This window comes from Salinicola salarius (genome assembly GCF_003206135.1).
GTDB lineage: Bacteria > Pseudomonadota > Gammaproteobacteria > Pseudomonadales > Halomonadaceae > Salinicola > Salinicola salarius.
Genome location: NZ_PZJT01000015.1, coordinates 1 through 57,671, shown reverse-complemented (window position 1 = coordinate 57,671; position 57,671 = coordinate 1). Strand labels below are relative to the sequence as shown.

The window sequence follows — 57,671 nt, the reverse complement described above, 5'->3', positions numbered from 1 at the left end:
ATCCGCTGACGACGGCGTTCAGCGTCGTCGACCGCGACAAACTGGTGCAATCGCAAGCCAACGGCGAGCGCCTCGTCGAGTTCGTTCTCTATCGTTTCGAAATGCAGTATCGCGACGTGCTGACCCACCAGGCGTATCTGGTCAATTGCAGCGCTCGCGAGAGCGTCCCGCTCGTAGGCGATAGCCGCCAGCCCGACATCGGCCGTTTGCGTCATCTCGCGGGCGACGACCCGCCACTCGAGACGGTCTGCTCCGAAAGCTGATCCGGCACGCGGCACCATCGACATCAAACCCAGGATCGCGGCTGCCCTCGAGGTAGGCGTTGCCCTAGAATGGCCGCATATCAAGGGAGAGAGTTCATGTTCGAAGGCGGTTTATTGATCGTCGTGGCACTGCTCTACGTCGCCACGCTGTTCGTCATTGCCTGGCGCGGGGATCGGCACGCCAGACGCCACGGCGCCGCAAGCCGCCGGCCGATCGTCTACAGCCTGGCACTGGCGGTCTACTGCACCTCCTGGACCTTCTACGGCAGCGTTGGCCAGGCCGCGACATCGGGTTGGTCGTTCGCCAGCATCTTCGTCGGCCCGGTGCTCGCGTTCCTGCTGTTCTGGCCGGTGATCACCAAGATGATCCGTGTCGCCAAGCGCCAGAACGTGACCTCGATCGCCGATTTCATCGCCTCGCGCTACGGCAAGTCTCAATCGCTGGCCGCCTTTGCCAGCCTGATCGCCCTGATCGGCACGCTGCCCTATATCGCCCTCCAGCTGAAAGCCGTCTCCAGCGCCTTCCGCGTGATGACCAGCGACGGCCATGCAGTGAAGGCGCCGATCGTCGACGACACCGCCTTCTACATCACCATTTTCATGGCGGTCTTCGCGATCCTCTTCGGCACCCGCGATACCAACGCCACCGAGCATCACGAAGGGCTGATCCAGGCCATCGCCTTCGAGTCGGTGGTCAAGCTGCTGGTCTTTCTGGTGCTGGGCGCCTACGTCACCTGGGGCATGTTCGATGGCCTGGGCGAACTGCTGACGCGCGCGGATACCTATCTGAAGCTGCAGCAGCAACTGACCGAGCAGAACTTCGATACCAGTTTCTGGACCCAGACGCTGCTGGCGATGCTGGCGGTGTTCTGCCTTCCCCGCCAGTTCCATATCACGGTGGTCGAAAATACCCACACCGACGATGCCAAGCGCGCCCGCTGGCTGTTCCCGGTCTATCTGGTGGCCATCGGCTTCTTCGTCCTGCCCCTGGCTGCTGCAGGGCTGTCGCTGTTTCCCGGCGAGGGCATTTCGCCGGACAGCTATGTCCTCGCCCTGCCGATCGTCGCCGACCAGCCGTGGCTGGCGATGATGACCTTCGTCGGCGGTCTCTCGGCGGCCACCGGCATGGTGATCATGGCCGTCGTCTCCAATGCGATCATGATCTCCAACGAGATCGTGCTGCCGGCGCTGTTCCGGCTGCGCTGGTTCGAGGAGCAGCCACGGGACTACGGCCGGTTGGTGCTGCGCGCCCGACGCCTCACCATCGTCGTCATTCTCGCCCTGGCCTACCTGTTCTACCAGCTGGTCGCCGAGTACAGCTCGCTCGCCGCCACCGGCCTGCTGTCGCTCTCGGCCGCCGCCCAGTTCGCCCCGGCGCTGCTTGGCGGGCTCTACTGGAAGCGCGGCAATCGCCTGGGCGTGGTGACCGGTCTCAACGTCGGTTTCGCGATCTGGGCCTATACCCTGCTGATGCCGGCGCTGATCCAGGCCAACCTGCTGCCGGATGCGTGGCTGGTCGGCGGCCCGCTGGGGCTGGAGTGGCTCTCGCCGCTGCATCTGTTCGGTCTCAACGTCACCGACAGTTTCGCCCACGGCGTGATGCTGTCGCTGGGCTTCAACCTGTTCTTCTACATCTTCATCTCGCAGTTGACCCCGCAGCGGGTCGTCGAGCGCATTCAGGCCTCGCTGTTCGTCGACAGCATCGAAACCCGTCAGACCACGGTCAACCGCCCCTGGACGGGCGCCACGACCATGGGCGACCTCAAGGTGCTGTGCGAGCGCTTCCTGGGCAAGTCGCAGGTCGAGCGTGCCTTCGAAGACTACGCCCGGCGCAACGCCAAGCCCATGGACAACAACACCCGAGCCTCGATCGACGTCATCCAGTTCACCGAACGCCTGCTGGCCTCGGTACTTGGCGCGTCGTCGTCCCGCATCGTGGTCAATTCCGCGCTCCAGGGCCGCGGTATCGGCATCTCGGACGTCATCTCGATCGTCGACGAAGCGTCACAGGTGCTGGAATTCAACCGGGCGCTGCTGCAGGCGACCATCGAGAACATCAACCAGGGCATTGGCGTGGTCGACCAGAACCTCAACCTGGTGGTCTGGAACCAGCGCTATCTGGAAATCTTCCGCTTCCCCGACAACCTGATCCGTGTCGGCACGCCGATGGAGAAGGTGTTCCGCTACAACGCCCACAACGGCGAATACGGCCCCGGCGACCCCGAGGAACACGTCGAGCAGCTGATCGAGAACATCCGCAGCGGCCAGCCGCACCGCTACGAGCGCTACCGCCCCGACGGCTCGGTGCTCGAGGTACTGGGCAACCCGATGCCGGGTGGCGGCTTCGTCTACACCTATCAGGACATCACGCAGCAGAAGCGCACCGAGGAAGCGCTGATCCGCTCCGAAAGCAACATTCGTATCTACACCGACAACGTGCCGGCACTGATCGCCTACTTCGACAAGGAGTGTCGCTATCTCTTCACCAACCGCGCCTACGAAGCGGCAATGGGAATCGACCGCAACGCGGTGATCGGAGAGCGGGCGGACAAGGTACTGCCTCCGCAGACGGCGCGTCAGCGCACGCCCTGGATGCAGCGTGCGCTGAGCGGCGAGCGGGTCACCTTCGAGATCTCTCTCGACGACGGCGACGGCGGCATTCGCTATATGCTGGTGACCTATACGCCGCACTTCGGTGAAGGGGGGCGGATCCTCGGCTTCTTCGCGCTCTATCAGGACATCACCGAGCGCCGGCTGGCAGAGATCGCCCTGCGCGAGACCAATGAAAACCTCGAGGAGCGGGTTCGCGAGCGTACCCAGGCGCTATCGGAGGCCAACGCGGCGTTGCGCCAGGAAAACCGCGTTCGCGCCGAGGCCGAACAGGCGCTGCGCCAGGCCAAGCAGACCGCCGAGGACGCCAACGCTTCGAAGACGCGTTTTCTGGCCGCCGCCAGTCACGATCTGCTGCAACCGCTCAATGCCGCCAGGCTGTTCACCTCGGCGCTGGGCCAGCAGATCGAGGATCCCGATCACGGCCGCACCATCGGCCATATCGACAACTCCCTGCAGGCTGCCGAGGAGCTGCTGGGCACGCTGCTGGACATCTCCAAGCTCGACGCCGGCGCGCTCACGCCGCGCCGCAGCCAGTTCCCGCTGGCCGATATCCTGCGTCCGCTGCGCGCCGAATTCGAAGTCATGGCCGACGATCGCGGCCTCGATCTGGACATGGTCACGACCAGCCTGTGGGTGGACAGCGATGCCCAGATGCTGCGACGCATCATTCAGAACTTCCTGTCCAATGCCCTGCGCTATACCCAGCAGGGACGCGTCCTGCTGGGCTGCCGACGCGCCGGCGGGCGGGTAATGATCGAGGTCTGGGATACCGGTCCCGGCATACCGGAATCCAAGCTGAGCGAGATCTTCCAGGAATTCCGGCGTCTCGATCAGGCCTCCCGCCACAAGGAGAGCGAGCGCGGACTGGGCCTGGGCCTGTCGATCTCCGAGCGCATGAGCCGCGTGCTGGACCACCCGATTCTCGTCCGCTCCCGGGTCGGCGCAGGCACCGTGTTCTCGGTCTCCGTCCCGATGATCGCCGATCGCCGCGGCGCTGCCACCCCGGAAGAGACGTCATCCAACAAGCGAGTCAGCAACAAGCTGGCCGGCACGCGCATTCTCTGTATCGACAATGAACGCCTGATCCTCGAAGGCATGAAGGCGATGCTGGAAGGCTGGGAGTGCGAAGTCTACACGGCCACCTCCATCGGTGGCGCCAAGTCGGCGCTTCGCAACATGGGTGGCGATCCGGACGCGATTCTCGCGGACTACCACCTCGACAACGAAGTCACCGGCATGATGGCCCTGGAAGCACTGGAAGAGCTCTGCGAGCAGGCCGTACCGGGCATCGTGATCACCGCCGATCGCACCGAAGAAGTCGCCGAGGAGATCAAGCGCGGCGGCTACCAGATCCTGCTCAAGCCGGTGCGCCCGGCCGCCCTGCGCGCCCTGCTGACGCGAACGCTGCAGGCGAGCCGTGCGGCGAGGCTATCAAGCGACCAAGAAGACTGATTTTTCAGTCGCTGACAAACCTCATTGCCACAGAGCCCGGCGGCTATTCAAGACCGCTCCTTCAGGCTCATTTGCGAGCCGGGTCTTGCGACGTGGATGTCGCAAGAGGCGCGTTAGGACAGGATGTCCGTTACGCATCGACCCGAGCGAGCAAATGAGTTTGAAGGTGAAAGCGGACTTGTGCCGCCAATAGAGGGGAGCGGCGAGGGGGCGAGCGTCGAGCCCCCTCGTCATTACGCAGATGAGCTCGAGAAGTCCTCGGCAGTGAGGTTCCCGCCGATTTCGAATCAGTCGCAGTACCCAGGATAATCACGTTCCCGCCGACCGGCCGCCTCATAATGACAAAAACCCCGCCAACCTCTCGGTTGGCGGGGCTCGTCATTACTGCCCGCGACAGGCCTTCGCGACAGGCCTTCGCGACAGGACTTTGCGATAGTGCTTCGCGCTTACTCGTCGAGGAACGAGCGCAGCGGCTCGGAACGCGACGGATGACGCAGCTTGCGCAACGCCTTGGCTTCGATCTGACGGATACGCTCGCGGGTGACGTCGAATTGCTTGCCGACCTCTTCCAGCGTGTGGTCGGTGTTCATGTCGATGCCGAAGCGCATGCGCAGCACCTTGGCTTCGCGTGCGGTCAGGCCGCCGAGAACGTTGCGGGTCGCCTCGATCAGACCTTCGCCGGTGGCGGAGTCGATCGGCAGCACCATGGTGCTGTCCTCGATGAAGTCGCCCAGGTGCGAGTCTTCGTCGTCACCGATCGGCGTCTCCATGGAGATCGGCTCCTTGGCGATCTTGAGCACCTTGCGTACCTTGTCTTCCGGCATCTCGAGACGCTCGCCCAGCTCTTCCGGGGTAGGCTCGCGACCCATCTCCTGCAGCATCTGCCGCGATACGCGGTTGAGCTTGTTGATCGTCTCGATCATGTGCACCGGAATACGGATGGTGCGGGCCTGGTCGGCGATGGAACGCGTGATCGCCTGGCGAATCCACCAGGTGGCATACGTGGAGAACTTGTAGCCACGGCGGTACTCGAACTTGTCCACCGCCTTCATCAGGCCGATGTTGCCCTCCTGGATCAGATCCAGGAACTGAAGACCGCGGTTGGTGTACTTCTTGGCGATCGAGATGACCAGACGCAGGTTGGCCTCGACCATCTCCTTCTTGGCACGCCGCGCCTTGGCCTCGCCAATGGATAGACGGCGATTGACTTCCTTCAGCTGGCCGACGTCGAGCAGCACCATTTCCTGCTCGAAACCGATCTTGCGCTGCGCGCGCTGCACGTCACCACGGAACGGTTCGAGACGATCGGCATACTTGCCGTTCTTGGCGATGAATTCGTCGAACCAGCCTTCGGCGGTTTCGTTGCCCAGAAACGAGCTGATGAACGTCTTGCGCGGTACTTTGCCCTGCTTGACGAACACCTGCATGATCGCCTTTTCCTGGCTCCGTACCTGATCGACACTGATCCGTACCTGGCCGACCAGACGCTCGAAATGCTTGGGCGACAGCTTGATCGGCGAGAACAGCTCGGCCAGACGCGCCTGCTCGATATCGGCTTCTTCGGAGCCGCGCCCGTGCTTCTCGATCGCCGCCTTGGCCGCTTCGTTCTGCTCGCGAATCTGCTCGAAGCGCACCCGTGCCTCTTCGGGATCGGGGCCGCCTTCGCTTGCGTTGTCGTCGTCTTCGCTGTCTTCGTCGTCTTCGTCGTCTTCGTCGCCGCTGATGTCGGCTTCGACTTCTTCCGGCATCTCGACTTCGGCGACCCCGGGGATCCCTTCGTCAGGATCGATGAAACCGGAGAACAGATCCGAGAGGCGTCCGGGAGCTTCCTCGTCCTGGGTCTGATCGTAGACGTCGAGAATGGAATCCACCGCGCCGGGCAGATAGGCCAGGGAGGACATGACTTCCCGCAGGCCTTCCTCGATGCGCTTGGCAATCAGGATTTCGCCTTCGCGGGTCAGCAGTTCCACCGTGCCCATCTCGCGCATGTACATGCGCACCGGGTCGGTCGTACGTCCGACATCGCTCTCCACCGCTGCCAACGCCGCCACGGCCTCTTCCGCCGCGGATTCGTCGGTGGAATCGTCGGACATCATCAGCGTGTCTTCGTCAGGTGCCTCCTCGACGACATTGATCCCCATGTCGTTGATCATGGAGATAATGTCTTCCACCTGATCCGGATCAGCGATATCTTCGGGGAGGTGATCGTTCACTTCGGCATAAGTCAGGAAGCCCTGCTCTTTGCCGCGTGCGATCAGCTCCTTCAAACGTGACTGCTGCGCATTTCCAGCCATAGAAACCCTACTCGACGAAGAAGAATGAAGCACCTGGGGTGACGGCGCGACGACCCAAAAGCCGGCTAGTATAGCGCGCCCCCGCTTTTTGCTGCCAGCTTCTATTACCTTGCCTGCCAGGTGTGCTAGTGTGCTTGGTTGACCTATCTGGTGGCGATCACCGCCATTTCAACCTTTCGACCGCCCTGTCGATTGACCACTCCACGCTTCCTTGCTAGTAGTCCTGATTTCAATCGCGACATTCGTACCCCCACGAACCTCGTGGCTCACGGCCCTCCGGCCAACTTTCCGATCAGCTCTCTCAGGCGCTGCTTGTCCGCGCTGCTGAGCGCTCCCGGTTGACGACTCTTTTCCAGCAGCTGGTGGTACTCCTCCACCGGCGTCAAACGGGCGCTCTCGCGCTCGAGATAACGTACCCAGTTTTCCAGCTCGCTGGCCCGGACGTCGCGCGGAATCTCCAGTTCGCGACGCGCCAGCTGATCGAGGCGCTCACCATCCGCACTGCCGTGGAAGTGAGCCAGCAGTACCTGGGGGCTGCGGTAGCGTCCGGCGCGCAACAACTGCACCACTTCGCGGCACAAGCGCCCATCGGGCACTTCGACCGGGCACCACTCGACCGATTCCGGCAGCCCCTCGACCAATCCCGGTTCGTGCAGCAACAGATGCAATATCCGAGCCGGAATGCTCAGAGAAAGCGTAGCAGTTCCTGAGCGAGATGCCGGGTGTCCGCGCCGCCTTGCACGATTATTGCCATTATCGACCGTCACGCCCGGGTCTGAAGTGGCGTCGATGTCGCCATCCGAGGTCATCATCAGCGCTTCGTAGCCGGCGTCCGGCGTCATCGCCTGGCGCGGCTCGGGCGCCGCATGCTTTTCCAGCCAGCCGGCGAAGTGCGACTGGTCGATCCCGCTTCTGACCGACAGTTCCTTGACCAGCAGCGATTTGAGCACGCCTTCCGGCAAAAGTTTCAGGGCGTCCAGCACTGCCGTCACGAAGCGCTCGCGCCCTTCCACCTGCTTGAGATCACGCCCTTCCGCCGCCTGCTCGAACAGAAACTCCGACAGGGGGCTGGCGCAGGTGATGCGCTTCTCGAACGCCTCCTGGCCCTCCTGGCGAACCAGCGTGTCGGGGTCCTCGCCCTCGGGGAGGAACAAAAATCGCACCTGCCGCCCATCGATCATCGACGGCAGCGCCGTCTGCAACGAGCGACGCGCAGCCTGACGGCCGGCGTTGTCGCCATCGAAGCAGAACACCACCTCGTCGACCAGCCGGAACAGCCGCTGCAGATGGTCAGTCGTCAGCGCCGTACCCAGGGTGGCGCAGGCGTTGCGAATGCCGAACTGCGCCAGCGCGACCACGTCCATGTAGCCTTCGACCACCAACAACCGCGAGAGCTGTCGATTGGCCTGACGCGCCTCGAACAGTCCGTAGAGTTCGCGTCCCTTGTGAAAGACCGGCGTCTCCGGCGAATTGAGATACTTGGGCTTGGCATCGCCCAGCACCCTGCCACCGAAGGCGATGGTGCGGCCTTTCCAGTCGCGAATCGGAAACATCACCCGGTCACGAAAGCGATCGTAGGTGCGTCCGGTCTCTTCACGGTGCACCAGCAGCCCGTACTCGACCTGGACCGCTTCGCTGATGCCCTGTGCCAGCAGATGGCGCTTGAGCGACTCCCACTCGTCCTCGGCGTAACCGATGCCGAAATCCCGAATGATCTCCTGGCTCAAACCGCGGCGATCGAGATACTCCCGAGCCTGGCGCCCGCCGCCAAGTGCCAGGCGCTCGCGGAAGAAGCGCGAAGCCAGTTCCAGCAGATTGACGCCCTCTTCCCGCTTCTGCTGACGCTGACGCGCCCCCGGATCCTCGCCGCCTTCCCGCTCGACCTGCATGCCTGCCCGGGAGGCCAGTTGCTCGACCGCTTCGGGAAAGCGCAGATTGTCGAATTCCATCAGAAAGCGCAGCGCATTACCGTGCGCGCTGCAGCCGAAGCAGTGATAGAACTGCTTGTCCTGGCTTACCGTGAACGACGGGGAGTTTTCCTGATGGAACGGGCAGAGGCCGCTGTGATTGCGTCCGCTCTTCTTGAGCTGTACCCGCTCGGAAATCACATCGACGATGTCGGTACGGGCCAACAGGTCATCGATGAAACGCTGGGAAATCTGTCCGGCCATATCATCAGACGCTCTCGGGGGATCCGCTCGCAGGCCAGGCCGCGAACTGTCATGCCTGTCATGGAGCGATATCCAGCTGAAGATAGGACAGGCAAGAAAACACTGCATCCGCGCCGACATCGATACCATGAATCTTGAGCCCACGGGCGTTGGCGCAATGGCAGCGGAACAAAAACAAACGGCCACCTTAACGGCGGCCGTTTGATCGTCCCTCTGGGGTGACCGAAGTCACCCGCAGTACGGATCAATACAAGCGTTCGAAACGCTTACGCTCACGCTGCAGCTTCTTGGCGTGACGCTTCACGGCAGCCGCGGCTTTACGCTTGCGGACTGAAGTGGGCTTTTCGTAAGTTTCGCGACGGCGGACTTCGGACAGAACTCCAGCTTTTTCGCAGGAGCGTTTGAAGCGACGCAGCGCGACGTCGAACGGCTCGTTATCACGTACTTTAACAGCGGGCATGAAGCACTCACCTACCTTGGGAATTGAGTTCGGTTTGAACGCACGCCCTTTTGAACGCACGACCCGAGAAATTCGAGACAACGCCGCGAAAGGCTTCGAATCCTGACGTGTCGCTATCCGGATCTTCCCGGCCCAGAGCTGTCTCACGAGGTCGCTCGACAGTCGAGGACGTGTTAAAGGCGCACGACCCAGTTCTACAGAGCAGCGTATTCTAGTCGCGCCCCGGAACCAATGCAAATGGCTTTTCGACAGCGTAAACTAGCGCGCCTCCAGATTCTCCCGACCGACGGACATCCGACCATGCGCGTGCTGGGCATCGAAACTTCCTGCGACGAAACCGGCGTCGCCCTCTATGACACCGAGGCCGGGCTGCTGGCCGATGCGCTTTACAGTCAGATAGCGCTACATGCCGAATTCGGCGGCGTGGTGCCGGAACTCGCCTCTCGCGATCACACCCGCAAGCTGCTGCCACTGGTGGATCAGGTGCTCGGCGAGGCCGGGTTGGCCAAGCATGATCTCGATGCCATTGCCTACACTGCAGGCCCCGGCCTGGTCGGCGCGCTGATGGTGGGTGCCTGCACGGCTCACGGCATGGCGCGCGCGCTCGGAATCCCCGTACTCGGCGTTCATCACATGGAAGGCCACCTGCTGGCGCCGATGCTGGAGGAGAATCCACCGGCGTTTCCCTTCGTCGCGCTGCTGGTTTCCGGTGGGCATACCCAACTGGTGGACGTCCGCGGCCTGGGCGACTATCGGCTGCTGGGGGAATCCGTCGACGATGCGGCCGGGGAAGCGTTCGACAAGGTCGCCAAGATGCTGGAACTCCCCTACCCCGGCGGCCCGCAGGTGGCCGCGCTGGCGGAGCAGGGGCGCAGCGAGCGCTTTCGCTTTCCCCGCCCGATGACCGATCGGCCGGGGCTCGATTTCAGTTTCTCCGGGCTGAAGACCCATACCCTGACTGCACTGCGCATGCTTCGCGAACAGGACGCCCTCGACGCCCAGGCGCGTGCCGACGTCGCCCGCGCCTTCGAGGATGCCGTGGTCGATACGCTGGTGATCAAGTGCCGGCGCGCCCTCAAGGAGAGCGGGCGGCAGCGTCTGATCGTCGCCGGTGGCGTCAGCGCCAATCGGCGCCTGCGCGAGACGCTGGATACCGCGCTCGCCAAACTGGGCGCCCAGGCGTTCTACCCGCGCGGCCGCTTCTGTACCGACAACGGCGCGATGATCGCCTACGCCGGCGCGCAGCGTCTCGCCGCCGGCCAGCGCAGCCAGACCCTGCAGCCTCGCCCGCGCTGGCCGCTGGCGGAACTCACTCCTCCTGCGGTCTGACTTGCTGCCTGTCCTATCGCCTGTCCTGTTGTCTGAGCTCGCGGCGATCGCACAGGGCATCTTCCTCGTCGAACGGATCGGCCAGCGCCGGTTCGTGCGTCTCGCGGCGTCGCTCCCGCCACAGCCGGATGTTCCAGGCGTGCCGAGCCAGAACCAGTAGCGAGAACACGCAGATGACTCCCGTCATCGGCGGCACCAGCCAGTAACTCAGCAGCGGCGCCATCAACGCCGTGGCCAGCGAGGCCACCGCCGCCGTGCGCACCCGCCAGGCGAGCAGGAACCAGCAGATCGCGCAGATCAGCGCCACCGGCGTCGCCAGCATCAGCAGCACGCCGAATGCACTGGCCACCGCCTTGCCGCCGCGCCCCCGATGCCAGACCGGGCAGCTGTGCCCGATCAGCACGCCGAGGCCAACCAGCCCCTGGGACCAGACCGACAGCGACGCCGCGCCAGCCAGCCACAGCACCGGCATGCCCTTGGCGGCATCGATGATCAGCGTCGCCAGCGCCGGCCGCCAGCCGAAGGCACGCAGCACATTGGAAAACCCCGGGTTCCCCGAGCCCGCCCAGCGAGGATCGCGAAGGCCCCAGGCACGGCACACCCAGATCGCCCCGAGCAGCGAACCGCTGAGATAGCCGGCCCCCATCAGCAGGCCGGTAACAAGGATCGGTGGCAAGACAAGACTCCCCTGGCCGCTTGGCGCGGACATCATCGAGAGCCCTGATTCTGCCACTCTCCTCGCGTACAATCGATGGCCGTCGCGTCGAGCGGGAACGGCCCGCCGGCGGAAATCACCACCAAAAGCATCGCTGCCGACGAGGAATTCGCGTGGATCAGGTATTGATCGAAGGCTTGAGTCTGGAGACGGTCATCGGAGTCTATGACTGGGAACGTACGGTACGCCAACGCCTGGAGCTGGATCTGGAACTCGGCACCGACATCCGCCCGGCCGCCCGGGACGACGACCTCGGCCGGACGCTCGACTACGCCGCCATCTGCCAGCGTCTTGCCGATTACGCCGACGCCAACGCCCACGGCCTGGTGGAAACCTTCGCCGAGCGCGTCGCGGCACTGCTGATCGAGGAGTTCGGCGTCCGCCAGCTACGCCTGACCGTGCGCAAGCCCGGCGCCGTGGCCGCGGCACGCGCGGTGGGCATTCGCATCGAGCGCAGTGCCGACTGATGCCGCTGGCCGTTCTCGGGCTGGGCAGCAACATCCACCGCCAGCATCACCTGACCCGAGCTCTGGACGCACTGGCAATCCTCGCCGCCCCGGCCCCGCTACGACTCTCCCCGGTTTACGAGAGTCCCGCGGTCGGCTTCGAGGACGATCGCCCCTTCTACAATCTGGTGGTGGCGTTCGAGACCGAGCTGTCGCCGACCGCGCTCAACGACCGCTGCAAGAGCATCGAGCGCGATAATGGCCGGCCCGCCGGTCCGACCAAGTTCGTTGCCCGCACGCTGGACATCGACCTGCTGCTGTGGGGCGACGCCGTCGGCCGCCATGGCGATGCCCGCCTCCCGCGCGAAGACATTCTGCGCTACGCTTTCGTGCTGCACCCGCTGGCCGAACTGCTGCCTTCTCACGTTCATCCGGTCGACGGCCGCACGTTCGATGCGCTATGGGCCGCCTTCGATGCCGCCGATCAATCTCGCGACCAACCTCACTGGCCGGTGGATTTCCAGTGGAGAGAGCGCTTCGTTTCCCGCGCCGTGCCCGATCTGGATCAGGAACGATGAAGCGCTCGCAATCTCCATCTTCTTTGCCCATTGTCTGAACCATCCCTGCCACGCGATGAGACACACTGGAGGCATCGATACCGCCCGTGAAAAAGCCGGACCCCATGTCCTTGTCGTATAGCAGATGGCGCGACTGGCCACGACTGTCGCGTCTCGGCATCAAACTGTTCGCCATCATCCTGATCACCAACGTCCTGATCAGCGGACTGGTGTTCGTGTTCGTCTCGCGCAGCCTGGACGAGGGCTTCGTCAACTATCTCGAGCGCAGCCAGTCGACACGAGCCGAGACACTGGCCAACGCCCTGGGCGAACAATGGACACAGCGCGGCAGCTGGCAGTGGCTGCGCGACGACCCTCGCGCCTGGCAGAGCCTGGTTCGCAGCCAGCTCTGGTCGAGCGAGAAACGCCCTCCCAGCGGGATCGACCGCGAGTTTTCCGACGCCCGCGGCTATGTCCTGCTCGACGAGCTGAGCAATCCGGTGATCGGCGAGCCCCTGCTCAAGCCGCCTCCCCGGGGCGACCTGGACATGCCGCCGCCGCCGGAGCCCCATTTCGTGCCGATCCGCAGTGGTGACAAGCTGGTCGGCCAACTGGGCTACCTGCCGCCGGAACGGCTGATGGCGCGGATGGACCAGATCTTTCTCGAGCGCCAGCAGCGCAACCTGACCATTATCGTCGGTTCGCTGTTTCTCGCCTCCCTGCTCCTGGCCGGCGGGCTCGCCTGGTGGCTGGGCCGTCGTGCTCGGCTCATGACCCTGGCCACGCGCCGCCTGACCCTGGGAGACTACAGCGTGCGCCTTTCCGAACGCGGCCGCGACGAGCTCTCGCGTCTCTCGGCGGATTTCAACCAGCTCGCCGAGACGCTCGAGGCCAACCGTCGCGCGCGCCAGCGCTGGGTCGCCGATATCGCCCATGAGCTGCGCACGCCGCTGGCAGTGCTGCGAGGCGAAATCGAAGCCATGCAGGACGGCGTCCGCCCTCTGTCGGTGGACAATCTGGGATCGTTGCAGCAGGAGGTCGACCAGCTCGGGCATCTGGTCGAGGACTTGCGCCTGCTGGCCCAGAGCGACGCCGGCGCGCTGGACATGCACCTCGTGCCCGTGGATCTCGAGGAGTCGCTGGTGCAGCGTCTCGAAGACAGTCAGCCGAGACTGGAAAGCCTCGGCCTCGCGCTTCAGCTCGAAACCGAACCGCTGTGGGTGCGTGCCGACAGCCAGCGTCTGCGCCAGCTTTGGGACAACCTGCTGTCCAACACCATCGCCTATACCGACAGCCCCGGCACGCTGCGCGTCACGCTGAAGCGCCATGGCGATCAGGCGACCGTCGTCTGGGAGGACACCGCCCCCGGCGTGTCGGAGGACGAACTGCCTCGCCTGACCGAACGGCTGTACCGGGTGGAAGGGTCGCGCAATCGCCGCAGCGGTGGCAGCGGCCTGGGGCTGTCGATCGCCAACGCGCTGATCGAAGCGCAGGGCGGCACGCTGGTGCCCTCGGTTTCGCCACTCGGCGGTTTGCGCTGGACGCTGACGTTTCCGCGGGAGCTTCCCGCCGACATGACCGCAGAATCATTCATCGAGCGCGCCGACGATTCATCCGGTCCGCCCGCCCATGCGCCGTGCCACGAACAGCCCGATGAAAGATCCAGCAAGCGATATAACGAACCATCCGATAGACACGGCAGCCACGCCAACTGACAGGGAGCCGGTTTGATGAACGACACCATTCTGATCGTCGAGGACGAACCCAAGATCGCACGCCTGGTCGCCGACTATCTGTCGAAGAGCGGCTACGCTTCCGATCACATCGATCACGGCAACGCCGTGATGGCGTGGCTGGAGGAGAATCAGCCGATGCTGATCCTGCTCGACCTGATGCTGCCCGGCACCGATGGCCTCACCCTGTGCCGCCAGATCCGCGAACGATTTCCCACCATTCCGGTGATCATGCTGACCGCCCGTGTCGAGGAAGTGGATCGCCTGCTGGGGCTCGAACTGGGCGCCGACGACTATATCTGCAAACCCTTCAGCCCCCGGGAAGTCGTAGCTCGCGTCAAGGCCGTGCTGCGCCGCAGCTACGGCACCACCGGCGCGGACGAGTCGCTCTCCGAAGGCGAACGCCTGACGCTGGACGAAGATGGCTGGCGCGCAATGGCGGGCAGCGAGGATCTGAATCTCACCGCCGTCGAGTTCCAGCTCCTCAAGGTGATGATGCATAGTCCGGGCCGCATCTTCTCTCGCGACCAGTTGATGGATCACATGTATCGCGATCATCGCATCGTTTCCGAGCGTACCGTCGATAGTCACGTCAAGAAGCTCAGGCGCAAGATCGCCGATGTCTGGCCGGACCGCGACATCATCCGCTCGGTCTACGGCGTCGGCTACAAGTATCAGCCCGAGGAGTGATGCCGTCTCCGGCCCGGTCTCGACGCTGGCCGGCAAGCGCCGGCCCCGGTCAGCCGCCCGGGGCGCCGTGGGTCAGGAAGGTATCGACATCCTTCACTGAGAAGAACAGCAGCGTCACCTCGAGGCCGGGAAGCGTGGGTAGCAGCTCGCGCATCACGCCGGCCACGATAGCGGCGGCTGTATCGGCCGGATAACCGTAGACACCGGTCGAGATGGCCGGAAACGCCAGCCGCGTGAATCGATGCTCTCCCGCCAGTCTCAGCGAGTTACGATAACAGTCGGCCAGCTGTTCAGAGCGATCCGCCGACTTGGCGAAAACCGGCCCCACGGTGTGGATCACATGAGAGGCCGGCAGCCGGAACCCCGGCGTCATTGCCACTTCGCCCACGGGTAGCCCCTCCGGCCAGGTCGTGCGTCGCAACTCGCGGCACGCCTCGAGAAGTTCGGGGCCGGCTGCGCGATGGATTGCGCCATCGACGCCACCACCGCCCTGTAGACTCTTGTTGGCGGCATTGACGATCGCATCGCCATCGAAGCGGGTGATATCGCCCTCGGCAACGACCAGACGGTCGCCCTGCCAGTGAATCTTCATAGCCTCCCTCCTGTTCACGAACACCCGATTGGCAAAACGCAAAAGGTTGGCAACGACCGAATCGCTGCCAACCCGTGTTTGCCAACCCATCGTTTCAAACAATGTAGGCTGCGATGCCGACGCTGGCGAACCTAGGCCGGTTCGAACCAGAGCCGTTTTGAACCAGAGCCGTTCCGAACCAGAGCCGTTTCGAATCAGGAGGTCTGACGGCTCGCCTCGGCGGGCGCGGGCTCGGACGAGGCAGCGGCCGGCGTCATGCCTGCCTCGCCACGCTTGAGCAGGGCGTAGCCGACGCCGGTGATGACCGAGCCGGCAGCGATGGCCAGCAGATAGAGCAGCGCCAGGTTGACGGCATTCGGGATCAGCAGCACGAACAGGCCGCCGTGAGGCGCCATCAGCTTGACCCCGAACCACATCGAGAGCGCCCCGGTCACCGCGCCGCCGACCATCGACACCGGAATCACGCGCAGCGGGTCCTTGGCGGCGAACGGAATCGCCCCTTCGCTGATGAAACAGAGCCCCAGCACGAATGACGCCTTGCCCGCCTCGCGCTCGGCCTGGGCGAACCGGCTGCGTCTCAGGAACGTCGCCAGGCCCATGCCGATGGGCGGCACCATCCCCGCGGCCATGATCGCGGCCATCGGCATGTAGGTCTCGGTCGAGAGCAGCCCGACGCCGAAGGTATACGCCGCCTTGTTGACCGGCCCGCCCAGGTCGAAGCACATCATCGCGCCGAGCAGCACGCCCAGCAGGACCGCGTTGGTCGAGCCCATGTCGTTGAGGAAGGCAGTCAATGCCGAAAGAACCGCCGCCACCGGCGTGCCGACCACGTAGATCATGACCAGGCCCGTGACCAGGCTCGCCAGCAGCGGAATGATCAGGATCGGCTTCAACGACTCCACGCTGGCCGGCAGCTTGACGTAGCGCGTCACCGCCTTGGCCGAGTAGCCGGCCAGGAAGCCGGCCAGAATCCCGCCGATGAAGCCGGCGCCCAACGTCGAGGCCAGCATCCCGCCGATCATGCCCGGCGCAATGCCCGGACGGTCGGCGATAGAGTAAGCGATGTAACCGGCCAGTACCGGCACCATCAGCGCAAAGGCGGTGCCGCCGCCGATCTGCATCAGCGCCGCCGCCAGCGTCCCTTCCTGCTCGAAGGCCTTGATCCCGAACACCAACGAGAGCGCGATGCACAACCCGCCCGCCACCACCATCGGCAGCATGAACGAGACCCCGGTCAGCAGGTGCTTGTAGAGCCCGCGTTCCTTTACGCTCTTGCGCTCGCCGCCGGCACTCTTCCCGCTGCCGGCCGATTCCACCTGCGCCTCGTCGAGCGACTTCTGGATCGTCTGCTGCGGCTGCTTGAGCGCGCTGCCGGTGGACGTGCGATAGACCCGCTTGCCGGCGAAGCGGGCGTCGTCGACCTCGATGTCGCAGGCCAGCAGCACGACGTCCGCCGCCTCGATATCCTCGTCGCTGATCGGGTTCTGCGCGCCCACCGATCCCTGCGTCTCGACATGAATCCGGTGGCCCAGCGCCCGCCCGGCCTGCTCCAGCGCCTCGGCCGCCATGAAAGTGTGCGCCACGCCAGTCGGACAGGCCGTCACCGCGACGATGCGCTTGACGCCGGAAGCCTCGGACGACTTCGCCGTCGGAGGCGTCGCGGGCTCGCTGGCGGCATCGAACGTCGTCGCCTCGCGGGCGGCGCGTTCGAGAAACGCCTCGGGATCGGGCAGCGCCTGCTGGATCGGCGCGCGATAGAGCCGCTTGCCGTCGAAGCGAGCGGCTTCGGGCACCCGCTGCGCTGCGACGACGATCAGGTCCGCCGCGGCGATCGCCTCTTCCGACACCGGCGTGACGGCCTCGAGTTCGCCATGCATCTCCGTCCGGGCCTGCCAGCCGCGACGCTTGGCGGCCTGTTCCAGGCGTCTCGCGGCCAGAAAGGTCGTCGCCATGCCGCTGGGGCAGGCGGTAATCAGAATGACGTTCATGCGCTCCCCATCCATACGTTCCCCGTTCATGCATTCCCCCCGACGCGCGCTTCGCCGCAGCGGCTGACGCTCGTCTGTTGCAGTAATTGCTGGAAGTCGCTGACGTGCGGATTGCCGACACCGATATGGCGCACCGCTTCGGCGGCCAGTGCCGTCGCCTGCCGCAGCGCCTCCTGCGGCGATTGATCCGCGATCACGCCATGCAGCAGGGCGGCCAGCAGCGTATCGCCCGCGCCCACCGTATTCCGGACCTCGACCCGGGGCGGCGTGGCGCGCCACTCTCCGCGTCGGCTGACCCACAGCACGCCGTCACCACCCAGCGACAGGATCGCCTCCTCGACGCCGGAAGCGTGCAGACGCCGGACCGCATCGAGCTGGGCCGCCGGATCGGTCAGCGGGCCGCCGGCCCAGTCGGCCAGTTCCTGTTCATTGGGCTTGGCCGCGTCGGGCAATACCGCCAGCGCCGCGGTCAGGGCCGGGCCGCTGGTGTCGATCCAGACCGGCACACCGCTGGCCTTGAGCGCTCGAATCAGCGCCGCCAGCGCCTCCGGCGTCGCGCCCGGCGGCAGGCTGCCGGTCACCACGACCGCAGCCGGCGATGTCGCCTTGCAGCGCGCGACCAGATCGGCCGTCAATTCGGCCAGCGCCGCCTCGGAGACCTCGATGCCCGGGCCGTTGATGTCGGTCACGCGACCGTCGTCCTCGGCCAGTTTGGCGTTGATCCGGGTCTCGCCGGGCAGACGCAGGCTGGCATCCTCGATCCCGTCGCGCCGACAGGCCTGGACGAACGCAGTGTCGTTGTCCGCCCCCAGAAAGCCGGACAGCGTGACCCGGTGGCCTAGCGACACCAGCACCTGCGCCACGTTGAGGCCCTTGCCGGCCGCCGCCAGATGCGACGACCGCGTGCGATTGACCGCGCCCGGCTCGAGCCGCGGCAGCTGGATCGACAGATCCAGCGCCGGATTGAGCGTCACCACCAGCACGTGCGCCATTAGAGCGCCTCCAGCGCTTCGCGCACGGCCTGGCTGGTGGCCTGGGCCAGCGCCGTCTCGGCGTGCAGGCGGGCGCTCTCCTCGGTGATCCCGCGCAGGCGTGCCTTGACCATCGGCACCTGGCGCACGGAGACCGAGAGCTCGTCGACGCCCAGCCCGACCAGCACCGGCACGGCGGCAGCGTCCGAGCCCAGCTCGCCGCAGACGCCGACCCACTTGCCCTCGGCGTGAGCCGCATCCACGGTCATCCGGATCAGCCGCAGCACCGCCGGATGCAGGCCGTCCGCCTGGGACGACAGCTCGGGATGGCCGCGGTCGATCGCCAGGGTGTACTGGGTCAGGTCGTTGGTGCCGATGGAGAAAAAGTCGACCTCCGCCGCCAGGCTCGGCGCCAGCAGCGCCGCGGAGGGAATCTCGATCATCACGCCGACCTGGACGTCGGACGCGCCAATCTCCTGCTGCAGCCGGTCGACGATCGCCCTGGCCTGACGGTACTCGTCGACGTCCTTGACCATCGGGAACATGATCCGTAGCGGACGATCATCGGCGGCGGTGAGCAGCGCCCGCAGTTGGGTTTCCAGCACGTCCGGGCGGGTCAGCGCCAGCCGGATGCCGCGCAGGCCGAGGAAGGGGTTGTCCTCCGCCGCTACCGGCCAGTAGGGCAGCGGCTTGTCGCCGCCGACATCCAGCGTACGCGCCACCAGCGGGCGGCCGTCGAGCGCATCGAAGGCACGCCGGTACTCGCCGATCTGGGTCTCCAGATCCGGCGCCTCCGGGTGCGCCATGAACAGGAACTCGGTGCGCAGCAATCCGACGCCTTCGGCGCCATGTTCGACCGCATCTTCGGCATGGGCGGTGTTGCCCAGATTGGCAGCGACTTCGATACGCCGGCCATCCGCCGTGCGGCCCTCTTCGAAGCGCAGGCCGTGCGCTTCGCGACGCAGCCGCTCCAGCTCCTTGAGTCGCAGTTCGGCGCGATCACGGCGTTCCGCGCTGGGCCGCACGATCACGCGACCGAGGTCACCGTCGAGGATCAGTTCGTCGTCGTTGGCGAGCGTCAGCGCTCGCGCGCCGGCACCGACCACCGCGGGAATGCCCAGCGCCCGCGCCAGAATCGCGCTGTGCGAGGTCGCGCCGCCACGGGCGGTCAACAGCCCCCGTACCTGGGCGGTATCGAGGCGCGCCACGTCGGAGGGGCCGATATCGTCGGTGACCAGAATGTACGGGCGCTGCGGCGGCGCCGGCATGGAGACCCCGCACAGCACGCCCAGCACGCGACGCCCCACGTCGCGCAGGTCGGCGGCGCGCTCGGCCAGCAGCCGATCCGCCAGCACCTCCTGGGCGCGGGCGGCGGTATCGATCGCCTGCCACCACGCCGCTTCGGCGCTCATGCCGTCGCGCATGCCCTCGAAGGCAGCCTCGTGCAGCTCGGGATCATCGAGCATCTCGGCATGCATGGAGAGAATCTCGGCCACGTCCCCGCCCTTGGCGGTGCCGATCAACGCCCGCAACTGGTCACGCGCTTCGACCAGGCTGGCGCGCAGGCGCTCGCGCTGACGTTCTGCGCCACCTTGTTTTTCCGGCGCCAGATCGCGGGCCCGCTCGGGATAGTCGAAGCTGGGCGCGCGCATCACGAAGACCGGCGCGATCGCCAGCCCCGGCGAGGCGGCGGTGGCGGGCAACGCGGTATCGTCGGCGATGGGCTCCGGTGCCGCCGTTCCGGGGATCTCGCCCGTTGCCTCGCCCACGGCATCGCGCCGCGAGACGTGGCTGGCGCCGGCGGCATCCGCCAGCGGCCGCACGGACTCGCCGAGCCCACCCTTGACGGCGGCGACCATCGCCGCCAATGCTGCCTGGGCACTCTTACCCTCGCCCCCGCCTTCGGCGGAGAAGATCAGCGTCTGGCCGCGCCGGGCGCCGAGCCCGATCACCTTGGTCAGGCTGGCGGCGGAAACCGTCTCCGCCGCGCCTTCCATCAGCCGCACGCGAACCGGCACGGACTGCTCGCGGGCCGCCTGGACAAGCAGCTTGGCCGGGCGGGCGTGCAGTCCGTGAGCGTTGAGCAGTGTCACGCGAGCGGTCTCGGCGTGGCTCGACTCGCCGGACAGCCGCGCCAGAACGTGGTCGGCATCGGCGTCGACCAGCGCTTCGCCTTCGCCGCTATCCAGCAGATCCGCCAGCCGCTCCAGCAGCTCCCGATGAACGTCGCCTTGCGCCGCCACGCAGAACACGCCATTGACCACGCCTTTCGGGCCGGTGAACGAGCGCTCCGGCGTCGCCAGCGCCAGCGCCGGCTGACTGACGCCTGCGGCAGCGCTCACCAGCCACAGCCCCTGGCCCAGCGGGATCGGTTCCTGCTCGGTGATCGCGGCAACGAAGCGCGCATCGACGCACTCGGCCTGGCGCAGCCGCGCGGCCGCCGCCAGCGCCAGCTCGAAACGGTCCCGCGCCGGAAAGCCCAGGCAGAGCGTGCCGGCATCCAGACGCGCCTTGAGCCGAGGTTTGGCCAGCAGAGCGACCATCGCCTCGGCCGTGTCGGCGTTGGCCAGGCGTTCGGCCACGCTCTCGTCGTCGAGCACGTGCGTCAATCGCCGCAGCACGTCCAGATGTTCGTCGCTGGCGGCGGCGATCGTCACCAGCAGATAGACGCGGTTGCCGTCGTGCCATGTCACGCCTTGGGGAAACTGCAGCAGCCGCACGCCGGTGCGGTGAATCTGTTCGCGGCTCTCCGGGGTGCCGTGGGGAATGGCGATACCGCTGCCGAGGAAGGTCGAACCCTGCGCCTCGCGGGCGTGCAGCGCGTCGCGATAGCTCGCCTCGACCAGGCCGGCCCGGTGCAGCGACGCGGCGGCCTGATCCAGTGCATCCTGCCAGCTGTCGGCCTGGCAATTGAGCGCCGCGTCCTGCGGCTGGAGGGTCAGCATAACGATCTCTCCGAATGGTCGTTCGATGTCCGTAGCATGGGGCAGCGGCGCTTCCGATACCACCGGGACATCGCGATGTTCCGACTTTTTGCTGAATCGTGTCACCTGTCGTGTCGACATGCTCTCCGTTCGTCGACCGTTTGACAAGCTAGACCTTCGCCGCAGACCTTCGCCGCCGATCTCTGCGACGGAACGGGCCGGATAGCGCCGGGCGTAAAATCAGGCTGGGCCGGGGCGGCCCGACGCGGTATCGTTCCCCACCGTGCGGACGCGTCATCGTCGATCATGAACGTTGCAGGAGCCTTGCATGAAGCTTGCCGATATCGCCCGACTGGCCGGCGTTTCTCGTACCACCGCCAGCTATGTGCTCAACGGCCAGGCCAGGACGCGTCGCATCAGCGAGGCCACGGTAGCCCGCGTGCTGGCCATCGCCAGTGCCCACGATTACCGGATCGATGCCCAGGCGGCGGCCCTGCGCGGCGGCGACAGCCGGACGCTGGGCCTGATCGTGCCGGATCTGGAGAACGGCAGCTATGCGCGCCTGGCCAAGCGGCTCGAACACGGCGCGCGCCAGCAGGGCTATCAACTGCTGATCGCCGGTTCCGACGACGATCCGCAAAGCGAGCGCGAAGTCGCGAAGTCGCTGCGCGCCCAGCGCTGCGACGTGCTGCTGGTCGCCAGCAGCCTGAGCCCCGAGGATCCCTTCTATACCGAACTGTCGGCCCAGGGGCTGCCGGTGATCGCCATCGACCGCCCGCTGGACCCCGAGCGATTCGTCAACATCGTCACCAACGGTCGCGCTGCCGGGGAAATGCTGACCCGTTCGGTGCTGGCCGACGACGTGTCGGACGTGGTGTGGCTGGACGCAGTGCCGAATCTGTCGATCAGCACCGAGCGGCGGCGTGGCTTCCTCGACGCCCTGCTCGACAGGCCTCTGTGCCGCCCGCGCTGCTTCAGCGGTGAACGCTACGATCGCGACAGCGGCGCCGCACTGATGCGCCGCCTGCTGGACGAAAGCGGTTTGCCGGATGCCATCGTCACCGCCTCCTACACGCTGATGGACGGGCTGCTCGACGTTCTGCTCGAACACGGTGCGCCACCCGCCAAGTTGCATCTGGCGACATTCGGCGACGATCGGCTGCTCGACTTCCTGCCGTGCAAGGTCAACTCGCTCCCCCAGGATCACGACCGGGTCGCCGAACAGGCCCTGGCGCGCGCCTTGCAGGCGGCCCGCGGCCAGTATGTGCCGGGGCTGGACGTGATAGACAGGACGCTCAAGCGTCGACGTTGAACGCCGGTGAATGCCGGGCGAGACGGATCGCCCACGGCAGAGCGTGGGCTGAACGTCGCGACTGAAGTATGCTTGAGCTTTGTCTGCAATCTGGCTGAAAGCTGGCGAGCGCAGCCATTTTCGGACAGAGCGTAGTCCACCGACGTATCAGGAACGACACTTGTCAGACGATCTTCCCGACATCCTGGCCGGGCCGATACTCCGTCGCGCCATGCCGCAGCGACTGGTGATGTGGCTGGTCGCTTCGCGCCCGCTAGCACTTCAGTTGACGCTATGTACCGATGACCTCTCGCAGCACCACGATCTCGAGTCGGCCACGACTCGCCTGGCGGTCGGTCGCCACGCACATCTTCACCTGATCGACCTGCCGCTCGACGACGCCCTGCCCCGGGATGTCCGCATCGCCTACGACCTCGCCTATCGTGCGAATGCGGAAGGGAGCGTGAATGCCGAAGGGGGCGTGAATGCCGCAGGGGGAGTGAATGAGGAAGGGAAAGGCACCGCCTGGCGCTCGATGCGGGATTGGGGCGAGGCCCTTTGCTACGACGGTGAGCCGTTGCCTACGCTGGTGCTGCGTTCGCGCTACGACAATCTGCTCCACGGCTCCTGCCGCAAGCCGCATCACGCCAGCGCCGATGGCCTGGTTCGCGCCGACCGCTGGCTGAGCGAGCGCCACGCCGACAGCGCCGCGCGGCCGGCAGCGCTGTTGATGACCGGCGATCAGATCTACGCCGACGACGTGGCCGGCCCGATGCTCGCCGCCATTCATGCACTGATCGCCCGGCTCGGGCTCTACGACGAGTGCCTGGAGGGGACGGAGATCGCCAGCGGCAGCGAGCTCTACGCCCGCGACGAAACCTACTATCACCGCGACGATCTGCTGCCGGCGATCCGCTCCACCGAGGCCCTGCGCGAGAAGTTCTTCGGCGGCGTGCGCAAGCCGATCTTCACCACCGCCAGCGCGGAAAATCACCTGATCACCTTCGCCGAGCTGCTGGCGATGTATCTGCTGGTGTGGTCGCCGACACCGTGGCGGCTGATCGAGGTGGAGGTTCCCCACCTCGCCGCCGAGGAGCAGGACCGCTACCGCGCCGAACAGCGCCACATCGATGCGTTCGTTGCCGGCCTGCCGGGCGTGGCGCGCCTGTTCGCCCATCTGCCCACGCTGATGATCTTCGATGACCATGACGTAACCGACGACTGGAATCTCTCCGCCGCCTGGGAGGCCGCAGTCTACGAACATCCGTTCTCGCGCCGGATCGTGGGTAATGCGCTGATCGCGTACCTGCTGTGTCAGGGATGGGGCAACGATCCCGACGGCCTGGCCGAGCCGCTGGCCGCCAGCCGCGAATGGCTCGACTCGGCCGGCCATGACGGCCGGCTCGATTGCGAGACGCACAACCGGCTCGTGACGCGCCTGCTGCGCTTCACCGGCTGGGGCTACACCCTCGACTCGACGCCGCGCCTGGTGGTGCTGGACACACGCACCCGGCGCTGGCGTAGCGAGCGTCGCCGGCATCACCCCTCGGGCCTGATGGACTGGGAGGCGTTGAGCGAATTCCAGCAGGAACTGCTAGAGGAACCTTCGGTGATCATCGTCTCTCCGGCGCCGATCTTCGGGGTCAAGCTGATCGAAGGCATCCAGCGCGTCTTCACCTGGTTCGGCAAGCCGTTGCTGGTCGACGCGGAGAACTGGATGGCGCATCCCGGCGCGGCCCACACCATGCTCAACATCCTGCGCCACAGCCGCACGCCCCAGCGTTACGTGATTCTCTCCGGCGACGTGCACTACTCGTTCGTCTACGCCATCACCATTCGCCAGCATCGCAACAGCCCCCGCATGTGGCAGATCACCAGCAGCGGCCTCAAGAACACCTTCCCCGACACCCTGCTCGACTGGTTCGACCGCCTCAACCGTTGGCTCTACGCGCCCTGGTCGCCGCTCAACTGGCTCACCAAGCGGCGTCGCATGGCAGTGGATCCCTACTATCCCGAACGCGCCTCGAAGGGCGAGCGGCTGTGGAACCGAGCCGGTATCGGCCAGGTCCTGCTCGACGATCAGGGCGCGCCCCGGGAAGTCATGCAGCTGGGCGCCGATGACTGCGACACTCGTTTCCACGAGGAACACCGATGAGCACGATCCGCCTGGCCCGGGCCCCGGATCTCGCCGTTGTCGAGGCGCTGATCGACGCCGCCTATGGCCATTACGTTGCCCGCATCGGCATGACGCCGGGGCCGATGCGCGACGTCGATGATAACGGCTATGCGCCCTACATCGCCGCCGGCTACGTGAACCTGCTGTTCGATGACGATGACGCTTGCGATAGCGACAACGGTGCTCCGGTCGGACTTCTCGTATTGATTCCCAAGCCCGATACGCTGCTGCTGGACAACGTGGCGGTCTTCCCCGCTGCGCAAGGCCGAGGCTTCGGCAAGCGACTGATGCAGGTGGCGGAAACGTACGCTCGCGACCACGGGTTCGACAGCATCACGCTCTATACCCAGGAGCAGATGCACGAGAACCTGGCGATCTATCGACGCTACGGCTATGTCGAGACGCACCGCGCCGAAGAGCGGGGGCTGAAGCGGGTCTATCTGCGCAAGTCGCTCTAACGCGCCTTCGTCTCGATACGCCCACCGCCGCGCCCGGTAGAGGACGCGGCGGTGGGCGCGCGGTGTCGCGCTTTCGTCAACCGGCGCGAGCGGTGCCCGGTAGCGCCTCGACATCGCCAAACGTGCCGGTCGTCCCTTCGACATCGCGCAGTTCGACCACGATTCCCCTGGCCGCGGCGTGCTCGACGAAACGGTCGATATCCTCGCGAATATCCGGATCGATGTAGTTGGCACCGATGGCATCGATGATCAGCTCGCCGTTGTCCGGCACGGTATCGAGACACTGACGCATCTCTTCGCGGTTGAGAAACGAGACGTCCTGCTGGAACTTGAGCAGCGTGTGATCGCCGCGCCGGGTGCAGGCGATTGCCGAGCGGTAACCGGACTGCAGCAGAAAGTAGAGACTGCACACCAGCCCCACCAGCACGCCCATCAGCAGATCGGTAGCCAGAATCGTGATCACCGTGACGGTGAACGGGATGAAACGGCGCATGCCTTCGCGATACTGATCGACGAACAGCGCCGGCCTGGCCAGCTTGTAGCCGGTATGCAGCAGGATCGCCGCCAGCGTCGCCAGCGGAACCAGCTCCAGCCACATGGCGAGGAACGCCACGCTGACCAGCAGCAGGCTGCCGTGGATCAGGCTCGACAGCCGGGTGCGGCCACCCGCGTTGGCATTGGCGGAGCTGCGCACGATCACCGCCGTCACCGGTAGCGCGCCCACCAGCCCGCAGACCATGTTGCCGATGCCCTGTGCCTTCAGTTCGCGATGCGGCGGCGAGTGGCGCTTGAGAGGGTCGAGCTTGTCGATGGCCTCCAGGCTCAGCAGGGTCTCGAGACTGGCAATGATGGCGATGGTAATCGCGACAGTATAGACCGCCGGGTTGGCCAGCGCGCCGAGGTCGGGATGGGTCATCTGCCCGATCAGTTCCGCCGGGCCGGACAACCCGCCCAGATCGATATGATGCTCCGCCCCCAGCGCCCAGCCAGGCATCGCACCGCCGACCAGGCGATCGATCGCGATACTGCCGAGCACCACCAGCAGCGGCCCCGGGATCAGTGCCAGCACGCGATGACGCTTGATCATCGGCTGCTCCCAGAGTATCAGCAGGCCCAGACTGAACAGCGCGATCCCGGTCGCCAGCGGCGAGATGCCACTGAACAGCGCCACCGGATCGGTGATCGATGGCATGTCGTCCAGCGGATGTCCCAGCGCCATCGGAAACTGCCCCAGCACCAGAATCAGGCCGATCCCCGCCAGCATGCCCTTGATCACCGAGGTTGGCACGAAGGCACCGATACGACCGAGCTTGAACACGCCCATCAAGAGCTGCAGTACGCCGGCCAATATGACTGCTATCAGAAATGCGGCGAAGCTGCCCAACTGCTCGATCGCATCCAGCACGATCACCGTCAGTCCCGCTGCCGGGCCGCTGACACTGAGCGCCGAGCCGCTGAACATCGTCACTACCAGGCCGCCAACCATGCCGGCGACGAGCCCCGCGATGGGCGGCGCGCCGGAGGCCAGCGCGATCCCCAGGCAGAGCGGAATCGCGACCAGGAAGACCACGATACCCGCCGGGACATCGCGGGAGAGGTGTCGGAACGAGAAGGTATCGGGGCTGTCGTGACCGGTGTCATGGAACGTGTCGGAGCCGTCTTGAGACGCCGACGCTGCGGGCGTCGTCCGTCTCGATGTTTTCTGGGCCGATGTCTTCTGGATCGATGTCGTCTGTCTCGATGCCGTCTGTCTCGATGCCGTCATTGTCGTGTCCTCGAATCCTTGAGTCACAGCGTGAAAATGGCGTGGTTTATTGCTCTTGGTTGCTCTCGAAGATCAGCTTTTAACCAGCCGCCACGTGCTGCCAGTGCTGTTCGTCGAGCCTGTCTTCCGCTCCCTCGACCTCGCGACGATAGACTTCCTCCAGGTGCCCGCTCGCCAGATCGTAGACCCAGCCATGCAGGCTCGGCGCCCGCCGCGCCTGCCAGCTCTCGGTAATCAGTTTCAGGCCGGCAAGCCGTTCGATCTGCGCGATCACGTTGAGCTCGACCAGGTGATCGACCTTGTCGCCGAGTTGCGAGAACTGCGCGAGTTCGGCGCCCCGCTCGGCGACCAGTTGCTTGACCTGCCCCAGATGCCTGTCGACATGGGGCAGCGTCCGAAGGGCGTCGCCGCCGCTCACCGCTGCCTGGATGCCGCCACAGCCGCGGTGCCCGCAAACGATGATGTGATCCACCTCCAGCGCGTTGATCGCGTACTCGAGCACGCTCGACACGTTGGCATCGTCTTCATGCACCAGGTTGGCGATATTGCGATGGATGAAGAGCTCTCCAGGCCTGGCATTGCAGATCTGCTCCGCCGGCACCCGACTGTCGCAGCAGCCGATCCACAGCGCGGCGGGCGATTGCCCCTGGTTCAGACGCTCGAACAGGTCGGGATCGGAGGCCATCATGTCATCGGCCCAGGCCCGGTTCTCGAGAAGCAGACGGTCGCAGAATTGCATGGAGGCACTCCTTGTGCAGTGTTGTGCAGTGGCGTTTTGTGTAGTGGCGATAGCGACGATCGACGAACCCGGTTTTCACACGGTCGTTTCGGCGTTCGAGCTCGACTTCCCAGCGGTAATGTCGGCCTGGCCGTCGTCGTCATTGCGGCGACTCGAGCATGAGACGAAAGGCGCAGACCTGGCTTTTAGTCGTACGGTGGAGAGGCAGAATGGGCAAGCAAAAACCGCTTTGCAGCCTGCAAATTTTGTAAGGCTACGTGATTGAATGTTGATTCAGGAATAACGAAGGATGACGACGAAATCATCGTCTTGTCTTGCTGGGCTGACAGCTGCCAATTGTCAAGAAACGTAAAACCGGGCCTTCCACCCGCCGTCGATTGCGTTTATGAACCCTGCATGACAGCAGGCTTCAGGGAGGGAAAAGAAAGGTGGGCAACATCAGAAATTTAATAAAATCTAATGTAACAGAAGGCACGACAACCTTGCGTGAAGATGAACCCTTTCATGCCGGCGAGGGGGCTCGGCGAGCATGAACGTTACCCGCCGATAACGTTCATGCCCGGTTCATGTCACAGCGACGATTCCAGCACCTCGATCGGGTCGTTCACGCCGATGTCACCGCTATTTTCCGCCACGAGATTCTGACCGAAATAGACCTTGCCCTTCTCGCCTCGGCGGTAGCCCGCCAGGGTCTTGAGCGGTTCCTTGTCGGCCCGTTTTTCACCCTTGGCAGGGTCGACCGTCACCATGGCACAGCGAGAGCATGGCGCATCGACCCGAAACGTCACGTCGCCGATCCGGATGCGTTTCCAGCCATCCTCGGCGTAGGGCTCGGTGCCGGTCGCGACGAGGTTGGGCCGGAACTGGGCCATCACATGAGTCCCGTCGGTGCGGGCATTGAGATCTTCCAGCGAGGCCTCGGAGATCAGCAGCAGCGGATAGCCGTCGGCGAAGCTGACCCTCACGCCGATCGACTCCCGATAGCGCGGCGATCGCTCCCCCAGCCACAGCAGCCGTGCGGGCTCGCCCGCGGCCTCGCTGAACCAGTCGTCGAGCGAGGCATGCGTGGTGGTCGCACTGAAAGGGTCGGCCCAGACCTGGGTGTCGAACGGCTGCCCCGAGAACTCCTGGCGCGCCACATCCACCGGCGGCAGCGTGCCGTGGGTCAGGGTCAGACGCTCGCCATCGAACTGCGCCCGCACCAGTTGCAGTTGGGGATGCGTGCGCGCCGTGAGGAAGGTGCCGTCGGGCTTGACCACCATGAAGCGGCGATCGCCGACCAGGCCCTCTTCCTCGACCCGAGCGCGCTGCAGCGACGAGCCGGCCGTGGATTTGATCGGATAACGATGAATGGCAGCAAGCGCTGGCATGAAAGGCTCCTGTCGCAAAGATGATCTTTTGATTCGGGGCGATCAGCGCCTGGATTTCAGGCGACGCTGATGCTCGCGCTTGGCCTGCTGATAGACCTCGTCGGCGCGCACACGATCCAGCCTTTCGCGGTAGCACTCGGCGATGCGAGCCTTCTCGGCATCGACGTTGCGCGGCTGGCGCAGACGGCCCTGGGCGTCCTTCTTGCGCCCACCCGGGTAGCGCGCATAACGCCGCGCGCGGGTATATCCCATCTGAAGATATTTCCGCGCCATGTCCATGCCCACGAAGTCGCCTCGTTCACGATAGTCGCAATAGCGCGCGTGCAGCTCGGCGACGGCCTGTCTGGCGTCGGCCTCGTTGCGGATGGCCCACAGCGGGAGCAGCTCATCCTTGTAGGGCTGGACATGAAACACACCGCGCTCGCCGTGGCCGATCCGATAGCATTCCGGATGCCGACGATAATCGATGGACGCATCGGGGAAACTCACGCTCACCTCGCTCAGGGTTGTGACGGGATCGCGCGGCGAAGGCGGCGCGAGACATCGCAGGGACGAAAAACGGCCGTCTCCGAGGAGACGACCGTCATGTTGCCACGCCTTTAATGCTACGTCAGGTCGCCGCGACCTGCTGGGGCTTGTTGGCCTTGGGCTCGCGCCGACGTCGCTGGAGCGCTACCACCAGCCCGAACAGCAAAAGCGCCGGGATCCACATCAGCTCTTTCGGCAGTTGCGACGTGGGGATACGCACCGAGACGATCTCCTGATCGAAATCGAAGCCCAGCTTTTCCGCCTGGCTGCCGAAATCGGTCATGTCGACCAGCACTTTGCCATCCTCCTGCATCAGATGCAGGCCGAGGCTCGAGAGCCGCTCGGCACCGGTGCCGCCTTCCGTCGCTGGCACCTGGATCACGAAGCTGGTGGGCGCGCCGTAGGCGTCGAGACCCTCGATACGTGTCATCAGGTGTTCGTTAGGCCCGATCTCCCCCAGCGCCTGCTCGAACTGCGCTGGCGGCACTTCTTCATAGGGGGCATCGACCATGTCCATCCAGAAACCCGGACGGAACAAGGAAAAGGCGACCAGCAGCAGCAGCAGGCTTTCGTACCAGCGGCTCCTGACCAGCATGAAGCCCTGGGTCGCCGCGGCGAAGATCAGCATCGCCGCCGTCGCCACGATGAAGATGAGGATCCCGTGGAGCCAGTCGACGTTGATCAGCAGCAGGTCGGTATTGAAGATGAACAGAAACGGCAGCGCCGCCGTTCGCAGGCTGTAGTAGAACGCCTGGAAGCCGGTCCGGATGGGATCGGCGCCGGAGATCGCCGCCGCCGCGAACGAGGCGAGCCCCACCGGTGGCGTCACGTCGGCCATGATGCCGAAGTAGAACACGAACAGGTGGACCGCGATCAGCGGCACGATCAGGCCGTTCTGCTCGCCAAGCTGGACGATGACCGGCGCCAGCAGCGCCGACACCACGATGTAGTTGGCGGTGGTCGGCAGCCCCATGCCCAGGATCAGACTGAGCACGCCGGTGAGCAGCAGCATCAGCAGCAGATTGCCCATCGACAGTGTCTCGACCAGATCCGCCAGCACCAGGCCGACGCCGGTCTGCGCCACCGCGCCGACGATGATGCCGGCGGTAGCCGTGGCAATGCCGATGCCGATCATGTTGCGGGCACCATCGATCAGCCCGTCCCACAAGTCCATGCCGCCGCGCTTGATGTCGTTGGCCAGGTCACTCTTGCCGCGGAAGAAGGCATCGATCGGCCGCTGGGTCAGGATGATGAAGATCATGAAGGCGGTCGCCCAGAACGCCGACAGCCCCGGCGACAGGCGTTCCACCATCAGACACCACACCAGCACGATCACCGGGAGTATGTAATGCAGCCCCACCATGACGGTCGGCTTGGTGCGCGGCAGTTGGGTGATTTCCTGTGAGGGATCGTCCACTTCCAGCTCGGGATAGCGGGAACCGATCTTCATCAGCGCGATGTAGATCACGCCGACGCCCAGGGCGATGACCCAGGGCGCGGCTTCTCCCAACGCCGGCTTGAGCCAGCCGATACCGTAATAGACCGCGAATGCCATCGCCATGATTCCGACCAGGCCGGTCAGGAAGCCGAGGATCTTGTTGAGCCACGGCCGCTGCGGGTTACCGCTGGGCAACCCCTGCATGCCTGCCTTCAGCGCTTCGAGATGGACGATATAGAGCAGCGCGATATAGGAGATCACCGCCGGCAGGAACGCATGCTTGATCACCTCGATATACGGAATGCCGACGTATTCCACCATCAGGAAGGCTGCCGCGCCCATCACCGGCGGCATGATCTGACCGTTGACGGAGGAGGAAACTTCCACCGCACCGGCCTTGGTCGCACTGAAGCCGACGCGCTTCATCATCGGAATGGTAAAGGTGCCGGTGGTAACCGTATTGGCGATCGAGGAACCGGAAATCAGGCCGGTCAAACCGGAAGAGACCACGGCGGCCTTGGCCGGACCACCGCGATAGTGCCCCAGCAGCGAGAACGCCACCTTGATGAAATAGTTGCCCGCACCGGCCTTGTCGAGCAGCGCGCCGAACAGCACGAACAGGAACACGAAACTGGTGGAAACCCCCAGCGCGATGCCGAAGACGCCCTGCGTGGTCAGCCATTGATGGTTGACCAGCCCCGAGAAGCTCACGCCACGGTGGGCCAGCATGCCCGGCATGTAGGGCCCGGCCAGCGAATAGACCAGGAAGATCAGCGCGATGATCATCAGCGGCGGGCCGAGCGCGCGACGTGTCGCCTCGAGCAGCAGCACGATCCCCACCACGCCGACGATCACGTCCTGCAGGATCGGCGCGCCGGGACGCTGGGAAAGCTGGGCATAGAAAAAGTAGAGATAGGAGGCACAGAATGCCGCCACGATTGCCATGACCCAATCGAGGATCGGCATGCGTTCGCGCGGGGAGCGCTTGAACGCCGGATAGGCCATGAAGGCGAGAAAAACGGCGAACGCCAGATGAATGGAGCGCGCCTCGGTGGCGCTGAAGACGCCGAACCCGACGATGAAGGGTAGCGGCGAAGCGATCCAGAGCTGAAACAGCGACCACAGCGCCGCCACACCCAGCAGGATGCGGTTGGGCGTTCCGGTCAGCTTGCGACCACCGGTATCGGTCGCAGCCAGTTCGTCCAGCTTGGCCTGATCGGGGCCAGAAGCCTTGTTATCCGTCATGAGCAGATCCTGACTTGGCAGCCGGTAGGCGAAAGGACATCGGAGAGACATCATTTCGCGCTTGATTCGATGCGACGGTCGACGTCGCGGGGTATCGATCCAACGGCGCGGCGGTTGTTGCCAACCGCCGCGCCAGAGTGTCAACGCATTCCGTCAGGAATGACGCCGTGGGCAATTACAGCCAGCCCTGCTCCTTGTAGTAACGCTTGGCGCCTTCATGCAGCGGTGCGGAAAGCCCCTGGCTGATCATGTCTTCCGGCGTCAGGTTGGCGAAAGCCGGGTGCAGACGCTTGAAACGGTCGAAGTTGTCGAACACGGCCTTGACAGTCTGGTAGACGACTTCGTCGTCGACGTCGGCAGACGTGACGAAGGTCGCGCGCACACCGAAGGTCTCGACGTCGTCCGGGTTACCCTCGTACATGCCGCCGGGAATGGTGGACATGCTGTAGTAGGGGAACTTCTCGACCAGCCCTTTGACGGCCTCGTCGTTCAGCGGCACCAGGTTGGAGGCGACGGTGGTGGTCGCTTCCTGGATCGCACCGTTGGGGTGACCGACGACGTACGCCATGGCGTCGATGTTGTTGTCCGCCAGCGCGGAAGCCATCTCGGCGGCGCCCAGCTCGGAGGAGAGCGAGAACACGCTGGTGTCCCAGCCTTCCGCGTCCATCAGCACTTCCATGGTGGCGCGCTGACCGGAACCCGGGTTGCCGATGTTGACGCGCTTGCCCTTCAGATCCTGGATGGAATGGATGTTGGCGTCTTCGCGGGCCAGGATAGTGAGCGGCTCGCCATGCAGCGAGAAGACCGAGCGCAGATTTTCCATCGGCTGGTCGAACTGCGCTTCACCATTGAAGGCGTTGTACTGGACGTCGGACTGGGCGACACCCATGTTCAGCTCGCCGGACTTGATGCCGTTGATGTTGGCAACGGAACCACCGGTGGACGGTGCGTTACAGCGGATACCACTCTCTTCGGCGCTGCGGTTGACCATCCGGCAGACGGACTGGCCGACGACGTAATAGACGCCGGTCTGGCCACCGGTACCGATGGTGATGTACTGCTGATCCTGAGCCATGGCCGGCGTGGAGATCGATGCGGCGCCCATCAGGGCGGAGGAGAGAACGGCTGCGGTTAATGCATGGCGTTTCATGCGCATACCTCGAAGATTTTCCCGTTTATTGTGTTGATCGGTTTCCCGACCGCGAAGACAACGGGCTGGCCGGCGTGCGTCAGGGTGTGATTCGAATCGCACCGTGCCCGTGGACTTGCCTATTGCAACATATCTTATCCCTGACGGCGCGCCATCATATAGTGAGTTAGAGCCAGGCAAAACCGCGAGATGACGGTCTGCCGCCCGTCTCGCCCAACGGTTGGCCTGCCATTGCCATTGCTTACCGCCTCCAGAGGCTCCGGGGCTCGTTTCGCGCCAATGACCTTTCACGATCGGCATGCCTCATGCCGGAAGCGAATGCCGTCATGGCGTCAGCCAGGCGGAGAGATCGACTCGATCCCCCACGGCCAGGCCATGGGCGTCGAAGTAGCCGGCGTTGGCCTCGAGCGCGGCCCGAAACGGCGCGCCTGCCGGATAGACGGGGCACTCTCGAGACGAGGTCGCATGACAGGGAGGCATCGTCCTGAGCGAGCGGATCATGCCGTCACCGCCGATGAAGGCGATATCCAGCGGGATCCTGGTCTTGTACATCCAGTAAGCGTTGCTGCCCGGCTGCTCGCGGTCGTAGAGAAACAGCATGCCCGCGTTCTCCGCCAGCGACTCGCGCTCCATGAGCCCGCGCGCGCGCTCGGATGCCGTCCGCGCCACCTCGACATGCAGCGTATGCTCATGCCGGCCGTCGTCGAGGGTCACCGTCTGGCCCGGCAACGTTTCCGCCCATGCCGGTACCGCGAAGAGCGCGCACAATGCCCATACCCCACAGTCCCGAACCCTCGCCAGCATGCCCTTCCTCCTCACCGTTGCTGCGCCGCCTCACCCGTGGCGACGGCGCCAGTAATGCTTACCGATATGATAGAGCCAGGCCAGCACCAGCAGACCCAGCACCAGCTTCGACGCTGGGCCGATATAGGCTTCCAGCGCGCGGAAATTCTCGGCCAGCTGATAACCGGCCACGGCCAGGAAGGCGCTCCAGATCGCGCTGCCCGACGCGGTGAGCAGCAAAAAGCGCCCGATCGGCATGGCGTAGACCCCGGCCGGCAACGAAATCAGCGACCGCACGCCGGGCACCAGCCGGCCAAACAGGACGATCCAGCCACCGTGGCGCTTGAAGATGCGATCGGCGCGATCCAGGTCCCGCCGCGATAGCGCCAGCCAGTGGCCGTGTCGCTCGACGAAAGCGGACATCCGGTCATGGCCGAACCAGCGAGCGACGCCGTAGAACGGCAGTGCTCCCAGCACCGAGCCGACCGTGCCCGCCACGATCGCGCCGATCAGCGAAAGCTTTCCCTGGCTCGACAGGTAACCCGCCAGCGGCATGATCAGTTCGGAGGGAATGGGCGGAAACAGGTTCTCCGCGAACATCAGCAGCACCAGCCCGAAGTAGCTCAGCGTATCGACCGCCTGCTGAATCAGTGAATACATGCAACGGCTCCCGCCGGCGGGATGCCATGCGTCTCACGCCAGTGCCATGCCATCACGCCTGCTCCTCCGTCCCGGATTCGCGCTGGCGCGAGCCGTTCTGCGCCGTGGCCGCCTGACGCGTGGCGGATTCACCCTGGCCGACCCGATGGTCGATGTAGGACAGCACGAACAGCTGGACGACGAGAAAACAGAGGCAGAAGACGATTCCCTTGAACATGTTCCGGGCTCTCGGTGGCGATGATTTCGAAATCGGGGCGTCAACCTTCGGAAGACGTTGACGCATGGTAGCGCATTCCTCGGATAGCGGGATGCCGAGTTCGCCGCCGGCAGGCGGACATCGCCCGTGACTCTTGCGATGGCATGCCAGGGCCTGTCGGCGTTTCATGGCCGGTCGCGTGACATCTCAAAATAACCTTGCTCTCGCCCGAGTCGTTGAGACAATGGAATATCGACGCCATTTAGCAACGTCTCGACGACGCCTTTCAGCGACGTCTTCCAACCACATCATTCAACGATGAGTACTGCGCGTGCCCCTCAAGGATTTACTGATCGGTCTCGGCATCATCATCATCTGGGCCTTCAACATCATCGTGATCAAGCTCGGGGTCGAGGATCTGCCGCCGCTGCTGGTGACGGTACTGCGCTTCATGCTGGTCGCGGTGCTGGTCGTGCCGTTCACCCGGATCTCGCGTCAGCAACTCCCCTGGATCCTGCTGCTGGCAGTCACCTTCGGCGGCCTGCACTTCCCGCTGCTGTTTCTCGGGCTCCAGCAATCCGAAGCCGGTACCGGTGCACTTCTGGTCCAGATGGGCACCCCGTTTGCCACCCTGCTGGCAGCGATGTTTCTCAAGGAGAAGCTGGGGCCCCGCCGGGTCGTCGGCCTGATCCTCGCCTTCGGTGGCGTCGTGGTGCTGGCCGGAGGCCCGTCGCTGCCGCCACCGGCCTCCACCGCCCTGCTGCTCGCCAGCGCCTTTTTCTGGGCGGTCTCGACCATGATCATCAAGCTCGCCCCGCCCATCGCGCCGCTGACCATGACCGGCTGGATCTCGCTGTTCGCGATTCCCCTGGTCGCACTGGGCAGCTGGATCTTCGAGGATGACCAGTGGCTGGCGCTTCGCCAGGCCAGTTGGGCCGGCTGGGGCGCGGTGGTATATACCGCCGTGATGTCCTCGATCGCCGCTTACGGGCTATGGTACCGGCTACTGCAGAAGCACCCCGTCAGCCGCGTGGTGCCGCTGACGCTGCTGATGCCGGTGTTCGCCGTCATGCTCGGCGTCTGGCTGCTCGACGATCCGCTGGGCATCAACAAGGTCGCGGGCGGGGCCATGGTCATCGCCGGGCTGGCCATCATCAACATCCGTTTTCGCCGTCAACGCAAGCCGAGGCCCGTTTCATGAGTCATCCCGCCCTCCCCGATATCCTGCCCATGACACTCGACGATCACGCGGATTTCACCGCGATGATGCTACGCACGCCGGGCGTGGTGCTGAGAACCGCCGATGGCTACGCGGCCACGCAACGCTATCTGGAGCGCAACCCGGGGTTGAGCTTCGTGGCGCGCCCGGCCAACGGGGAAGGCATCGTGGGTTGCGCCATGGCAGGCCACGATGGCCGCCGCGGCTATCTGCAACACGTCATGGTCGATCCGGACTATCGCCAGTTGGGGCTCGCCCGGACGATGGTCGATCACTGCCTGGCGGCGCTGCTGGAAGCGGGTATCGAGAAAGTGCATCTCGATACCCTGGCGGACAATCACGAAGCCCACCGCTTCTGGCAGCATCTGGGCTGGGCCGATCGCCGCGACGAGATCGTCAAGTTTTCCCGCGTGCTGGTCGAAGATGCCAACGCCTGAGCCGGACCCGCCCTAGGTGGATGGTTCCGCGGAGTAACGAGCCGAGCGGATGTTGGTCAAGAGCGGGCTGCCGGTAGCCGGATCCTGCATCAAGGTACATTCCACGCCGTAGAGATCGCGAACCAGCGCCGTCGTCACCACGTCGCTCGGTCTGCCGGCAGCGACGATCCTGCCGTCCAGCATCGCCACCAGGTAGTCGGCAAAGCGGCACGCGCTGACCAGATCGTGCACCACCATCGCCAGCGTCTTGCCTGCCGCGGCCAGATCCCGAATCAGTTCGAAAACTTCCAGCTGATGGCCGAGATCGAGCGCGGAAGTCGGTTCGTCGAGCAGCAGCAGCGGTGTCTGCTGAGCGATCGCCATGGCGATCCAGGCGCGCTGGCGCTGACCGCCGGACATGGCATCCAGAGGCCGGTCGGCGAGCGCGTGCAGATCCGCCGCCGCCAGCGCTTCGTCGACCACCCGCCTGTCGTCCCTCGACCACTGCTTGAACAGACTTTGATGTGGCTGCCGCCCGAAGCGGATCAGCTCGGCGACGGTCAGGCCTTCCGGCGCGTGGGTTTCCTGCGGCAGCAGTGCCAGCCGCTGCGCCATCTCGCGCGCCGGCAGACGCTGGATATCGTGACCGTCGAGCAGCACCGCGCCCCGGTCCGGCACGTGCAGACGCGCCAGACTCGCCAGCAGCGTCGACTTTCCGCAGCCGTTGGGGCCAACGATCGCCGTCACCTGCCCGGCAGGGAGCTCGAGATCGAGCGCCTCAATCACCGTGCGCCGCGCGCTGCCCCGCCCGTAGCTCAAAGAGAGCTGACGCGCGGCCAGGGGCGGCGCGACGCCCGGCGACACGTTCGAGGGCGACGCATTCGACGGTGACGCATCGGGCGAGATAGCGGCAAACGAGTTCATGACTGGAACCTCGGTGCAGGACGTAACAGTATCCACAGAAGAAACGGCGCCCCGACGATCGCGGTCACGATACCGACGGGCACTTCGATCGGCGCCAGCAGTAACCGCCCGACCAGATCCGCGGCGACCATAACGATTGCCCCGGAGAGTGCCGAGGCGATCAGCGAAACGCCCCGGTGCGAAGAGAGCTGGCGGGCGATTTCCGGGCCGATCAACCCGACCAGCCCGACCGGGCCAGCGACCGCGACCGCAAGTGCCGCCAGCGCCACCGACACCACCAGCGCCGTGTAACGACAGGCGCGCACGCGGTAGCCCAGCCCCTGGGCCACGGCGTCCGAAAAGCGCAGTATCCGCATCGCCCGGGAGAGATAGCACGCCACCACGAGGCCGATCGCCAGACCGCACCAGAGCCAGACCAGCGCGGCGCCGTCGCGGGCGTTGAGACTGCCGACGGTCCAGGGATAGGCGGCGTTGGCGGTGTCGATGGCGACCCGCGCCATCAGCAGCTGCGTCAACGCTCCGAAGACCGCGCCGACCCCGATCCCCGTCACGATGAAGCGATAGCCGCGCGTCCCGACGTCATTGGCCAGCGCAAAGGTGATGGCCGTCGCCGTAGCGGCCCCCGCCAGCGCCATCGGCGGCGGCGCCAGACTCGTGCCGAGCCCCACGACCGAGGCAACGGCAAAGGCCGTGGCACCGTTGTCGATGCCGACGATCCCGGGCGTGGCCAGACGGTTGCGGGCCAGCGTCTGCATCAGGCAGCCGGAGAGCGAAAACGCTGCGCCGGTCGCGACACCTGCGGCCAATCGCACCAGACGCAGCTCCTGGACGACGAAAGCGTTGACCGGATCGCCATGACCGAAGACACCGGCCAGCGCCTCCCGCGGGCTCAACGTCAGCGTGCCCAGGCACAGCGACAGCAGCGAAACGGCCAGCAGCGCAACCAGCAAGCCGAGGCAGACGAAGCAGGCGCGACGCTCGATCAGGATCGAATAGTCGCGCTCGCCGAGCGCCCAGCTCAGGCGCCACGAGCCGGACGGAGGCGTCACGCCGGCCTCAGGGCGATTCATCAGGCAGGCGGGCGGTGTCAGGGTACGAGTCTTCATCAGGCGTCACAGCGCGGGCAGTCGGTGGGCACGAACGACAGCGATCAATACCGGCGCCCCAACCAGCGCGGTAATCACGCCCAACGGCATCTCCGAGGGCGCCACCAGCAGTCGCGCCAGAATGTCGGCGCAGAGAATCATGATCGGCCCCAGCGGTAGCGCCAGCCACAGGGTACGGCGAATGTCGGGACCGGCCAGCGCCCGGGCGACGAACGGCACCACCAGCCCCACGAAAGCGATCGGGCCGGCAACCGCCGTGGCCGCGCCGACCAGTATCGCCACCGCGATGACGCACAGGAGCCGGATCCAGCGGGGATGATGGCCCAGCCCGACGGCTACCCGCTCGCCGAGCGCGAGCGCCGCCAACGGCCGGGCGATGGCGACGATCAGCACGCCAGCGAACAGCAGGCTGGGCAGGATAGCGCGAAGATCCTCGAGCCGACGCCCGGCCAGACTGCCGATGACCCAGAACCGGATCTCGTCGGCACTGCGCTGGTCGACCAGCAGCAGCAGTGAGGTCAGTGCGCCCAGCAGCCCGGACAGGATCGCCCCGGCCAGCACCAGCCTGACCGGATCGTTGCCGACCCCGTTGACGCGCGCCATCGCCAGCACGAACAGGCATCCGGCCAGCGCTCCCAGTTGCGCCACGGAGATTCGCAGCGTCGCCGCGCTGGCGCCCAGCACCAGCGCGATCGCTACCGCCAGGGCACTGCCCGCGCTGACACCGAGCAGCCCTGGCTCGGCCAGCGGATTACGGGCGACTGCCTGGATCAGCGACCCCGCCACCCCAAGCGCCATGCCGACGGCCACACCGATCAGCGTGCGTGGCAGGCGTAGCGACTCGACGACGAAACGCGCCTCGTCGCTACCGCCACCGGTCAGAACCGACCAGGCAGCGAGCGGGCCAACGTCGCCGGCGCCCAGAAGCAGGCTCGTCACGCCGACCAGCAGGAGGCTGGCCAGCAGGACGAGCATCAGATTGAGGAGCGACGATCGTTCACGAAAGGACGAGCGCTCACGGGACATCGGTTCAGTCATGGCAGGTCGTCATGAAATTCGGGGCATGGCGTCGAAGCCAGAATCAGGGCATCAATGGTCACTGCGTCAACACGCCCTCGATATCGTCGAGAATGCGCTGCGCGGCGATGGGCCCGGAAGCGCTGGTCCAAAGCTGGCCGTCCACCGGCACCACATGGCCCTGCTGCACGACATCGAGGCGCTCGAAGGCCGGCGACTGGCGCGCGGATTCCAGCGCTGCTTCGCCGTCGTCGTTCAGCGTCGCCAGGAAAAGCCAGTCGCTGTCGATACTCGACAGGTTCTCGAGACTCAGCGAATCGCTGTGTGGACGACCAGCCTTGACCACGTCGCCGTCCTTCACATCGAAACCACTGGCCGCCAGCAGCCCGGTCGCGAACAGCCGGGTCGACATCACCAGAGGGCCGTTGGGCATCCAGCGCGCCAGGGTGGCGGTAGTGTCACCATTGGGCTGACGTTGTGCAAGCGATCGAGAACGATTTTCAATTGTTTCTATGGCGTCATCGATCGCCGTCTCGCGGCCCAGCGCTTCGCCGAAGAGACGTGCTTCGGCCTTCCAGGCTTCCGGCTCGAATCCTGCGGTTTTGGGCACCACCGTCGGCGCTATCTGCGACAGCAACTGGTACTGCGATTCGGGCAGGCGCGAGGAGGCCAGGATCAGATCCGGCCGCTGCGCGATGACCGCCTCGATGTTGGTCTCGCGTGCGGTGCCGACGATGGCGATATCCGCGGCGGCTTCTCCCAGATAGCTCGCCACGCCCTCGCCGCCGCGAGTCGCCACCGCCCCTAGCGGCGTCACGCCCGCCGTCAACGCGGTATCCAATGCCCCTTCGTACAGCGTCACCACGCGCTGGGGTTGGCCCTCGATCTCGACATCGCCGTACGCCGTATCCAGCGTACGGGCCTGAGCTTGCGGGATCAGTGCAGCCTGTGCCAATGCGGCCAGAGCGATCGCAGCGCAAAACAGCACGCCGCCACGAGAGTGGGAACGAATCTGCATGAATGATTTCCTGTCTAGCGAGTTCATGGAATAGAAAGCCGGCATCGGCCTATTGCGATGCCGGATATGTCTTACGCTGCCCTAGAGGATGATCCTATGTGGATAGCTTCCAGCCGGCGTCATATTTCGAGATCGATAGCGAGCCAGTAGCGACGACCGTCTTCGACCAGGCTGTAGGTGTCGTAATCGATCCGCTTGTCGAAGACGTTGTAGACGCCGAACAGCAATTTGGCTTGCGGGGCGATTCGCCAGGACCCGCCCGTATCGACCAATGTGTAGGAGGGAATGGCATCGGTGGAGCCGGAACGCCCCGACGCCACATACTCTTCCTGATCGCCGCGGAATGTCAGACGACCCCAGCCGCTGAATCGACCGGCAGGATCCCAGTCCAAGGTGGTGCTCAGCAGATGCCTGGGCAGCTGCGTGAGCTGCTCCCCTTCTGCCTCACCGGACTCCTGTTCGGAATCGGTATAGGTGTAGCTCGCCTTGGCCGACAGCGTCTCGCTCAGCGGACTTCCCAGCGTCAGCTCGACCCCCTGTGTATAAGCCTCGTCGATATTGACGCGGGTGGTGGGGCTACGGCCATAGCTGTTGTCGGGCTCCGACGCACAGGGGGCGCCCACGGCCGTACAGGGAACCCGGCTGATCTTGTCCTCGAAGTCGTTACGGAACAGCGTGATCCCGCCATTGAGCCCGCTGGGCCGACCGTAGAGCAGACCGATCTCCTTGGTGACCGAGGTCTCGGGCTCGAGATCCGGATTGCCGTAGGTGTCACCACCACGACTGACGGCCCCCCATTCCGGCGAGAGATCGCGTACGCCGGGCGCCTTGTAGCCCGTCGAGACGCCACCCTTCACTGTCCACAGCGGCGCTGGATTCCAGACACCGTAGAGACGCGGACTGAAGTGATTGCCGAACTCTTCGTTGTCATCCATGCGCACGCCGGCGGTGACCGAGAAAGTATTGGTGAGGTAGTACTCGTCCTCGATGAACAGCGCCCACTGGTACATGTCCAGTTCGGAGAGCTCGGAGATCTTATTACTAGTGGTATCTTCCAGCTCCTCCTTGGAGTAGCTGCCGCCCACGCTCAGCGTATGCGAGCGAAAAGGCATCACCACCTGCGACTTGGCCTCGGTATTCTTGACCGTGATGTCTCGCCCCTTATTTTCGGTCTCTTCCTGTTGTACGTAGGTGGTCGAGGTGCCGATACCCCAGCGCCCTTCATGGCGCAGCGAGTAGCGCTCCGTCTCATTATCGGATTCACTAGGATCACCGCCCTCTTCGACGGTCTTTCCGACGTTCATCTCGCGCTGCTGCTTGGTGCGACCGGCTTCCAGCATGAAGTCATGGTCCTGGGTCGGCGTCAGCGTCACGCGCGCCGTGCCGTTGACCAGCTCCTTGTCCTCGTAGCCGTCGACGATGTCGTCCTCCTGCCGCGTGCTGTAACGGCCGAAGACCTGCAGTCCGAGCAAATCATCGACCAGCGGCCCGGTGGTATAGAATTCGGTCTGCTGAGCATCGCCGGAGTCCCGATCTTCCTGGATCGTCGCTCCCAACCGCAGATTGGCATGCCATTCGTCCTGGACTTTACGCGTGATGACGTTGATCACCCCACCGATTGCAGCCGATCCGTAGAGCGTCGACATCGGCCCACGGATCACCTCGATGCGCTCGATGGCATAGAGCGGCGGTAGCCAATCCTGCTCGAACCCGGCGCTACCGTTGGGGCGCGATTCACGTGTACTGACCGGCATGCCATCGACCAGGATCAAAGTATATTCGGCAGGCATGCCACGGATGCTGATGTCGGCGCCGTTGTCCCCCGACCCGCCGCCCGTCACGATGACGCCGGGCACGTCCACCAGGGCATCGGTCACATCGCGGTACTGACGGCGCTCGAGCTGTTCGCGTGAGATCACGCTGATCGAAGCGGGTGCACTGGTCACCTGCTGCGCATAGCCTGCGGCCGTGACGACCATAGGGTCCAGCTCGCTCTGGGCCTGGCTATGGTTCGCAAACCCGATAGCCCCCGCAGCCGCAAATGTGAGCGCTGAAAATCGTAATGGCGTTGAAAATGTCATTGTTGGTTCCCTTGATAAGACGAGTCCGAATGAACAAGCAGCTCGCACGGCCAAAAATCTTAATACGAATATTTATCATTTAGATTCTTTCATACTGCCTGCCTAAAATCTCGCGACAGTGCGTTGCGTGTTTTGCAACCGCTGGAAAGATCGCGTCGAGGCGATAAAACCGTTAAAGTTTCCGACAATCATTCTCATTCACGCCAGAATCCACCCCGCTACCGGGCAGGCTTCATGTACGATCTCGAGGAACTCGCGACCTTCGCTGATGTGATGGAATCCGGCAGCCTGACGGTGAGCGCTCGTCGCCTGGGCGTCGCCAAATCGACCTTGAGTCGCCGCATCGCGCATCTGGAAACCCGGCTGGGCCAACCTTTGCTCCGACGCCAGGCCAACCGTCTGATGCCCACGGAGGCCGGCGGGCTTTTCCTGGGCTACGCCCGGGAGATGTTGCGGATTGCAGAACAGAGCCATCTGGCGCTGGACGACCTGAAGGCGGAAATCAGCGGCGAGGTCGTCGTCAAGGTTCACTCGGCGCTGGCGCGGGGTTTCATGGCGAAGCAGGCAGAGCGTTTCCTGGAACGCCACCCCAAGGCCAGACTGGAAGTGCGGACACTTCGATCGGCCCCTTCGCTACCGGATGGCAGCGCTCTTCACCTGTGGGTCGGAGCGGTAGTGGAATGCGGCCTGCGTCAGGAGGTGCTGGGCTCGATCACGCGCGGTATCTACGCCAATCCCGAGTATCTCCGCCATCGGGGCACGCCTAGCCATCCGCACGAACTGAAAAACCATGCCTGGGTCGATCTGCTCGGCGATACCGAAAGCGGCGTGACGCTGAGTCATCTCTACCAGGGCCGTTACCACCTGCCGTCGGCCGGCAGTCGGCTGCGTGTCGATCAACTGGCGTTACATGCCGATGCCATCGCTCGTGGCCAGGGATTGGGGCTGATGCCCCACTGGATGGCCGAGCTCCGTCTGCGCCATCACCCGGGGACCTTGGTGCCGTGTCTGGAAGAGTGGCAAGCGCCGCCGCTACCGGTCACGCTGCTTTATCCCTACGGCCACCAGCCCCGGAAGATCACTGCACTGATCGAGCAGTTGCGCCAATCGGTACCGGCTGCCTGGCAACGAGAGACAGCGGAGCTGCCAGCCCCGACCGCCGATCGCTGAACACCATTCGCCTGGCCGATGCCGCACGCGCTGCGGGCGGTCAGGGCATTACCATGGAGCTGGAAGCCGAAAAGTCCTTCTATGCGCGGGACATGGCCGGCCGGACTGGCGAAATGGATCGACTATCGCGTAGGCGATGCCTTGCAGTTGCTCGCGGGCGAGGCAGGCCCTTTCGACTTCGTCTGGCAGATCACTGGAAGGGGCTCTACCCGCTCCTTCGATATTCGCTCTTTCGATACCGACCCCTGCGTGCAGCTGATGGCCTTTTCCTTCAATAGGAGTCAGATAGGCGCTAATTTGGGCCAGGTACGCGAATTTCGGCTTTTCCGGCTAGACTGCAGGAAAGACGCGCAGCGCCAAGCCACGCCTCTGACAGTGACTTAAATAGCGTGATAACATTACTCGCTTGTCGAATCACGACGCAGCCGACAGGGAAGATATGGGTCTACAGGAAATTGCCGTTGGCGGGATCTTTCTCAGCCCACTGCTGATTTATGCCTTCTTTGGCTTCATCGCCACCCTCTTCCTGCGTTGGTTGCTGCATTGGGTGATCGGGCAGCGCGCCTTGTGGTATGAAGCCTGGTTCGACGTCTCGCTGTTCGTGCTGTTCACTGCCGGCATTACCTTTCTGTTTTCCGTCCTGCTCGAGAGTACTTGATGCGCAATTCGCTACGTATCCTCATGACCCTCGTCGTCGTCGGGATCGCCGTGGCCGCCGGCATCTGGCTTTGGAACTACTATCTTTTCACCCCCTGGACGCGGGATGCCCGCGTGCGGGCGGAAGTGATCACGATCGCGCCGGATGTCTCCGGCTGGGTACGCACGCTCAACGTCAACGACACCGACTTCGTCGCCAAGGGCGATACCCTGTTCGAGATCGACAAGGCGCGTTATCAGGCGGCACTGGATCAGGCCCAGGCGACGGTGGAAAACCGCGAGGCCACCTTGCAGCTACGCCAGACGGAAGCCCAGCGCCGTAACCAGCTGAGCAACCGTTCGATCAGCGCAGAAGATCGCCAGATTGCTCAGATCAACAGCCGTGTCGCCGCTGCCGATCTGAAGCAGGCCCAGGCCGATCTGACCAGCGCCAAACTCGATCTGGAGCGAACCCGCGTCGTCGCGCCGGTCAGCGGCCATGTGCTCAACCTGCAGCTGTCGGCCGGCAACTATGTCAGTCGAGGCACATCGGTGATGGCGCTGGTGCAGTCGAACTCCTATTACGTCATGGGCTATTTCGAAGAGACCAAGATGTCCTCCATCGACGTCGGTGATCCTGCGGAGGTCATCCTGATGAATGGCGATACCCATCTGCATGGCCATGTCGCCGGCATCGGCCGAGGGATCGCCGATACCAATACCAGTCTCAACAACCAGCTGTTGCCGCAAGTCCAGCCGACCTTCAACTGGGTGCGGCTGGCGCAGCGCATTCCGGTTCGCATCACCCTGGATGACGTTCCGGACGAGACGCTGCTCAGCGCCGGCATGACGGCAACGGTCAGGATTCAGCACGGCGACGGCACGCCGCCATCCGAGTCTCCTGACGACCCTGTCAGTACGACAACGCAGCCGACCCAGCCAGCCGACCGACGTCCGACCGAGCAGGCCCAATCGCGACCGGCTGACGCAATGCCAGCCGGGAACGTCGCCGACGACACGCAGTGAGTGCCATGTCACCGCTCGTCAAGACCTACCTGATGCCCGATGCCACGGCGGTCAAGTTCGCCATCAAGACCACCGTGGCGATGATGATCGCGCTCTATCTGGCGCTCTGGCTCAACCTCGACCGCCCCTACTGGGCGTTGATTTCGGCGGCCTTTCTGCAGATCCGCCCGATGAGCGGCATGGTGATCGAGAAAGGCATCTGCCAGCTCGGCGGCACGTTCATCGGGGCGGTGGCGGGAATCGTCATCATGTCGCTGTTTGCCCAGGCCAGGGTGCCCGCGCTGATGACCCTGACGCTATGGATCATGCTGTGTACCTACGTCGGTTCACTATGGCGCAACAACTATACCTACGGCTGTCTGATGGCAGCCGTCACCGCGATGCTGATCGTGGTGATCTCCAACGGCAGCACGCCCGGCGAGATCTTCGACATCGCCGTGGCACGACTGTCGGAACTGGGGCTGGGTGCGATCTGCGCCACCCTGGTCAGCTCGTTGCTGTGGCCTTCCCGAGTCGGCAAGCATCTCTCGACGCAGGCCGATAGCGTCATCAACGAAGCCTTCGAGAACGCGGCCCTGCGCCTGGAGGCGAGCAACGACATTCCAGCCATGCAGAAGGCGTTGCGGGGTAGCCTCGGCTCGCTGACCACGCTGGAGACGGATAGCCAGGCGGCGCGCTTCGAGGGCCCGGAAGGCCCGGGCCGCGTCCGCGCCACCCACGTTCTGACCCGACGCACGCTGCGCTTTCTGGCCAATCTTCAGGCGCTGCATCAGATGCTGCACGACCATGCCGACAAGCTGGCGCCCCGCAGCATCGAGATCGCGCGCCGGGTCGCACAAGGCTTTCGCGAGGCGGAACACGTCAAGGGCGTTCCCAAGGCACGCCAGGAACTCCAGGAACTGCGCCATCTCGTGCACGAGAGCGACGAAGAAGGCATGGCACCGCTGGACCGGCGTGCGCGCCTGGGGCTGCGCGAATCGATCGGCCATGCCATGGTGATGCTGGACGCCCGCGAAGCGATCGCCTCCCCCGGCACCTACCGGCTGCGCTCGGCCTCGCTGGCCTGGCATCGCGATCATCTCGCCGCCGCCATCAATGCGATCCGCTCGGGGATCGTTTTTGGTGTGCTCGCCACGTTCTGGATTCTCACGGCCTGGAACAGCGCCATGGTGGCCATGCTGCTGGGCACGCTGTTCTCGTCCTTCTTTGCCAGTCGCGACAATCCGGTCGCGATCACCATGATGTTCTACAAGGGCATGCTCGCGGCCATTCCCAGCGCGTTCCTGTTTGGCCATGTACTGCTGTCGCAGGCCAACGGCTTTCCGATGCTGGCGCTGCTGTTCGGCACGCCGCTGTTTCTGGGGCTGATGGGGGCAACCAATCCGGCGACGATGGGTTATTGCCTGGCCTTCACCATCTTCAACATCCTGCTGACCATGCCCGGCAACAACATGGACTTCTCTTTCGACAGCTTCGCCAATCGCGCGGTCGCGGTGATCATCGGCCTCACCTGCGTGATGATGGGTTTCCGGCTGCTGCCCGGGCTGGGCACGCGCCTGCGCCGGCGGCGCTTGATCAATGCGATCTCCAGAGACATCCATCATCTGCGGCGGCGATCGATACGCGACGCCGAAACCCGCTTCATTGGCCATATGGCCGATCGCATCCTGCAACTGGCCCAGCACGACGACATGCTGCCTCAGGATCAGCGCCATCTGTTCATTCTCGGGCTAACCGGGCTGGATCTGGGGACCGCCACGCTGCGTCTGCGCGACCGTTTGGACAACGCGACCCATCCCCTGATCCGTCGCGCTCATCGCCAGCTGCTGCGCACGCTGGCAGATGGGTTTGAGGCGAGTGCCAACGGCCGTCAGCCGCAGGGGATCCGTGAAGCCGGCAGCAAGCTCGAGACCGCGATCGCCGAGCACGGCGACGTGCCGGCGGATCGCCGCGTGCTGCTGGAAGGATTGGTCGAGCGCCTGGAACTGGCGCTGGAACGCCTCGGACGCATCATGGCCGAGCGACCGCATATCAAACCGGATCAAACCCCGGAGCCGGCGACCTCCTAGCGGACGCGATTCGGCCCGATACGCGGCCAGGTGTCGGCGATGCGGTATCCGGCGGGCCAGGGGTCGTGGGGATCGAGGGTGTGCTGATGCGTCCCGGTGATGAACGCGCGCCCGCGGATCAGCGGCGTCACCGCTTCCTTGTCGCCGACCCGCGTCGTGCCATCGAGCCGGCAGTAGAAGAGCGAGTCTATGATCGATTCGCCGATGAAGGTTTCGCCCAGCTTGAGTTCGCCGCGTGCGTGCAGTAGCGCCATGCGCGCCGAGCAGCCGGTACCGGTGGGCGAACGATCTAGCTTGCCGGGCTGGATCGCCACCGTATTGCGCCCCAGCCAGGCGCCGCCTTCCCGCCTGAGCGGCGCCGCGATCTGGCAGAAGGAGACGTGCTTCCAGTCGGGGTTGGTAGGATGATGGAACCCGAACTGCGCGTTGACGGCATCGGTGATTCGAATCCCGGCTTCGACCAGATCCCGCGCTTCATCCGGCACCAGCTCGAAACCGAGATCCTCGGCATCGACGATCACGAAGCTATCGCCGCCGAATGCCGTGTCGACACGCAGCGTGCCGATCCCTTCCACTTCGAGCTGCAGGTCTCGCCGATCGACGAACGCCGGCAGATTGCGCACGGTGACGTCCAGCACTCGGCCATTTTCGCAGCGCGCCACGGCCTCGATCAGGCCACCGGGCGCTTCCAGCACCAGGCGCGTCTCGGGTTCCTGCATCGGCAGGATCCCGGTTTCGAGCAGTACGGTCGCGACACAGAGGCTGTTGGAACCGGACATCGGTGGCGTGTCTTCCGGCTCCATGATGATCCAGCCCATCTGCGCCCGCGGATCCTTGGGCGGCACCAGCAGATTGACGTGCCGGAACACGCCGCCGCGGGGTTCGTTGAGCATGAAGTTGCGCAGCGTTTCGTCACGCGCGATCCAGCGCGACTGCTCCCAGAGCGTCTCGCCGGGTGGCGGCGCCACGCCGCCGACGATGACATCTCCTACTTCTCCCTCGGCATGGCAACTGACGCTATGGATCACGCAAGTGGTCTGCATACGATTCTCCGATACTTCGTTATTTACCGAGTCATGCACCGCCGTTCTGTCATTCACCGACGCCCTGTCATTCACCCACACCCAAGTAGGCCTTCACGATCGACTCGTCTTCGCGCAGCTCGGCGGCAGGTCCCTGCATGCGAATCTCGCCGTTCTCGATCACGTAGGCGTAATGCGCCAGCCGCAGCGCGAGCCGTGCGTTCTGCTCGACCAGCAGAATGGTGGTACCCGCTTCGTTCAGGCGCTTGATGATGCGCATGATGTCGGTCACGAGCTTCGGCGCTAGCCCCATGGAAGGCTCGTCAAGCAGCATCACGCTGGGGCCGTGCATCAGCGCGCGTCCCATCGCCAGCATCTGCTGCTGACCGCCGGAGAGCAGCGAACCGTCCTGATGGCGGCGCTCGTGAAGGATCGGGAACAGCTCGTAGACCTCGTCGAGCCGCTGGCGGCGCAGGGCGTTGTCCTTGACCGTGAAGGCGCCCAGTTCCAGGTTCTCCTTGACCGTCAGCCCACGCAGAATACGTCGGCCCTCGGGGACGTGAACCACGCCACGACGAGCAATCTCGTGAGCCGCCAGCGTGGCGATCGATTCCCCTTCGAGCTGGACGTCGCCCCGCTGAGCCCGGACCAGTCCGGAGATGGTCTTGAGCGTGGTCGACTTGCCGGCCCCGTTGCTACCCAGCAGGGTCACGATTTCCCCTTCGTGGACATCCAGCGACACGCCCCGCAACGCCTGGATCTGGCCGTAGAAGGCTTCGACATCGCGAATGCTCAGCCGCACCTTGCCAGGCCGCACGGTGCTTGCCGGCCTATCGGTTTGAGTGAGGGTTTCCGTCACAGTGCCAGCTCCTCATCGTCCTGGCCGAGATAGGCCTCGATCACCTTGGGATCGTTCTGCACTGTGTGCGGGTCGCCTTCGGTGATCAGACTGCCGTGGTCGAGCACGCTGATGCGCTCGGAGACATTCATCACCAGGCTCATGTCATGCTCGATCAACAGTACGGCGACGCCGCGCTCGTCGCGGATACGTCGGATCAACTCGATCAGCGCCTGCTTTTCGCCGCTGTTGAGGCCCGCTGCCGGTTCGTCGAGCAGCAGCAGCTTGGGCTGGGTCGCCAATGCGCGGGCGATTTCGACACGCCGCTGATGACCATAGGCGAGGTTGGTGGCCAGCCGATCCTGATGCCCCAGCAGACCGACGAAATCGAGGCACTCCAGGCTAGTTTCGAGAATCCGGCGCTCCTCTGCACGCTGACTCGGCAGCCGGAGAATGGCGGCAAGCGCCCCCGATCGCGTCCGGCAATGCTGGCCGGCCATGACGTTCTCCAGCACCGACATTTCCCGGAACAGCCGAACGTTCTGGAAAGTCCGCGCGATGCCCAGCCGCGTCACGGCGTGCGGCTTGCGCTTGACGATGGGTTCGCCATCCAGCGTGATTTCCCCCTGCTGGGGGCGATAGAATCCGGTGATCACGTTGAACATCGATGTCTTGCCGGCCCCGTTGGGGCCGATCAGGCTATGAATGCGTCCCGGTTCGACGCCGAAGTCGACATCGTGCAGGACAGTGTTGCCGGCAAAGCTCAGCGACACCTGTTTCAGTTGCAGCAGCATCAAGAACTCCTCAAAAAGGTGCTTACAGAACAGGCGAGCGAAGGCGAGACAAGGCAAAAATGGCCGAGGAAACGGAGTTTACTCGGGTAAATGAGTACTCCGAGGCCATTTTTAACGCGGTATCGTCGAGCGCAGCCCTTTTGTAGGTACCTTTCATGAACGCTTCTCGGGCCATATACCGCTCGGCCGGAACAGCATGATCAGCAACAGCAGCACGGCGAATATCAGCAGTCGCAGGGTGCCGAAATCCCTCAGCAATTCAGGCCCCAGCACCACGATGAACGCGCCCAGGATGACGCCGGGTATCTTGCCCATGCCGCCCAGCACGACGGCCAGCAGGATCAGCACGGACTGCTGGAAGCTGAAGCTTTCCGGCGAGATGGCGCCCAGATTTACCGAGAAGAAGATGCCGCCGATCGCCCCGAAGATGGCGCCGATCACGTACGCCGCCAGCTTGGTCGCGACCCGGTTGATACCCATCGCCTCGGCGGCATCTTCATCATGGCGGACATAGAGCCAAGCCCTGCCGAGACGCGAATCGAACAGCCGCTGGCTGGCAATGTATGCCAGCACCGCCAACACCACGAAGACGTAGTAGAAGTCGATCGAGCTATCGATGTGCCAGCCGAACAGTGATGGCTCCGGAATGTGCGATAGACCGCTGGCGCCGCCGGTGATCTCGAGATTTCGGGCGGTGAAGCGCACGATTTCGCCGAAGCCCAGCGTCACGATCGCGAGATAGTCGCTGCGCAGGCGTAACGTCGGCCCGCCAATGATGACGCCGGCCAGCGCCGCTGCCAGCAGCGCGAAGGGGATCGCCGCCCAGAAATTGACGCCGAACTGCTGCGTCAGAATGCCGATGGTATAGGCACCAACGGCGAAGAAGGCGGCGTAGCCGAGATCGAGCAGACCGGCGTAGCCGACCACGATATTGAGCCCCAGGCACAGCACCACGTAGAGCAGCGCGTTGGTCAGGATCACCGTGGTGTACTGACTCGAGATCCAGGGCGTGACGATCAGGATCGCAATGATGGCGAGATGAAGTGCCCGTCTCCGGCCTGGCGATTCAAACGCCGCGTAGAGACGCTGGAAAAGATTGCGTGGCCTGGGTTCGTGGAAATCAGACTCGTGGAAATCAGGCTTGTGGGTATCGGGCGTCGTGGATGGCGAATGTCTGTCCATGTCACATCCTCTCCACTTCGGATTTGCCCAGCAGACCGGTGGGCTTGAACACCAGCACCAGAATCAGGATCGAGAAGGTAAAGACGTCCTTCCACTCACTGCCGATGAACGGAATGTGCGTCCCGAAGGATTCCAGCAACCCCAGGATCAGGCCGCCCAGCATGGCGCCGGTGATGCTGCCGATCCCGCCGATCACCGCGGCGGTGAATGCCTTGAGCCCGATCAGAAAGCCCATGAAGTACCAGATGCTGCCGTAATAGGCGCCAGCCATGGTGCCTGCGGCGGCCGCCAGCCCCGAGCCGATGAAGAAGGTCACCGCGATGACGGCGGAGACATTGATCCCCATCATCCGGCACATGTCCTTGTCGATGGAGACCGCGCGCATGGCTCGGCCATATAGCGTCCTGGAGACGAACAGTTCGAGCGCGATCATCAATACCGCAGCGGTCGCCACCAGGACGATCTGGTTGTGAGAGAGGAAAAGATTGCCGAGATTGAAGCCGCCTAACCCGAGATCGGTGCTGAAAGCGGTGTACTGACCACCGGTCAGCGCCAGCGCTGCGTTCTGCAGCACCAGCGACACTGCCAGCGCCGTGATCAGGATCGAAAGCCGAGGCGCGCCGAGCATCGGGTGGTAAGCTACCCGCTCGATCACCACCCCCAGGCAGCCGACGGCGATCATGGCCAGCAGCATCGCAACGAAGATGCCGATCCAGCCGGCGCCGAGGAATCCGGAAACCAGGGACAGGCCACCGAAGCCCGCGAAGGCGCCCGTCATGTAGAGATCGCCATGGGCGAAGTTGAGCAGTTTGATGACCCCGAACACCATGGTGTAACCGAGCGCCACCAGGGCATAGAAAGAGCCCAGCACCAGCCCGTCGACGAGCTGCTGCAGAAAAGAATCGTACCAGGTCATGGGCGTATGTCTCTGGGCAGCGGACAGCGGATGAGGAGAGTGAGCGCGTCGCGGGTTTCACGCCCCGCGACGCGTGACAGCATCTTCGGTCCGAGCCGAGGCTCGAACCGAAGAGCGAGTCGTCATTCCTCGTAGCGAGTCCACTTGCCGCCTTGGCCCTCGAGCACCACGAAGTTGCTGCGTGCCAGCGTGTGCTGCGGCGTGAAGGAGATCGGGCCGGCCAGCCACTCCTGTCCGTCGGCGCTGTTCAGCGCCTTGATGATGGCATCGCCATCGGTGGAGCCGGCCTCGTCGATCGCCCAGGCCATCAGCTGCATGCCATCATAGGCGAGCGGCGCATACGGCCCCGGCGCATTGCCGAACCGGGACTGGTAGTCGCTGGTGAACTGCTTGGCGGCCGGCAGGAAGTCGGCTGTCGGATTGGAGAACGCGAACACGCCCTCGGCAGCCTGACCGGCGATATTGAACAGTTCCGGCGAGTTGGATCCGTCACCCACGGCGATGGTGCCCTGGAAGCCACGCTGGCGCAGCTGGCGAATCAGCAGACCGCCATCGGCGTAGTAGGCTGTCCAGAAAACCGCTTCGGCACCGGAGCCCCGGATCTTGTTGACCAGTGCGGAGAAATCCTGCTCCCCCTTGTTGACGTATTCGAAGGCCGAGACGGTGTGACCGGCACCGGTCCAGGCGTCCCGGGTCAGGTTGGCCAGATCCTGGGAATAGGCATCCCCCTGATTGACGATCGCTAGTTTCTCGATGTCCTTGCCCTCGAAAAACTCGAGCGCGGTCTTGGCCTGGTCGTCACCGGTGGAGTTGATCATCACCGCGTTGCCCGGGTTGGCCGGAATCAGTTGGGTGGAGTTGGCCGCCACGATCACGAACGGGATGTTGGCATCACCGTAGGTCTTGAGCGTCGGCTGGGTCGCACCGGAACAGTAGCCGCCCACCACGCCGACGACCTCCTGCGAAGCCAGGCGACTGGCGGCGTTGACAGACTGCTGCGGGTCGCAGGCCGTGTCTCCAGTGACCAGTTCGATTTGGCGTCCATTCAGCAGCCCACCGTCGGCGTTGATCTCGTCGGCGGCCAGCATCATGGCGTTGTACATGTCCTTGCCATAGGTGGCTTCGGAGCCGGTGGTCGGCACCTGGACACCAATGGTGATGGGCCCGTCCTGCGCCATGGCGAGCGAACCGGCTGCCAGATTGACGACGGCCGCAGAGGCGATCAGTTTGAGGAATTTACCCATACAGCGATTACTCCCTTCAGCGATTGTTGTTTATTCGTACTGCAAAGGGGTCGGGCGGGCGCCCTTCCGTTCTCTCGCCGCTTCGATAGCGGCATTGTTGTATCCTGACATGGAAGTTACGTTCTGACACTCTGCAGACACTAGGCGTTTTGTATAAAATATACAAGATCCCGATTGGTCGTATTGTCCCCCTTCTCCCCGCCCCCGTACTCGGCGCTGTCTGAAAAGCCGACGAGCAAAGGCCAGACAAGGCAAAAATCGGTGAAGAAGGACCGGGCTGGCGCCGCAGTTTACGCGGTGTCAATGAGCGTCGTGACAGGCCTGTTCATTTTCCTGACCGCGTTGGCACAGAGCAAGCGAGCCTGGGAATCACTGCAAGGAAGGATCTGACCGGGTTTCGAGGGATTTTGATCGCCAGCTTGGATTACCGTGACTACCCTAACTATATGCCACAGCTTGTCGCATGAGGCAGTTGGTCGCTTCGACGCATGACCAACCTAATACCAAATATCATTCAAGGGAGAATACAGTGGTCACTACGACTTCTTCCGGCGGTGCAGGGGGCATTTTTGCCAAGCTCGTCGGAATCATTGTTGCGCTCGTTGGTCTGGCTCTGGGAGCCGGCGGCGCTTACCTGGCGGTACTAGGCGGTTCCTGGTACTACCTTATCGCTGGCGTGCTAATGCTGATTGCCGGCATCCAATTGTTCCGCGGTCAGATTTCCGGTGCCGCTATTTACGGGATCGTCTTCATTGGTACCTTCCTGTGGGCGGCCTGGGAATCGGGACTGAATTACTGGCGCTGGATCCCTCGTCTGGATGTCGTGCTGATCCTGGCCATTCTGGTCGCGCTGGTCACCCCTGCGCTGAAGAACGGTCCCTCCCGCAAGGCCGGGTTCTCGCTGGCAGGCGTCCTGTTTCTGGGCCTCGTGGTGGCCGGCGCGCTAGCGTTCCTTCCCAACCGCGGCTACGAGCATCTCGAGGATGTCCCTGCGATAGCCGATGCATCGCTATCGACGGATGTCGGTAACGCACAGCCAGCCGATACGCCGGCTCCGGGCGACTGGGCCGCCTATGGTCGTGACTCGGCTGCCACGCGCTATTCACCTCTCGAGCAGATCACGCCGGATAACGTCGGCGACCTGCAGGTGGCCTGGCAATATCGCACCGGTGACATTCTCGACCATCGCTGGGGCGCTGAAACTACGCCGCTGAAAATCGGAGATGATGTTTTTCTGTGCACGTCGCGCAATATCTTGATCTCTCTGAACGCTGCAACCGGAGAAGAGAACTGGCGCTACGACCCGCAGGTTTCCGAGGACGCCATCCCTTATACGGCTGCATGCCGCGGCGTGACGTATTACGAGGTGCCGGAAGATCAGACGTCGAACACGGATCAATCAGCGGACCCGAGCCAGTCTACGGCAGCGAACGAGCCACAAGGCAACGATGAAGGCCAGGCGCAGTCCGATGAGGCATCGTCGAGCCAGATGGCCACCACTTCGAATGACGACCAGTCCTGCCAGGCGCGCATCATCTCGGGCACGCTTGACGGCCGTCTGATCGAAGTCGATGCCGCAACCGGCGAACCGTGTACCGGCTTCGGTGACAATGGTCAGGTGGATATCAAGCGCAATATGGGCGAGACGCCGGAAGGATATGTCTCCATCAACTCAGCGCCTGTCGTCGTGCGCAACGTGCTCGTCACGGGTCACCAGGTCCTGGATGGGCAGCGTCGCTACCCGCCCTCCGGCGTGATCAAGGGCTATGACGTCGTAACCGGCGAGCTGCTGTGGGCGTGGGATGCTGGTCGCCCGGATCAGAGCGAACCCCTGACCGGCGACGAGACCTATGTGCGCGGCTCTCCCAACATGTGGACCACCGCGGCCGGTGACAGCAAGCTGGGCCTCGTGTACCTGCCGATGGCCAATAGTGCCGCCGACTACTGGAGCAGCTCGCGTACGCCGGAAGAGAACGAGTGGGCCAGTTCCATGATCGCGCTCGATGTCGAGACGGGCCTGCCGAAATGGCATTTCCAGACGGCGCACAAGGACGTCTGGGATTACGATCCGGGTTCACAGCCGACATTGATCGACTTCCCTACCGACAATGGCAAGGTGCCGGCATTGGTCATGCCGACCAAGCAGGGCGAGATCTATGTCTTCAATCGTGAGACGGGTGAACTGCTGGGTGGCGGTGCCGAAGAGCGGCCGGTACCCCAGGGCGGCGCCGAGCCGGAGCAGCGCAGCAAGACACAACCTTTCTCGCTCTACGCAACGCTGCGTCAGCCGGACATCGACGAGAAGGACATGTGGGGCATGACCCCGTTCGACCAGCTGTTCTGCCGTATTCAGTATCACCAGGCCAGTTGGAAGGGCATGTATACCCCGCCGACCGCCAAGCAGCCGTGGATCCAGTACACCGGCTACAACGGCGGCTCCGACTGGGGTAGCGTGGCGATCGATCCGCGTCGCGGCGTCATCATCGCCAACTACAACGATATGCCGAACTACAACGAACTCGTGCCGCGTGACGTCGCCAACAAACTGGGCTGGGTGCCCCGAGAGGAACAGCAGGAAGACAGTGGTGGCGCCGAGGGTGCCGGTGATCCGCAAGCCAATACGCCGTATGCGATCAACGTCAACGCTGGCTGGCGTGTGCCCTACACCGGCATGCTCTGCAAGCAGCCGCCGTATGGTCATATCCGCGCCATCGACCTGGCCAGCGGCGATACGCTATGGGATCGGCCGCTAGGCACGGCTCGCGCCAATGGCCCGTGGGGCATTCGTTCAGGGCTACCCATCGATATCGGCACGCCCAATAACGGTGGTTCCGTGGTGACCGCTGGTGGCTTGATCTTTATTGCTGCCGCGACTGACGACCTCATTCGTGCCATCGACATCGAAAGTGGCGAGACGGTGTGGCAGGCTGCGCTACCCGCGGGCGGTCAGGCCAACCCGATGGTGTATGAAGCCAATGGTCGTCAGTACGTGGTTATCGTCGCCACCGGACACCACTTCATGGAAACGCCCTCCGGTGACTATGTGATCGCCTATGCACTCCCCAAGAGTGACGATAGCTGATTACTGGTCTCGGCCAGCGCCACTCCCTGTCTGGATAAAATCCAGTCAGGGAGCCGGCAAAAAGTCAGCGCTAAAGAATAACGGGCGGCGGTGTCACCGACACTGCCGCCCGTTCTTTTATCGCGAGATGGTGATAGCGTAGGCCAAGGCTATCTCATTGTTCACTGTTGGACGTCTATCCCAATAGCAATGAAAAGCCCGAGTACCGAAAGAAAGGCACTCGGGCTTTTTCTCCATAACCGCCTGATTTAGTTTTCAGGCAACCACGGTGACAAACGCAGAGTTTTTTGTCTTACCCTACGCTGACACCATGACAGAATTAATTCTGCGCATCCTCTGCTTCTTCCTGAATCTCTTCGCCAGCGTCTTCCATCGTGCTGCCTGCGTTGTCCACGGCATTATCGACCGACTCTCCGGCTTCTTCTGCTGGCCCTTCGTCGTTATCGCAAGCCACAACGCCAAATGCCATCAGGCCTAATAGCATAGCCATCGCCATTTTCTTCAATAGGTCAGTGCGCATCTCGCATCCTCCTGAGCAACTGCTTCCATGTATTTGCCCTAACAACCATAGCTACAGTTTGCAGAATCAGCCAACTTCGAAGCGACCTTCCCTAATTTCTCCTAATTATTCGAAAGCGGTCAAAAGCGTGTCTGCTCCTGGCGTCAGGATTCCTCCGTTTGCGATGAGATTGCAGGAATAATGATGAAGTAACGAAGGAACTCTCCTCCAACCCGCATGATAGAGTCGGGCCAGCATGGCCCGTGACGTTTCATGCGGGCATAAAAAAACCCCAGCCTTGTTGGGCTGGGGTTTGGGATAGATGCCTGACGATGAGTCGGCCGGCGTTCCGGGACTCTCCATGGGAGACCCCTAAATAAGTGAACCCCGACCAATGGCCGGGGTTCGGTATAGA

At 64.1% G+C, this 57,671-nt stretch carries 46 protein-coding genes (1 of these 46 running past the window's edge); 17 read left to right on the top strand and 29 right to left on the bottom strand.

Annotated elements, in window-relative coordinates; all coding sequences use genetic code 11:
• Window positions 1-263, top strand: the 3' portion of a protein-coding gene (locus tag DOM32_RS14045; RefSeq protein WP_110635484.1) for a hypothetical protein. 253 nt of this gene lie to the left of the window's left edge; the window shows 263 of its 516 coding nt (coding positions 254-516); its start codon lies off the left edge, out of view; the stop codon is at window positions 261-263.
• 96 nt (window positions 264-359) lie between these two features.
• On the top strand, window positions 360-4,328 hold the full coding sequence (locus tag DOM32_RS14040; RefSeq protein WP_110635481.1) for a hybrid sensor histidine kinase/response regulator: 3,969 nt from the start codon (window positions 360-362) through the stop codon (window positions 4,326-4,328).
• 446 nt (window positions 4,329-4,774) lie between these two features.
• Here DOM32_RS14040 and rpoD read toward each other — a convergent pair whose 3' ends face one another.
• The 3 genes from rpoD to rpsU form a co-directional block, all read right to left on the bottom strand.
• On the bottom strand, window positions 4,775-6,622 hold the full coding sequence (gene rpoD, locus DOM32_RS14035; protein ID WP_071231493.1) for an RNA polymerase sigma factor RpoD: 1,848 nt from the start codon (window positions 6,620-6,622) through the stop codon (window positions 4,775-4,777).
• A 266-nt stretch (window positions 6,623-6,888) separates the two neighbouring features.
• On the bottom strand, window positions 6,889-8,793 hold the full coding sequence (gene dnaG / locus DOM32_RS14030; RefSeq protein ID WP_110635478.1) for a DNA primase: 1,905 nt from the start codon (window positions 8,791-8,793) through the stop codon (window positions 6,889-6,891).
• Window positions 8,794-9,037: 244 nt separating this feature from the next.
• Window positions 9,038-9,253: a 30S ribosomal protein S21 gene (gene rpsU / locus DOM32_RS14025; RefSeq protein ID WP_071231491.1), complete on the bottom strand. Its 216-nt coding sequence runs from the start codon at window positions 9,251-9,253 to the stop codon at window positions 9,038-9,040.
• A gap of 300 nt (window positions 9,254-9,553) precedes the next feature.
• Here rpsU and tsaD point away from each other — a divergent pair, with 300 nt between their 5' ends.
• The gene (gene tsaD, locus DOM32_RS14020) at window positions 9,554-10,582 is read left to right on the top strand and encodes a tRNA (adenosine(37)-N6)-threonylcarbamoyltransferase complex transferase subunit TsaD (RefSeq protein WP_110635475.1); all 1,029 of its coding nucleotides are present in this window, start codon (window positions 9,554-9,556) and stop codon (window positions 10,580-10,582) included.
• A gap of 13 nt (window positions 10,583-10,595) precedes the next feature.
• Here tsaD and DOM32_RS14015 read toward each other — a convergent pair whose 3' ends face one another.
• Window positions 10,596-11,228: a glycerol-3-phosphate acyltransferase gene (locus DOM32_RS14015; RefSeq protein ID WP_110635472.1), complete on the bottom strand. Its 633-nt coding sequence runs from the start codon at window positions 11,226-11,228 to the stop codon at window positions 10,596-10,598.
• 182 nt (window positions 11,229-11,410) lie between these two features.
• Between DOM32_RS14015 and folB the strand changes: the two genes are divergently transcribed.
• The 4 genes from folB to DOM32_RS13995 all read left to right on the top strand — a co-directional run bounded on the left by folB (window position 11,411) and on the right by DOM32_RS13995 (window position 14,723).
• Window positions 11,411-11,764, top strand: a complete 354-nt coding sequence (gene folB, locus DOM32_RS14010; protein WP_110635469.1) for a dihydroneopterin aldolase — start codon at window positions 11,411-11,413, stop codon at window positions 11,762-11,764.
• Window positions 11,764-12,321, top strand: coding sequence for a 2-amino-4-hydroxy-6-hydroxymethyldihydropteridine diphosphokinase (gene folK, locus DOM32_RS14005; protein ID WP_110635466.1), 558 nt, complete (start codon window positions 11,764-11,766; stop codon window positions 12,319-12,321). Before folB ends, folK begins: the two co-directional genes overlap by 1 nt.
• A gap of 104 nt (window positions 12,322-12,425) precedes the next feature.
• A complete protein-coding gene (locus DOM32_RS14000; protein ID WP_110635461.1) occupies window positions 12,426-14,015 on the top strand; it encodes an ATP-binding protein in 1,590 nt (529 codons plus the stop codon).
• Window positions 14,016-14,030: 15 nt separating this feature from the next.
• The gene (locus DOM32_RS13995) at window positions 14,031-14,723 is read left to right on the top strand and encodes a response regulator (protein ID WP_110635458.1); all 693 of its coding nucleotides are present in this window, start codon (window positions 14,031-14,033) and stop codon (window positions 14,721-14,723) included.
• Window positions 14,724-14,772: 49 nt separating this feature from the next.
• On the opposite strand, the gene DOM32_RS13990 is transcribed toward DOM32_RS13995, so the two are convergent.
• The 4 genes from DOM32_RS13990 to ptsP all read right to left on the bottom strand — a co-directional run bounded on the left by DOM32_RS13990 (window position 14,773) and on the right by ptsP (window position 21,219).
• Window positions 14,773-15,315, bottom strand: a complete 543-nt coding sequence (locus tag DOM32_RS13990) for an O-acetyl-ADP-ribose deacetylase (RefSeq protein WP_110635455.1) — start codon at window positions 15,313-15,315, stop codon at window positions 14,773-14,775.
• Between the two features lie 194 nt (window positions 15,316-15,509).
• On the bottom strand, window positions 15,510-17,303 hold the full coding sequence (locus DOM32_RS13985) for a PTS fructose-like transporter subunit IIB (protein ID WP_110635452.1): 1,794 nt from the start codon (window positions 17,301-17,303) through the stop codon (window positions 15,510-15,512).
• Between the two features lie 26 nt (window positions 17,304-17,329).
• Window positions 17,330-18,295 carry a 1-phosphofructokinase gene (gene pfkB, locus DOM32_RS13980; RefSeq protein ID WP_071231483.1) on the bottom strand — a complete coding sequence of 322 codons (966 nt, stop codon included), beginning with the start codon at window positions 18,293-18,295 and terminating at the stop codon, window positions 17,330-17,332.
• On the bottom strand, window positions 18,295-21,219 hold the full coding sequence (gene ptsP, locus DOM32_RS13975) for a phosphoenolpyruvate--protein phosphotransferase (protein WP_110635583.1): 2,925 nt from the start codon (window positions 21,217-21,219) through the stop codon (window positions 18,295-18,297). Before ptsP ends, pfkB begins: the two co-directional genes overlap by 1 nt.
• A 307-nt stretch (window positions 21,220-21,526) precedes the next feature.
• Here ptsP and cra point away from each other — a divergent pair, with 307 nt between their 5' ends.
• From cra to DOM32_RS13960, 3 genes are all read left to right on the top strand, one after another.
• Complete coding sequence (gene cra / locus DOM32_RS13970; RefSeq protein ID WP_110635449.1) at window positions 21,527-22,510, top strand: catabolite repressor/activator; 984 nt, start codon at window positions 21,527-21,529, stop codon at window positions 22,508-22,510.
• A 211-nt stretch (window positions 22,511-22,721) separates the two neighbouring features.
• Entirely contained in the window at window positions 22,722-24,644 is a 1,923-nt protein-coding gene (locus DOM32_RS13965) for an alkaline phosphatase D family protein (protein ID WP_244179937.1), read from the top strand.
• On the top strand, window positions 24,641-25,123 hold the full coding sequence (locus tag DOM32_RS13960) for a GNAT family N-acetyltransferase (RefSeq protein ID WP_110635444.1): 483 nt from the start codon (window positions 24,641-24,643) through the stop codon (window positions 25,121-25,123). The genes DOM32_RS13965 and DOM32_RS13960 overlap by 4 nt, the downstream gene beginning before the upstream one ends.
• A 76-nt stretch (window positions 25,124-25,199) precedes the next feature.
• Here DOM32_RS13960 and DOM32_RS13955 read toward each other — a convergent pair whose 3' ends face one another.
• The 9 genes from DOM32_RS13955 to DOM32_RS17800 form a co-directional block, all read right to left on the bottom strand.
• Window positions 25,200-26,888 (bottom strand): SulP family inorganic anion transporter, encoded by a 1,689-nt coding sequence (locus DOM32_RS13955; RefSeq protein WP_110635441.1) that lies wholly within the window; start codon window positions 26,886-26,888, stop codon window positions 25,200-25,202.
• Between the two features lie 79 nt (window positions 26,889-26,967).
• Window positions 26,968-27,627: a carbonic anhydrase gene (locus DOM32_RS13950; RefSeq protein WP_110635438.1), complete on the bottom strand. Its 660-nt coding sequence runs from the start codon at window positions 27,625-27,627 to the stop codon at window positions 26,968-26,970.
• Between the two features lie 569 nt (window positions 27,628-28,196).
• Window positions 28,197-28,997, bottom strand: a complete 801-nt coding sequence (locus DOM32_RS13945) for an MOSC domain-containing protein (protein WP_110635435.1) — start codon at window positions 28,995-28,997, stop codon at window positions 28,197-28,199.
• Between the two features lie 42 nt (window positions 28,998-29,039).
• Complete coding sequence (locus tag DOM32_RS13940) at window positions 29,040-29,486, bottom strand: DUF4385 family protein (RefSeq protein ID WP_071231476.1); 447 nt, start codon at window positions 29,484-29,486, stop codon at window positions 29,040-29,042.
• A 121-nt stretch (window positions 29,487-29,607) separates the two neighbouring features.
• Window positions 29,608-32,208 carry a TRAP transporter permease gene (locus DOM32_RS13935; protein ID WP_110635432.1) on the bottom strand — a complete coding sequence of 867 codons (2,601 nt, stop codon included), beginning with the start codon at window positions 32,206-32,208 and terminating at the stop codon, window positions 29,608-29,610.
• Window positions 32,209-32,383: 175 nt separating this feature from the next.
• Complete coding sequence (locus DOM32_RS13930) at window positions 32,384-33,358, bottom strand: TAXI family TRAP transporter solute-binding subunit (protein ID WP_110635580.1); 975 nt, start codon at window positions 33,356-33,358, stop codon at window positions 32,384-32,386.
• A 324-nt stretch (window positions 33,359-33,682) separates the two neighbouring features.
• Window positions 33,683-34,162 carry a DUF192 domain-containing protein gene (locus DOM32_RS13925; RefSeq protein ID WP_110635429.1) on the bottom strand — a complete coding sequence of 160 codons (480 nt, stop codon included), beginning with the start codon at window positions 34,160-34,162 and terminating at the stop codon, window positions 33,683-33,685.
• Window positions 34,163-34,192: 30 nt separating this feature from the next.
• Window positions 34,193-34,801 carry a DedA family protein gene (locus DOM32_RS13920; RefSeq protein ID WP_110635426.1) on the bottom strand — a complete coding sequence of 203 codons (609 nt, stop codon included), beginning with the start codon at window positions 34,799-34,801 and terminating at the stop codon, window positions 34,193-34,195.
• Window positions 34,802-34,853: 52 nt separating this feature from the next.
• Entirely contained in the window at window positions 34,854-35,018 is a 165-nt protein-coding gene (locus DOM32_RS17800) for a hypothetical protein (protein ID WP_157957081.1), read from the bottom strand.
• Window positions 35,019-35,328: 310 nt separating this feature from the next.
• On the opposite strand from DOM32_RS17800, the gene DOM32_RS13915 reads away from it, so the two are divergent.
• Both DOM32_RS13915 and DOM32_RS13910 read left to right on the top strand, forming a co-directional pair.
• A complete protein-coding gene (locus DOM32_RS13915; RefSeq protein WP_110635424.1) occupies window positions 35,329-36,198 on the top strand; it encodes a DMT family transporter in 870 nt (289 codons plus the stop codon).
• Entirely contained in the window at window positions 36,195-36,653 is a 459-nt protein-coding gene (locus DOM32_RS13910) for a GNAT family N-acetyltransferase (protein ID WP_208625383.1), read from the top strand. Before DOM32_RS13915 ends, DOM32_RS13910 begins: the two co-directional genes overlap by 4 nt.
• Before the next feature lie 12 nt (window positions 36,654-36,665).
• On the opposite strand, the gene DOM32_RS13905 is transcribed toward DOM32_RS13910, so the two are convergent.
• The 5 genes from DOM32_RS13905 to DOM32_RS13885 all read right to left on the bottom strand — a co-directional run bounded on the left by DOM32_RS13905 (window position 36,666) and on the right by DOM32_RS13885 (window position 42,676).
• Window positions 36,666-37,556, bottom strand: a complete 891-nt coding sequence (locus tag DOM32_RS13905; protein WP_110635417.1) for an ABC transporter ATP-binding protein — start codon at window positions 37,554-37,556, stop codon at window positions 36,666-36,668.
• On the bottom strand, window positions 37,553-38,662 hold the full coding sequence (locus DOM32_RS13900; RefSeq protein ID WP_110635414.1) for a FecCD family ABC transporter permease: 1,110 nt from the start codon (window positions 38,660-38,662) through the stop codon (window positions 37,553-37,555). The genes DOM32_RS13905 and DOM32_RS13900 overlap by 4 nt, the downstream gene beginning before the upstream one ends.
• 6 nt (window positions 38,663-38,668) lie before the next feature.
• Window positions 38,669-39,637: a FecCD family ABC transporter permease gene (locus tag DOM32_RS13895; RefSeq protein ID WP_110635577.1), complete on the bottom strand. Its 969-nt coding sequence runs from the start codon at window positions 39,635-39,637 to the stop codon at window positions 38,669-38,671.
• 121 nt (window positions 39,638-39,758) lie between these two features.
• Window positions 39,759-40,697, bottom strand: a complete 939-nt coding sequence (locus tag DOM32_RS13890; RefSeq protein WP_110635411.1) for an ABC transporter substrate-binding protein — start codon at window positions 40,695-40,697, stop codon at window positions 39,759-39,761.
• Between the two features lie 119 nt (window positions 40,698-40,816).
• Window positions 40,817-42,676 (bottom strand): TonB-dependent receptor domain-containing protein, encoded by a 1,860-nt coding sequence (locus DOM32_RS13885; protein WP_244179934.1) that lies wholly within the window; start codon window positions 42,674-42,676, stop codon window positions 40,817-40,819.
• 336 nt (window positions 42,677-43,012) lie between these two features.
• Between DOM32_RS13885 and DOM32_RS13880 the strand changes: the two genes are divergently transcribed.
• From DOM32_RS13880 to DOM32_RS13860, 4 genes are all read left to right on the top strand, one after another.
• Entirely contained in the window at window positions 43,013-43,948 is a 936-nt protein-coding gene (locus DOM32_RS13880) for a LysR family transcriptional regulator (RefSeq protein ID WP_110635405.1), read from the top strand.
• Window positions 43,949-44,387: 439 nt separating this feature from the next.
• Window positions 44,388-44,606 (top strand): DUF1656 domain-containing protein, encoded by a 219-nt coding sequence (locus DOM32_RS13870; RefSeq protein ID WP_071231466.1) that lies wholly within the window; start codon window positions 44,388-44,390, stop codon window positions 44,604-44,606.
• A 23-nt stretch (window positions 44,607-44,629) separates the two neighbouring features.
• Window positions 44,630-45,610 carry an efflux RND transporter periplasmic adaptor subunit gene (locus DOM32_RS13865; protein ID WP_338095130.1) on the top strand — a complete coding sequence of 327 codons (981 nt, stop codon included), beginning with the start codon at window positions 44,630-44,632 and terminating at the stop codon, window positions 45,608-45,610.
• Between the two features lie 5 nt (window positions 45,611-45,615).
• Window positions 45,616-47,679 (top strand): FUSC family protein, encoded by a 2,064-nt coding sequence (locus DOM32_RS13860; protein WP_110635396.1) that lies wholly within the window; start codon window positions 45,616-45,618, stop codon window positions 47,677-47,679.
• Here the strand turns inward: DOM32_RS13860 and DOM32_RS13855 are convergent.
• The 6 genes from DOM32_RS13855 to DOM32_RS13830 form a co-directional block, all read right to left on the bottom strand.
• A complete protein-coding gene (locus DOM32_RS13855; protein ID WP_110635393.1) occupies window positions 47,676-48,722 on the bottom strand; it encodes a trans-3-hydroxy-L-proline dehydratase in 1,047 nt (348 codons plus the stop codon). The genes DOM32_RS13860 and DOM32_RS13855 overlap by 4 nt on opposite strands.
• A gap of 67 nt (window positions 48,723-48,789) precedes the next feature.
• Window positions 48,790-49,560 (bottom strand): ABC transporter ATP-binding protein, encoded by a 771-nt coding sequence (locus tag DOM32_RS13850; protein WP_244179933.1) that lies wholly within the window; start codon window positions 49,558-49,560, stop codon window positions 48,790-48,792.
• Complete coding sequence (locus DOM32_RS13845) at window positions 49,557-50,333, bottom strand: ABC transporter ATP-binding protein (RefSeq protein ID WP_110635389.1); 777 nt, start codon at window positions 50,331-50,333, stop codon at window positions 49,557-49,559. The genes DOM32_RS13850 and DOM32_RS13845 overlap by 4 nt, the downstream gene beginning before the upstream one ends.
• A 153-nt stretch (window positions 50,334-50,486) precedes the next feature.
• On the bottom strand, window positions 50,487-51,515 hold the full coding sequence (locus DOM32_RS13840; protein WP_110635386.1) for a branched-chain amino acid ABC transporter permease: 1,029 nt from the start codon (window positions 51,513-51,515) through the stop codon (window positions 50,487-50,489).
• Between the two features lies 1 nt (window position 51,516).
• Window positions 51,517-52,431 (bottom strand): branched-chain amino acid ABC transporter permease, encoded by a 915-nt coding sequence (locus DOM32_RS13835; RefSeq protein WP_110635383.1) that lies wholly within the window; start codon window positions 52,429-52,431, stop codon window positions 51,517-51,519.
• Window positions 52,432-52,553: 122 nt separating this feature from the next.
• Window positions 52,554-53,675: a branched-chain amino acid ABC transporter substrate-binding protein gene (locus DOM32_RS13830; RefSeq protein ID WP_110635380.1), complete on the bottom strand. Its 1,122-nt coding sequence runs from the start codon at window positions 53,673-53,675 to the stop codon at window positions 52,554-52,556.
• Window positions 53,676-54,204: 529 nt separating this feature from the next.
• Between DOM32_RS13830 and DOM32_RS13825 the strand changes: the two genes are divergently transcribed.
• Window positions 54,205-56,757 carry a membrane-bound PQQ-dependent dehydrogenase, glucose/quinate/shikimate family gene (locus tag DOM32_RS13825; protein WP_420876624.1) on the top strand — a complete coding sequence of 851 codons (2,553 nt, stop codon included), beginning with the start codon at window positions 54,205-54,207 and terminating at the stop codon, window positions 56,755-56,757.
• 319 nt (window positions 56,758-57,076) lie between these two features.
• Here DOM32_RS13825 and DOM32_RS13820 read toward each other — a convergent pair whose 3' ends face one another.
• Complete coding sequence (locus DOM32_RS13820) at window positions 57,077-57,277, bottom strand: hypothetical protein (RefSeq protein ID WP_071232518.1); 201 nt, start codon at window positions 57,275-57,277, stop codon at window positions 57,077-57,079.
• Window positions 57,278-57,671: the final 394 nt, after the last annotated feature.

Bases quoted from the DNA above. Each gene is read 5' to 3' on its own strand.
- DOM32_RS13870 (WP_071231466.1), top strand. From the start codon at position 44,388: ATGGGTCTACAGGAAATTGCCGTTGGCGGGATCTTTCTCAGCCCACTG.
- DOM32_RS13860 (WP_110635396.1), top strand. From the start codon at position 45,616: ATGTCACCGCTCGTCAAGACCTACCTGATGCCCGATGCCACGGCGGTC.
- rpsU (WP_071231491.1), bottom strand. From the start codon at position 9,253: ATGCCCGCTGTTAAAGTACGTGATAACGAGCCGTTCGACGTCGCGCTG.
- rpoD (WP_071231493.1), bottom strand. From the start codon at position 6,622: ATGGCTGGAAATGCGCAGCAGTCACGTTTGAAGGAGCTGATCGCACGC.
- DOM32_RS13910 (WP_208625383.1), top strand. From the start codon at position 36,195: ATGAGTCATCCCGCCCTCCCCGATATCCTGCCCATGACACTCGACGAT.
- dnaG (WP_110635478.1), bottom strand. From the start codon at position 8,793: ATGGCCGGACAGATTTCCCAGCGTTTCATCGATGACCTGTTGGCCCGT.
- tsaD (WP_110635475.1), top strand. From the start codon at position 9,554: ATGCGCGTGCTGGGCATCGAAACTTCCTGCGACGAAACCGGCGTCGCC.
- DOM32_RS13900 (WP_110635414.1), bottom strand. From the start codon at position 38,662: ATGAAGACTCGTACCCTGACACCGCCCGCCTGCCTGATGAATCGCCCT.
- DOM32_RS13895 (WP_110635577.1), bottom strand. From the start codon at position 39,637: ATGCTCGTCCTGCTGGCCAGCCTCCTGCTGGTCGGCGTGACGAGCCTG.
- DOM32_RS14000 (WP_110635461.1), top strand. From the start codon at position 12,426: ATGTCCTTGTCGTATAGCAGATGGCGCGACTGGCCACGACTGTCGCGT.
- ptsP (WP_110635583.1), bottom strand. From the start codon at position 21,219: ATGCTGACCCTCCAGCCGCAGGACGCGGCGCTCAATTGCCAGGCCGAC.
- DOM32_RS13820 (WP_071232518.1), bottom strand. From the start codon at position 57,277: ATGCGCACTGACCTATTGAAGAAAATGGCGATGGCTATGCTATTAGGC.
- DOM32_RS13955 (WP_110635441.1), bottom strand. From the start codon at position 26,888: ATGACGGCATCGAGACAGACGGCATCGAGACAGACGACATCGATCCAG.
- DOM32_RS13925 (WP_110635429.1), bottom strand. From the start codon at position 34,162: ATGCTGGCGAGGGTTCGGGACTGTGGGGTATGGGCATTGTGCGCGCTC.
- DOM32_RS13950 (WP_110635438.1), bottom strand. From the start codon at position 27,627: ATGCAATTCTGCGACCGTCTGCTTCTCGAGAACCGGGCCTGGGCCGAT.
- DOM32_RS13845 (WP_110635389.1), bottom strand. From the start codon at position 50,333: ATGCTGCTGCAACTGAAACAGGTGTCGCTGAGCTTTGCCGGCAACACT.
- DOM32_RS14015 (WP_110635472.1), bottom strand. From the start codon at position 11,228: ATGGGGGCCGGCTATCTCAGCGGTTCGCTGCTCGGGGCGATCTGGGTG.
- DOM32_RS13960 (WP_110635444.1), top strand. From the start codon at position 24,641: ATGAGCACGATCCGCCTGGCCCGGGCCCCGGATCTCGCCGTTGTCGAG.
- DOM32_RS13830 (WP_110635380.1), bottom strand. From the start codon at position 53,675: ATGGGTAAATTCCTCAAACTGATCGCCTCTGCGGCCGTCGTCAATCTG.
- DOM32_RS13885 (WP_244179934.1), bottom strand. From the start codon at position 42,676: ATGGTCGTCACGGCCGCAGGCTATGCGCAGCAGGTGACCAGTGCACCC.
- DOM32_RS13930 (WP_110635580.1), bottom strand. From the start codon at position 33,358: ATGAAACGCCATGCATTAACCGCAGCCGTTCTCTCCTCCGCCCTGATG.
- DOM32_RS13840 (WP_110635386.1), bottom strand. From the start codon at position 51,515: ATGGACAGACATTCGCCATCCACGACGCCCGATACCCACAAGCCTGAT.
- DOM32_RS13990 (WP_110635455.1), bottom strand. From the start codon at position 15,315: ATGAAGATTCACTGGCAGGGCGACCGTCTGGTCGTTGCCGAGGGCGAT.
- DOM32_RS13995 (WP_110635458.1), top strand. From the start codon at position 14,031: ATGAACGACACCATTCTGATCGTCGAGGACGAACCCAAGATCGCACGC.
- DOM32_RS13865 (WP_338095130.1), top strand. From the start codon at position 44,630: ATGACCCTCGTCGTCGTCGGGATCGCCGTGGCCGCCGGCATCTGGCTT.
- DOM32_RS14040 (WP_110635481.1), top strand. From the start codon at position 360: ATGTTCGAAGGCGGTTTATTGATCGTCGTGGCACTGCTCTACGTCGCC.
- cra (WP_110635449.1), top strand. From the start codon at position 21,527: ATGAAGCTTGCCGATATCGCCCGACTGGCCGGCGTTTCTCGTACCACC.
- DOM32_RS13920 (WP_110635426.1), bottom strand. From the start codon at position 34,801: ATGTATTCACTGATTCAGCAGGCGGTCGATACGCTGAGCTACTTCGGG.
- DOM32_RS13985 (WP_110635452.1), bottom strand. From the start codon at position 17,303: ATGAACGTCATTCTGATTACCGCCTGCCCCAGCGGCATGGCGACGACC.
- DOM32_RS13890 (WP_110635411.1), bottom strand. From the start codon at position 40,697: ATGCAGATTCGTTCCCACTCTCGTGGCGGCGTGCTGTTTTGCGCTGCG.
- DOM32_RS17800 (WP_157957081.1), bottom strand. From the start codon at position 35,018: ATGTTCAAGGGAATCGTCTTCTGCCTCTGTTTTCTCGTCGTCCAGCTG.
- pfkB (WP_071231483.1), bottom strand. From the start codon at position 18,295: ATGGCGCACGTGCTGGTGGTGACGCTCAATCCGGCGCTGGATCTGTCG.
- DOM32_RS13945 (WP_110635435.1), bottom strand. From the start codon at position 28,997: ATGCCAGCGCTTGCTGCCATTCATCGTTATCCGATCAAATCCACGGCC.
- DOM32_RS13965 (WP_244179937.1), top strand. From the start codon at position 22,722: ATGCCGCAGCGACTGGTGATGTGGCTGGTCGCTTCGCGCCCGCTAGCA.
- DOM32_RS13880 (WP_110635405.1), top strand. From the start codon at position 43,013: ATGTACGATCTCGAGGAACTCGCGACCTTCGCTGATGTGATGGAATCC.
- DOM32_RS13935 (WP_110635432.1), bottom strand. From the start codon at position 32,208: ATGACGGATAACAAGGCTTCTGGCCCCGATCAGGCCAAGCTGGACGAA.
- DOM32_RS13905 (WP_110635417.1), bottom strand. From the start codon at position 37,556: ATGAACTCGTTTGCCGCTATCTCGCCCGATGCGTCACCGTCGAATGCG.
- DOM32_RS13855 (WP_110635393.1), bottom strand. From the start codon at position 48,722: ATGCAGACCACTTGCGTGATCCATAGCGTCAGTTGCCATGCCGAGGGA.
- folK (WP_110635466.1), top strand. From the start codon at position 11,764: ATGCCGCTGGCCGTTCTCGGGCTGGGCAGCAACATCCACCGCCAGCAT.
- DOM32_RS13835 (WP_110635383.1), bottom strand. From the start codon at position 52,431: ATGACCTGGTACGATTCTTTTCTGCAGCAGCTCGTCGACGGGCTGGTG.